This is a genomic window from Butyribacter sp. (genome assembly GCF_056818865.1).
The window spans coordinates 1-57671 of sequence record NZ_DBLYGC010000010.1; the positions used below are offsets into that span (position 1 = coordinate 1).

44 protein-coding genes and 1 pseudogene are annotated in these 57671 nt (G+C 36.8%); 1 reads left to right on the forward strand and 44 read right to left on the reverse strand.

Going from position 1 to position 57671, the window contains the following annotated elements; genetic code table 11:
- Positions 1 to 179: 179 nt before the first annotated feature.
- From ACZLXV_RS05935 to ACZLXV_RS05970, 8 genes are all read right to left on the reverse strand, one after another.
- The gene (locus tag ACZLXV_RS05935) at positions 180 to 2822 is read right to left on the reverse strand and encodes an NYN domain-containing protein (protein ID WP_482382800.1); all 2643 of its coding nucleotides are present in this window, start codon (positions 2820 to 2822) and stop codon (positions 180 to 182) included.
- Entirely contained in the window at positions 2812 to 4251 is a 1440-nt protein-coding gene (locus ACZLXV_RS05940) for a methyl-accepting chemotaxis protein (protein ID WP_482382801.1), read from the reverse strand. Before ACZLXV_RS05940 ends, ACZLXV_RS05935 begins: the two co-directional genes overlap by 11 nt.
- Before the next feature lie 13 nt (positions 4252 to 4264).
- On the reverse strand, positions 4265 to 4861 hold the full coding sequence (locus tag ACZLXV_RS05945) for a ribonuclease H1 domain-containing protein (protein WP_482382802.1): 597 nt from the start codon (positions 4859 to 4861) through the stop codon (positions 4265 to 4267).
- A 50-nt stretch (positions 4862 to 4911) separates the two neighbouring features.
- Entirely contained in the window at positions 4912 to 5259 is a 348-nt protein-coding gene (locus ACZLXV_RS05950) for an Hpt domain-containing protein (RefSeq protein WP_022224743.1), read from the reverse strand.
- Between the two features lie 49 nt (positions 5260 to 5308).
- Entirely contained in the window at positions 5309 to 6967 is a 1659-nt protein-coding gene (gene gltX / locus ACZLXV_RS05955) for a glutamate--tRNA ligase (RefSeq protein WP_482382803.1), read from the reverse strand.
- Positions 6968 to 7129: 162 nt separating this feature from the next.
- Complete coding sequence (locus ACZLXV_RS05960) at positions 7130 to 8377, reverse strand: ABC transporter permease (RefSeq protein ID WP_482382804.1); 1248 nt, start codon at positions 8375 to 8377, stop codon at positions 7130 to 7132.
- Positions 8374 to 9276, reverse strand: a complete 903-nt coding sequence (locus ACZLXV_RS05965; RefSeq protein ID WP_022224746.1) for an ABC transporter ATP-binding protein — start codon at positions 9274 to 9276, stop codon at positions 8374 to 8376. Before ACZLXV_RS05965 ends, ACZLXV_RS05960 begins: the two co-directional genes overlap by 4 nt.
- Before the next feature lie 118 nt (positions 9277 to 9394).
- The gene (locus tag ACZLXV_RS05970; RefSeq protein ID WP_482382805.1) at positions 9395 to 10279 is read right to left on the reverse strand and encodes an AraC family transcriptional regulator; all 885 of its coding nucleotides are present in this window, start codon (positions 10277 to 10279) and stop codon (positions 9395 to 9397) included.
- Between the two features lie 217 nt (positions 10280 to 10496).
- Between ACZLXV_RS05970 and ACZLXV_RS05975 the strand changes: the two genes are divergently transcribed.
- The gene (locus tag ACZLXV_RS05975) at positions 10497 to 11999 is read left to right on the forward strand and encodes a glycoside hydrolase family 43 protein (RefSeq protein ID WP_022224748.1); all 1503 of its coding nucleotides are present in this window, start codon (positions 10497 to 10499) and stop codon (positions 11997 to 11999) included.
- On the opposite strand, the gene ACZLXV_RS05980 is transcribed toward ACZLXV_RS05975, so the two are convergent.
- The 36 genes and pseudogenes from ACZLXV_RS05980 to aroD form a co-directional block, all read right to left on the reverse strand.
- Positions 11980 to 12639, reverse strand: a complete 660-nt coding sequence (locus tag ACZLXV_RS05980; RefSeq protein WP_022224749.1) for a hypothetical protein — start codon at positions 12637 to 12639, stop codon at positions 11980 to 11982. The genes ACZLXV_RS05975 and ACZLXV_RS05980 overlap by 20 nt on opposite strands.
- Before the next feature lie 122 nt (positions 12640 to 12761).
- Entirely contained in the window at positions 12762 to 13538 is a 777-nt protein-coding gene (locus tag ACZLXV_RS05985; protein WP_022224750.1) for a ZIP family metal transporter, read from the reverse strand.
- A 162-nt stretch (positions 13539 to 13700) separates the two neighbouring features.
- On the reverse strand, positions 13701 to 15407 hold the full coding sequence (locus ACZLXV_RS05990) for a methyl-accepting chemotaxis protein (protein ID WP_482382806.1): 1707 nt from the start codon (positions 15405 to 15407) through the stop codon (positions 13701 to 13703).
- A 118-nt stretch (positions 15408 to 15525) separates the two neighbouring features.
- Complete coding sequence (pckA, locus tag ACZLXV_RS05995) at positions 15526 to 17130, reverse strand: phosphoenolpyruvate carboxykinase (ATP) (RefSeq protein WP_022224753.1); 1605 nt, start codon at positions 17128 to 17130, stop codon at positions 15526 to 15528.
- Between the two features lie 229 nt (positions 17131 to 17359).
- Positions 17360 to 18709, reverse strand: coding sequence for a S8 family peptidase (locus ACZLXV_RS06000; protein ID WP_482382851.1), 1350 nt, complete (start codon positions 18707 to 18709; stop codon positions 17360 to 17362).
- A complete protein-coding gene (locus ACZLXV_RS06005; RefSeq protein WP_022224755.1) occupies positions 18681 to 19442 on the reverse strand; it encodes a recombinase family protein in 762 nt (253 codons plus the stop codon). Before ACZLXV_RS06005 ends, ACZLXV_RS06000 begins: the two co-directional genes overlap by 29 nt.
- A 13-nt stretch (positions 19443 to 19455) precedes the next feature.
- Positions 19456 to 20799, reverse strand: a complete 1344-nt coding sequence (locus tag ACZLXV_RS06010; protein ID WP_482382807.1) for a recombinase family protein — start codon at positions 20797 to 20799, stop codon at positions 19456 to 19458.
- A gap of 15 nt (positions 20800 to 20814) precedes the next feature.
- Positions 20815 to 22005 carry a recombinase family protein gene (locus ACZLXV_RS06015; RefSeq protein WP_482382808.1) on the reverse strand — a complete coding sequence of 397 codons (1191 nt, stop codon included), beginning with the start codon at positions 22003 to 22005 and terminating at the stop codon, positions 20815 to 20817.
- 42 nt (positions 22006 to 22047) lie between these two features.
- Positions 22048 to 22695 carry a hypothetical protein gene (locus ACZLXV_RS06020; protein WP_482382809.1) on the reverse strand — a complete coding sequence of 216 codons (648 nt, stop codon included), beginning with the start codon at positions 22693 to 22695 and terminating at the stop codon, positions 22048 to 22050.
- Positions 22696 to 22822: 127 nt separating this feature from the next.
- The gene (locus tag ACZLXV_RS06025; RefSeq protein ID WP_022224759.1) at positions 22823 to 24199 is read right to left on the reverse strand and encodes a citrate/2-methylcitrate synthase; all 1377 of its coding nucleotides are present in this window, start codon (positions 24197 to 24199) and stop codon (positions 22823 to 22825) included.
- 105 nt (positions 24200 to 24304) lie between these two features.
- A complete protein-coding gene (gene spo0A, locus ACZLXV_RS06030; protein ID WP_022224760.1) occupies positions 24305 to 25135 on the reverse strand; it encodes a sporulation transcription factor Spo0A in 831 nt (276 codons plus the stop codon).
- 159 nt (positions 25136 to 25294) lie between these two features.
- Positions 25295 to 26083, reverse strand: a complete 789-nt coding sequence (locus tag ACZLXV_RS06035; RefSeq protein ID WP_482382810.1) for a response regulator — start codon at positions 26081 to 26083, stop codon at positions 25295 to 25297.
- Positions 26061 to 27188: a response regulator gene (locus ACZLXV_RS06040; RefSeq protein ID WP_482382811.1), complete on the reverse strand. Its 1128-nt coding sequence runs from the start codon at positions 27186 to 27188 to the stop codon at positions 26061 to 26063. Before ACZLXV_RS06040 ends, ACZLXV_RS06035 begins: the two co-directional genes overlap by 23 nt.
- A gap of 92 nt (positions 27189 to 27280) precedes the next feature.
- A complete protein-coding gene (locus tag ACZLXV_RS06045) occupies positions 27281 to 27961 on the reverse strand; it encodes a winged helix-turn-helix domain-containing protein (RefSeq protein WP_022224763.1) in 681 nt (226 codons plus the stop codon).
- The gene (hydE, locus tag ACZLXV_RS06050; protein ID WP_022224764.1) at positions 27930 to 29030 is read right to left on the reverse strand and encodes a [FeFe] hydrogenase H-cluster radical SAM maturase HydE; all 1101 of its coding nucleotides are present in this window, start codon (positions 29028 to 29030) and stop codon (positions 27930 to 27932) included. The genes ACZLXV_RS06045 and hydE overlap by 32 nt, the downstream gene beginning before the upstream one ends.
- Before the next feature lie 94 nt (positions 29031 to 29124).
- The gene (locus tag ACZLXV_RS06055; RefSeq protein ID WP_022224765.1) at positions 29125 to 29718 is read right to left on the reverse strand and encodes a TetR/AcrR family transcriptional regulator; all 594 of its coding nucleotides are present in this window, start codon (positions 29716 to 29718) and stop codon (positions 29125 to 29127) included.
- A 100-nt stretch (positions 29719 to 29818) separates the two neighbouring features.
- Positions 29819 to 32239 (reverse strand): hypothetical protein, encoded by a 2421-nt coding sequence (locus tag ACZLXV_RS06060; RefSeq protein WP_482382812.1) that lies wholly within the window; start codon positions 32237 to 32239, stop codon positions 29819 to 29821.
- A 52-nt stretch (positions 32240 to 32291) separates the two neighbouring features.
- Entirely contained in the window at positions 32292 to 34418 is a 2127-nt protein-coding gene (locus ACZLXV_RS06065; RefSeq protein WP_482382813.1) for an efflux RND transporter permease subunit, read from the reverse strand.
- A 244-nt stretch (positions 34419 to 34662) separates the two neighbouring features.
- Positions 34663 to 36729 carry a molecular chaperone HtpG gene (gene htpG, locus ACZLXV_RS06070; RefSeq protein ID WP_482382814.1) on the reverse strand — a complete coding sequence of 689 codons (2067 nt, stop codon included), beginning with the start codon at positions 36727 to 36729 and terminating at the stop codon, positions 34663 to 34665.
- Positions 36730 to 36959: 230 nt separating this feature from the next.
- Positions 36960 to 38999, reverse strand: a complete 2040-nt coding sequence (locus ACZLXV_RS06075) for a sialate O-acetylesterase (protein WP_482382815.1) — start codon at positions 38997 to 38999, stop codon at positions 36960 to 36962.
- 181 nt (positions 39000 to 39180) lie between these two features.
- A complete protein-coding gene (leuS, locus tag ACZLXV_RS06080; protein WP_022224770.1) occupies positions 39181 to 41604 on the reverse strand; it encodes a leucine--tRNA ligase in 2424 nt (807 codons plus the stop codon).
- A gap of 44 nt (positions 41605 to 41648) precedes the next feature.
- Complete coding sequence (locus ACZLXV_RS06085; RefSeq protein WP_022224771.1) at positions 41649 to 42149, reverse strand: phosphatase PAP2 family protein; 501 nt, start codon at positions 42147 to 42149, stop codon at positions 41649 to 41651.
- A 97-nt stretch (positions 42150 to 42246) separates the two neighbouring features.
- Positions 42247 to 44043, reverse strand: coding sequence for an aspartate--tRNA ligase (gene aspS, locus ACZLXV_RS06090; protein WP_482382816.1), 1797 nt, complete (start codon positions 44041 to 44043; stop codon positions 42247 to 42249).
- Positions 44044 to 44294: 251 nt separating this feature from the next.
- A pseudogene (locus ACZLXV_RS06095) lies at positions 44295 to 44513 on the reverse strand (AAA family ATPase); the annotation flags it as partial.
- A gap of 108 nt (positions 44514 to 44621) precedes the next feature.
- On the reverse strand, positions 44622 to 45290 hold the full coding sequence (locus ACZLXV_RS06100; protein ID WP_482382817.1) for an HD-GYP domain-containing protein: 669 nt from the start codon (positions 45288 to 45290) through the stop codon (positions 44622 to 44624).
- Between the two features lie 27 nt (positions 45291 to 45317).
- Positions 45318 to 46904 carry a coproporphyrinogen dehydrogenase HemZ gene (hemZ, locus tag ACZLXV_RS06105; RefSeq protein ID WP_482382818.1) on the reverse strand — a complete coding sequence of 529 codons (1587 nt, stop codon included), beginning with the start codon at positions 46902 to 46904 and terminating at the stop codon, positions 45318 to 45320.
- An 8-nt stretch (positions 46905 to 46912) separates the two neighbouring features.
- Positions 46913 to 47545, reverse strand: coding sequence for an MBL fold metallo-hydrolase (locus ACZLXV_RS06110; RefSeq protein ID WP_482382819.1), 633 nt, complete (start codon positions 47543 to 47545; stop codon positions 46913 to 46915).
- Between the two features lie 27 nt (positions 47546 to 47572).
- Entirely contained in the window at positions 47573 to 49891 is a 2319-nt protein-coding gene (locus ACZLXV_RS06115; protein ID WP_022224776.1) for a RelA/SpoT family protein, read from the reverse strand.
- Positions 49892 to 49937: 46 nt separating this feature from the next.
- Positions 49938 to 50909, reverse strand: a complete 972-nt coding sequence (locus ACZLXV_RS06120; RefSeq protein WP_482382820.1) for a C39 family peptidase — start codon at positions 50907 to 50909, stop codon at positions 49938 to 49940.
- A gap of 45 nt (positions 50910 to 50954) precedes the next feature.
- On the reverse strand, positions 50955 to 51131 hold the full coding sequence (locus tag ACZLXV_RS06125; protein ID WP_022224778.1) for a hypothetical protein: 177 nt from the start codon (positions 51129 to 51131) through the stop codon (positions 50955 to 50957).
- A gap of 66 nt (positions 51132 to 51197) precedes the next feature.
- Positions 51198 to 52328: a GNAT family N-acetyltransferase gene (locus ACZLXV_RS06130; RefSeq protein ID WP_482382821.1), complete on the reverse strand. Its 1131-nt coding sequence runs from the start codon at positions 52326 to 52328 to the stop codon at positions 51198 to 51200.
- On the reverse strand, positions 52321 to 53499 hold the full coding sequence (locus ACZLXV_RS06135) for a CDP-glycerol glycerophosphotransferase family protein (RefSeq protein WP_022224780.1): 1179 nt from the start codon (positions 53497 to 53499) through the stop codon (positions 52321 to 52323). Before ACZLXV_RS06135 ends, ACZLXV_RS06130 begins: the two co-directional genes overlap by 8 nt.
- 2 nt (positions 53500 to 53501) lie before the next feature.
- Positions 53502 to 54449, reverse strand: coding sequence for a glycosyltransferase family 2 protein (locus ACZLXV_RS06140; protein ID WP_482382822.1), 948 nt, complete (start codon positions 54447 to 54449; stop codon positions 53502 to 53504).
- A 43-nt stretch (positions 54450 to 54492) separates the two neighbouring features.
- On the reverse strand, positions 54493 to 55935 hold the full coding sequence (locus tag ACZLXV_RS06145; RefSeq protein ID WP_482382823.1) for an Ig-like domain-containing protein: 1443 nt from the start codon (positions 55933 to 55935) through the stop codon (positions 54493 to 54495).
- A gap of 67 nt (positions 55936 to 56002) precedes the next feature.
- Positions 56003 to 56518, reverse strand: coding sequence for a shikimate kinase (locus tag ACZLXV_RS06150; protein ID WP_022224783.1), 516 nt, complete (start codon positions 56516 to 56518; stop codon positions 56003 to 56005).
- Positions 56511 to 57311, reverse strand: coding sequence for a type I 3-dehydroquinate dehydratase (gene aroD, locus ACZLXV_RS06155; RefSeq protein WP_482382824.1), 801 nt, complete (start codon positions 57309 to 57311; stop codon positions 56511 to 56513). Before aroD ends, ACZLXV_RS06150 begins: the two co-directional genes overlap by 8 nt.
- Between the last annotated feature and the right edge of the window lie 360 nt (positions 57312 to 57671).

Sequence of the window (57671 nt, forward strand, 5' to 3'; positions counted from 1 at the left end):
TTTACTCACACCTGCATAGCAGGTGGTTTTTTTATTTGCTCCATTCCATTTCTCCTCCAAGAGAAACTACATTTCGCAAATTAGGCCTTTAGGCCATACAACAAAAAAGATGATAGTTTATCTTCTTTTAATAAACTATCATCTTTTTTTATGTTCTCCGAAACGAGAACTACAGTACACTATTCAATCATTTCCCCAATCTCTTTTTCCGTCTTTTTTATCTCCTGCTCAAATTCTCTCGCTGACATTCTATATGCTCCTGAGCCGATGACTATCATCTGTTCAAGTCCGTCTGAGGTTGCCACCGTTACATTATGCTTTTTTCCTATCTCATGTGTTACTTTTTCTATATACATATCTGCTGTTTCTGCTTCTTTTGTATATACAACATTTATGTTGTGATATTTTGACACTTCTCCCGGGTTTCCCTTAACCTTGTATGCGTCAAACACAAGTATAAGTTCACATCCTTTAAAGCCCTGATAATTACACAAAATATCCATGAGTTTTGTTCTTGCCGCCTCAAGATTTTCCTTAGACAACTCATTTAATTCTTTCCATGAAAAAATAATATTATATCCGTCTACAAGAAGATACTGTCTGCCGGATTTTGTACTTTTTTCATGTCTTTTTAAATACTCGGCGCCACCCACATCATAAACCGTCTCTTTTGGTTTCTTTGACCATTTTTTCCTCTCATAGCCAAATCTTCCCTCAGTGTCACTTCCACTGCCTTTTCCCGATGCACTTTTTCCAAATGTTCTCTCAAAGATTGCTTCAAGTTCTTTATCTTCCTCGACTGAACCACTCTCACTTCCCCTGAATGCACCGCTGCAGATTTTTGCCGTCTTGTATATCTCATCATCCGATGTCTCAGTTTCCGTTTTATCCGTATCCATAGGTACAGACGCTTCAAGATGCATAAATTTCGGCACTTCATACCAAGGTACATAAAATCCTGAACCGTGTGCACAAAATACTGAACCTGTCGGATTGTTTAAGTCGGCTTCCGAGTCATACATTTTCTGTTCTACTATCTCATCCTGATTTTTGCATGGTCTGTAGCCTTTAAGTGTACATGAAAGTCTTCCGTTTCCTGCTGTATATGAATTTACCTGCATCATATAACCACTCATTTGGGCAACAGGTGCAATTCCTGTAAACTCTGAATTTTCACCTTTTTGAAAAGGCCCTTCAAACTTTGCTCCCATCCTGTCAAAATCAGTCATAGCCCTGCCAACACAGTCATTTGGGATTTCAAGCCTGAACGAATAATAAGGCTCTAACAGCACACTTTGTGCATTCATAAGCCCCTGTCTTATGGCCCTGTACGTTGCCTGTCTGAAATCACCGCCCTCGGTATGTTTCTCATGTGCTCTTCCCGACATAAGTGTTATTTTTATATCTGTTATTGAAGAACCCGTCAAAACTCCGGGATGTTCTCTCTCGTCTATATGCGTCATTATAAGACGCTGCCAGTTCTTATCAAGCTTATCTTCACTAGCCTGTGACTCAACGACTATTCCACTGTCAGGCTCTCCCGGTTCAAGTTTTAAATGTACTTCAGCATAATGTCTCAACGGTTCAAAGTGACCAACACCCTCTACCGTATTTGCGATTGTCTCTTTATAGACTATACTTCCCTCTCCAAATTCAACTCTCGTATGAAACCTTTCCCATATAAGATTTTTAAATACGTCAATCTGAACTTCACCCATAATTCCCGTATGAATTTCCTGCAGTTCTTCATTCCACACTACATGCAGACCCGGTTCTTCCTGTTCAAGTGTCTTCATGTCATCATAAAGCTTGTGTATATCGTCATTTTCCTGCGGTGTGACCTTATAAGTCATAACAGGTTCTAGTACAGGCATTTCAGAATTTTTCTCAACACCCAGTCCCATGCCCGGATAAGTCTTTTCAAGCCCCGTTACAGCACATATCTGTCCTGCCTTAACCTCATCAACAGAAGTAAATTTATTTCCAGAATAAATCCTAATCTGATCCGCTTTTTCGTCAAGCTGTTCAATATACATCTTAGCTTTGAGTTCTCCGCCTGTCACTTTAAGATATGTCAGCCTTTTATTTTTATCATCTCTTGATACCTTATATACTTTCGCTCCAAATTCATTAGGATACTCTTTTTTCAATGTATATTTCTCAAGACCGTCAAGAATTTCTTCTACTCCATCAAGTTTTAATGCCGAGCCAAAATAACAAGGAACTAATTTCCTCTCAAAAATCAGTTTTCTTATATCCTCATCATCTATATTTCCGGAGTCCATATATTTTTCAAGTACATCCTCATCGCACATTGCGATATTCTCAAAAAATTCATCACCGGTTTCACATGTGAAATCTACACATTCACTTCCGAATCTCTCTATAATACCTGACATTATTTCGTCTTTCTGACAATCACCGATATCCATTTTATTCACAAAAATAAAAACTGGTACATTATATCTTTTCAGTAATCTCCATACTGTCTCAGTGTGGCTTTGTATTCCTGCCGGCCCGCTTATCACAAGTATTGCATAGTCAAGTACCTGCAGTGTTCTCTCCATTTCGGCAGAAAAATCAACATGTCCCGGTGTATCAAGCAAGGCTATGTCAAGGTCTTTCCACCCAAACATAGCCTGCTTAGAAAATATTGTTATTCCTCTGTCTTTCTCCATTGAATATGTGTCAAGGAAAGCATCTTTGTGGTCAACCCTTCCAAGTTTCCTTATACTTCCCGAAAGATAAAGCATCGCTTCCGAAAGCGTTGTCTTGCCCGAATCAACATGGGCAAGCATCGCCAAAACAATATTATTTTTCAAAATGTTCCTCCAATTTATCTGACAGTGAACTTATATTTTTAATATATTCCACAACCCCCGAAATAGCATTTGTCTGGCTTTTTACACTGGCAAAAACATTTTCTATCATTGCAGAATTTTCTTCTGATGTGGATACCAAAGTCTCAATCTCATCATGTATTGACTTAAAATTATTCTGAACCGACTCTATAAGTTCATACTCATTTTTAACAAATGCATTGGCATTGTCCGTGGCATCATTTATCTTATCAAAACAGCCTGCAAGTTCCGTCACCTTGTCAACACCCTCGATTGCCGCATTAGCACCGTCACTAATCTTGTCCGCAACATCATTTATTGACTCTGCGAGTTTTCCAAGAATCTGCTGGATGTTTCCTGCTGCCTGTGCACTCTGCTCTGACAATCCGCGTATCTCATCGGCAACAACAGCAAAACCTTTGCCTTGTTCTCCTGCCCTCGCTGCTTCTATAGAAGCATTGAGAGACAAAAGATTTGTCTGTGATGCAATAGAATTTATCTCTGCTAAAATATCCTTAATCCTATCCATCTCATTTATAAGAGAAAGTGTGGCATCCTTTGCTTCCAAAACTGTTCCTGACATTCTGCCAAGTTCCGTTTTTACATAACCTGCCTCTTTGTTTCCTGTATCTACTGCGCTATTTACATCCTCAAAACTTTCTTCAAGTTTTTTGGCATACTCAAGATTTTCATTTATATCATCTGCAGCATGTCCAATCTTTTCACTTACAGCTATCGTTGCCTGAGATGTACTGTCTGTTGCCTCATTCATCTGCTCTGTTGCCTGTCCAACATTATGTGAATTTTCATCCAGTGAATCTACCTCTCTACGGCATTCTGCTATCACACCTCTAAGCTCATCAGCAATTGACATAGCCACATTTTCATTATTCTTAATCTCATCTCTAGCCTTCTCAGCTTTATTTAAGAGATTTCTGCCTCTCTTTGTCGCATTTACAAGAACAGCACCTGTAAACGCTAAAAATAATACTTTCATAAAAGCTGATGTGCGGCTTTCCTTTGTTCCTGCTATAACTACCGGATTTATAATTGTAAATATAAGACCCAGCACACCAACGGGTATTGCAAAATATAACACATATGTACTTTCAAAATACATTGCCATCATCGCAAGAAACACATAATTTGCAAGGAACGTTATCGGATTTCCACCCATTACAAATGCATATGCAAATGTTCCAACCGAAGGTATTACTGTTATCATAAGTGCCGTTGCCAAATCATTCTTTATGTACTTATATCCAACGAATACAAGTAAACCGCACAATATCAAAATTGCTGTACCTATATAACTTTTAACTGATACACCATAGCTCACAAAAGTCATGATAATCAGTAATAAAACTCCTATCTCTACAATCAACATATTTTTTTTATGAAGTTCCCGCATATATAATCTCCTTTTAATTTAAGCCTAAAGCTTCCTTTGCCAATATATCAGCCATATCATTGTACCTGTCATTTGAATGACCCTTTACCTTTACAAATCTTATATTTATATAATTTTTTATACTGTCAAAATATGCCTTATATGCCTTTGTTCCATCTTTGTTTGCTTTCCATTCACCGAGGCACCATCTTGCTATCCCCTCATAATCGTGATATATCGCAATAGACTTATATCCGTTTTCTAAGGCATATTTCATTGCTGCCTCGGCACCTTTTATCTCCCCTGCAACATTCCGCATAGACGCAAGATTTTTATCATCCATCCTGCCATTGAATTTAGTAATAACTTCATTTTCTTTCAATATAACAACCCCATAAGAAAATTCATTTGTGGCTATATTGTAACTTCCATCCACATATGCCGTAATCTCATCTGCATCATTTGCACATGCTCCTTTTGTACTATCCAGATATTCCATAGCTTCTTTTCTGCTTTTAAAGCTTTTGTACTTTGCTCCTGAATACCCGTCAACCTGTTTCTTGCAATCAATCCAGCTTTCAAAAATTCCGATGTTTCTTCCCTCTTTTACAGCATAAAACTTTCCAGCCATAACCCTCCTCTCTATTTCTCCTAAACCTGCATGGGAAAATATTTTATTTTTTATGCATCTAAAAACTTATCGTATTCTTTCTTTTCCTCCATAAGCTTCAGATATATGACATCCATTCCATCTAAAATACCGTTTCTTAACGGTTCCACAAGTTCAACAACTATATCAAGCATTGGATCAAGTCCCATATTGGCAGCTAATCCCTTTAATGTATGTGCACTCTCAAAAGCTGCTTTTACATCATTTGCTTCAATTGCTTTGCCAAGTTCTTCAAAACTTGAATCATTAAGCATTTCTCTAAGACACTTTTCATAGAAATCTTCGTCACCTAAAAATCTTTCCAAAGTCACTTTCATATCACAGCCATGGTTTGAAAGTTCTTCCGTAAGCTTGCTCATCCAAATTTCCTCCTGTGTATTTTCATTTTAAATATTGCTTTTCTGCTGCCTACTGTGTTATAACAGCGTTTATTCTGTCATTCATCTGCTCTTCACCCATAATGTGAACTATAGACCAAAGATCAGGAGTATTTGCTCTGCCTGTAATTGCAATTCTTACAATTTCTGCTATATCAGAAACATTTCCCTTATACTTCTCAGGCTCAGCTTTGTATACTTTCATGTCTGACGCATATCCAAGCTTGTCTGCTATCTCTTTAAGTTTGTTAAACCACTGTGAATTATCATCATCATGACTATAAAGTGCCTGATATTCTTTTAATACTTCGTTTACAGTTTCCTTATCTGCTCTAAATTCATCTTTTTCCTGTTCCTGCTCAATATCAAAGAAATAAGAAATCATCTCAAATACCTGTTTTGCATAAACAAGGTCTTTTCTTCTGCGCTTCATTCCGACACCCATATAAAGTCTCAATATAGCAAGCATTTTTTCTTTATCTGCAAACCATACTTTACTCTTCTCAGGTTCATTTTCACATGCCCAATCATATAAAAAATCATAAACTTCATTCTCCGAAAGCTTTGAAAGCTCATTTTTACAGATGTTGTGAAGTTTGTCCTTGTCAAACAAAGCACCTGACTTGCTCATGTTGTCAACAGAGAACGGAAATTCATTTATATCCTTGTCAGGGAATTTGTCGTGCCATTCTTCAAAGTTTGAATTGAGCAATGTAAGAAGATATACTTTCATACAATATGGATGATATCCGTCTTTTCTATAATAATCAAGCGAAAGTTCAGGATCCTTTCTCTTTGAAAGCTTTCTCTTTCCACCTGTCTCCTCATCAAATTTCATAAGATGTGCTGTATGACCGTATTTTGGCATCTTAAATCCAAGAAGATGGAAAAGCTCATAATGTGTAGGAACTGATGCAAGCCACTCACCGCCTCTGATAACCATTGTCGTTCTCATAAGATGGTCGTCAACCGCATGTGCAAAGTGGTAAGTAGGCACACCATCCTGCTTCAATATAACAATATCATGTATATTCTCAGGAAGTTTTATCTCTCCCTTTATGCTGTCAACAAATGTGATTTCCCTGTCGGGCTGTCCCTGTGAACGAAGTCTGACAACATACGGCTTACCTTCTTTTATATTTTTCTCTATCTCTTCATATGAGAGATTGCGGCATGTCGCATATTTTCCGTAATAACCTGTAAGCACCTTGTCGGCTTCCTGCTGTTCCCTGACTTTTGAAAGTTCATCTTCTGTACAAAAACAAGGATAAGCAAGACCTTTTTTCACGAGTTCCTTGACATATGTGTGATATATCTCAACTCTCTGTCTCTGGAAATATGGTCCATATGCATTTCCTTCATCCGAGCCCTCAAATCCGGCACCCTCATCAAATTCTATGTCGAAATAACGAAGTACATTTATAATAGTCTCAACTGCACCTTCTACCTTTCTCTTTGCATCAGTATCTTCTATACGAAGATAAAATACACCTTTTTTTCTGTGTGCTATACGCTCGTCAGCCAAAGCACTGTATAAATTGCCAAGATGTATAAAACCTGTAGGGCTTGGTGCCATTCTTGTAACTTCTGCACCTTTTGGCAGTTTTCTATATGGAAATTTCTCCTCGTAGTATTCCGGTGTCTCTAATTTTTCCGGGAACAATAAATCCGCTAACTTCTGATTATCCATTTTGTCTCTCCATTTCTAACTGTTTTTAAATATCTTTTTGCTTCAGATATTCAATCTATATACATCCTATTTTACACATAGACACCCCATTTGTAAAGAACGACAGGAAAATCCTGAAAGTATTTGTAACAGCTAAACCTTGCACTTCCTGCATTCACAAAACTATGCTTTCCATATTGATTTTATTATGTCAAATGGTTTTGGAGCTTTTCCGTATAACAACACACCTACCCTGTAAATCTTAGCTGATATGACACCTGTTCCAATGACTGATGCGATAAGTATCACAATGGAGATTATTATTTCATAAAAAGGTACTGTTGTCATTGCTATCCTTGTAAACATAGCCATAGGTGATGTAAACGGTACAAACGAACATATCTTTACAAGCAGTGTATCAACACTTCCACCCGACATAGCAGATACCACAACCACAAATCCAACAATGAATATAAGACTTATAGGCATAACTGCCGTATTTATATCCTCAAGTTTTGACACTGTTGAACCGACTGCACCATATAAAAAAGCATATATTAAAAAGCCAAGTATGAAGAATACAAGCATATATACAAACAGCTCAGCAGGTATGTCAAATATTGACTTTATCAAACCGTTATCCGTCCAGTATGATTTATTTATGTTAAAACATAAAAGGGATGCTCCAAATATGGCTGCTATCTGTATAAATCCCGCTATGCAGGATGCAATGACTTTTCCAAACATCATTGCAACAGGCTTTGCACTCGTTATAAGAAGTTCCATTGCACGCGAACTCTTTTCAGATGCAACATTTGTGGCAACCATCTGTCCATATAAAAGTATTACCATATAAAGTGCAAACACCATTATGTATGTATAGAGAAAATACTGCATCTGATTCTTGCCAAGTTCCTTTGTATTACCGTCAATCTGTTTTGTAAGTATGGCATTTACCTGGCTTTCAGACAATCCGCTTTTAAGCATTTCATTTGAACGATAAACTTCTTTAAGAATTTCTTCCACTGCCTCCTGATTATTGTCATACATTGAAAGATTTTCTACATAATATGTATAAGAAGTAAGACCTTTAAGCACAAACGCACAGTCTGCATCACCATCAGTTATCTGCTTTTTGATGCTCTTTATGTCATTGTCCACAATTTTTATTTCATAGTCAGAAAATACATTTGCAAATGCTTCTTTTGCGATTTTTTCATTTTCCTTATTATCTCCTGCAAGCAGCATTACCTCAGTTGGATTTTCAATCGACTTATCATCACTTTCATCTCCACTCTGATTCAAAATACGCGGCATAAACATAACAACAGCTATTATCACCACAAGCAATACCGTAACGCCCACAAAAACCTTGTTTTTCATATAATTTTTTAATTCAAACTTTAATATTTTTCCAAACTGTTTCATCATTCTCCCCCCTGTTTATTATCGCTTGTATATTCCACAAATATATCATTTAACGCAGGCTCATAAACTTTTATCTCATCAACATCATATTTATCAGTAATATTTTTCATGACAGCTTTCTTTTCATCCGGTGCTTTAAGAGTAATGATAAGTTCTCCACTCTCTCCCCTGCTGCACATTTCTCCATATTCTGCAGCTATCTCACTATCCTGTACTGAGCGCACTACAAGACGATTGCGTGGATAATTGTGCTTTATCTCATGCAGGTCACCTGTAAGTACAACCTCCCCACCGTTTATAATAGCTATATTGTCACAAAATTCTTCTATATAATTCATCTGATGGCTTGAAAATAATACAATCTTTCCTTTTTGTATAGTTTCTTTAACCACATCTTTAAGTAACATTGCATTTACAGGGTCAAGTCCCGAAAACGGCTCATCAAGAATAACTATTTCCGGATTGTGCGCCAGTGCCGTGATAAGCTGTATCTTCTGCTGATTTCCCTTTGACAATGTATCAAGACGCTTATTGCGATATTTCTTCATATCAAGCCTGTCAAGCCAGTAATCTATCTCCTTTACGGCATCGCTCTTTTTCATTCCTTTAAGTTCAGCAAAATAAACAAGCTGCTCTATTATCTTCTTTTTTGGATATAAACCTCTTTCTTCCGGCAGATATCCAAAACCCACCTTGTCATAGTCTATCGGTCTGCCATCAAACAGCACCTCTCCGCTGTCTGCCGGGAATACATCCATCATAATACGGATAGATGTTGTTTTTCCAGCTCCGTTTCGTCCAAGCATTCCAAAAGCCTTTCCGCTCTCAGCTCTTAATGACACACCCTTTAAGACTTTTTTGTCACCGAAAGACTTTTCAATGTTTTTTAATTCAAGTATCATTCATTTCTCCCTCCCTGATAATACATTTATTATGTATATCATTTTATTTTTTTCAAACAATCTTATATAGTTTACCATAAAAACAATTCATTAGCAAAAAATATAGACAAATCATATTCTATATGGATTTACGATATTTTTTCGGTGTTATATTCATCTTATCTCCAAATACCCTGTAAAAATAACTCATGTTCTTAAATCCACAGTCAAATGCAATATCTGTTACACTTTCTTTTGTTTTCCTTAGTTTCGTACAGGCATGTTCTATCCTTACCGCATTGATATATTCTGTCGGCGTCATATGATAAGTTTCCTTAAATATTCTCAAAAAATGCCTCTCGGAATACCCTGCTCTTTCTGAAAGCTGTTCTACCGATATTTCCTGTCTGAAATTCTTATCTATCCATGTTATGACTTCGCCAAGTTTCAATGGTGAAATCTTATCTTCCCCCCTGTCTCTGTTTGTTTTATAAATTCTTGATAATCTCACCAGAAGTTCCATAAATTTTGATGTGATAAATGTTTTATACCCCTCTTTTTTTTGTTTATACTCATTATTCATGACAGCTATCGTTGCTTTAACCTGCTCAAATTCTTCTTTTTCAAGCGACATCCTCCCTGTGAAATGATGATTTTTCACAAGTCCCGGTTCAATATAAAACATTGCCTGAAAACCGCTCATTGTACTTATATCATACTTTTTAAGATTAAAATAATCTTCTCTGAACATAATATTGCATATTCTGAAATTATGCGTGTCTGTATACCCGTGTTTTGTATCTCCGTGTACAATAAATACATCGCCTTTTTTTACAGGCATCTTCTCATCTTCCACAATATGACATGCTTCTCCCGACAGAACTATCGTAAGCTCCGAAAAATCTTTATGACTGTGAATAAACAGTTCATTATCATGCCTGCCATATTGAATAAAAAATGGAAAACTGCTGTCATTTGTAAACTCACTCAGTTCATATATTTTATAATCATTACTCCCCTGCATCTTTTTCTCCTTCACCGTTTCCTTATCTTTTTACTGATGTCCGATTTGTATATTTTTATGTCTTAATAATTGATGAAAACTGCTGTTTTTACTGCTATCTTGTTTGTAGAATATATTATATAAATTATTGTCCCCGTTCTCAAGGGATAACACAATTTTTATAAAAACTAAATAACATTATACGACGCAAAATAAAAAGAAAGAGGTAAAATAACATATGAAATACTTAAATCCAATTGTAAGAGGTTTCTATCCTGACCCAAGCATCTGCGCTGCAAACGGAAAATATTATATGGTATGCAGTTCAATGCACATTTTCCCCGGTGTTCCGCTTTTTGAAAGCACTGATATGGTAAACTGGAAACAAATCGGTCATTGTCTCACAAGAGCTTCACAGATTGACCTTTACACTGTACGCAGTTCAGGCGGTGTCTTTGCGCCTACTATCAGATACAACAACGGCAGATTTTATATGGTAACAACCAATGACAGTTATCATCAAAATTTCTATGTATATACTGATGATATTTATGGAGAATGGTCTGAACCTGTTATTGTAGACCAGGACGGTATTGACCCGTCACTCTATTTTGAGGATGACAAATGCTATTTTATAAGCAATGGAAATGATGCTGACGGCAGAGGATGCATCCAGATGTGCCAGATTGATATTGATACAGGCAAAAAGCTTTCCGAGAGCAAATTCCTTTGGCACGGAACAGGCGGCCGTTTCCTCGAAGCACCACACATCTATAAATTCGGTGAATACTACTATCTTCTCGAAGCCGAGGGCGGTACAGAATATGGTCATATGGTAAATTACTCACGCAGTAAAAATATCTGGGGACCATACACTCCATATCCTAATAATCCGGTTCTCACAAACAGAAATCTCGGCGGATACCAGATTCAGGCTGCCGGTCACGGAGATATTCTTGAAGATAACGACGGAAACTGGTGGTTTGCACATCTCGCTTTCAGACAGATACATATGTGGCAGACATATCATCACCTTGGAAGAGAGGTATGTCTTGTCCCTGTCAAATGGAATGATGACGGATGGTTTGAGATTGGTGTAAACGGTACAACACCTATAGAAGTTGAACTTCCTGACAATATTAAATTTGCCCCACAGGAATTATCTTACAACAAAACTTTTGAAAATCTTAATGAAAAACTTGACTGGTGCTATATAAGAATTCCGAACACTGATAATTATAAGTTTGATAAAAACGGTCTTGAATTAAAAGGAACTAATGTAACTATTGATGATGTTGCTTCACCTACTTTCGCCGGCATAAGACAGACTGAGTTTGACCTCGATATAACATGTGATGTAATACCGGGAAGTGAAAAATCAGGTATATCATTTTATATGGATGAAAAACATCACTATGAAGTTGTTGTTGAGAAAAACGAAAACAAGACATATGTGTACAGCCGCCAGACAATCGGATGTATCTGGCAGGAAAGCACACACTATGAGATAAATTCAGATAAGGTAACACTCCATATTAAATCTGAACCTTTGCAGTATCATTTCTTCTTTAAAGATGAAAACGGTCATGATGTATTCCTTAGCAATGCTGAGACACGCTACCTTTCATCAGAAGTTGCCGGTGGCTTTACCGGAACCATTATCGGACTTTTTGCCATAAACGAAAATGGTGACGGTATCAGCAGATTTGAAAATCTGTCTGTTAAGCACGATGCTGACTAAAGTTATCAAACGCCGGTTTCAATGTCATATTTAATGAATTCATTCTCATGTCACTGCCATAATTTTCTGATGGCAGTGGCGATTTTTTTTCTTCATCTTTATCTTCATCAACCCTTAATTTTTTTATTTTCTTACCCTTTTTCCTCTTTTCTTCTGCTTCTCTGTTTGTGTCAGGCAGTGCCGCATATGACGGCGATTTTCTTATATTCTGTGCTTCATATGATATAGCCGCCTGTATATATTCTTTCATCGGGTCTTGTTCAACTGTTTTCATGTTGTTGCCTACCAATGTCTGAAATTCCTCTTTTGATTTACAGTGTTTTGCCTGCTCAACAAATCTTTTTCTGCTCATTTCCACACGGAGAGCAACTTTGTACATTTCAGGGTCATGTATCTGAAGATAATTCTTTTCTTCCGTTGTCAACCGGCGTCCTTGTCTTAATTTTCTAAGTATCTTGTTATGATATTCTTTTTCCTCGGCTTCTGACATTTTGCTTGTCGGGTCTAAAATGTCCTCCAAAGCCTGTTTCCATATATCAGCTAAAACTGTTTTCTTGTTTTCTGTTTCACCTGACATTTTCTTTTCATTCAACAAATCATTCTTTAATTTTGATATTTCCGTTATATTAAAAGCTTCCATATTAAGGTAAACCTCCCATTTTAATATCCTATTTACACTACAATAAATATGTTTTCTTTTAATATATATCGTACCGCTTTCTATTTTTATGAATATGCTTTCTATTTTTTATGAATTCCCTATTATCCCAAAGCTACATCTAACACCATCATAAGTGCAAATCCAAATGCAGTCCCTATTGTTCCTATATTACTGTGTTCTCCTCTCTGAGCCTCCGGTATGAGTTCCTCGACAACCACATACAGCATTGCTCCTGCGGCAAACGAAAGAAAATACGGAAGTATCGGTGAAATTTTGCCGGCAATAAGTATAGTTATAAATCCACCTACAGGCTCTACCACTCCCGACATCACACCGTAGAAAAATGCCCTCTTTTTGCCTATGCCCTCACTACACAAAGGCATTGAAATTATTGCACCCTCCGGAAAATTCTGTATTGCTATTCCCACTGCCAAAGCAAGTGCCGCTGCTTTTGTAATCCCGCTCCCCTCCATCGCTGCTCCTGCAAATGCAACTCCTACCGACATTCCCTCAGGAATATTGTGCAGTGTAACGGCTAATAACATCATCGTCATTTTTGATGCGCCAAGTTTCAGTCCTTCCGGCTTATCGCTCTCAAGGTGAAGATGTGGAATAACCGTGTCTAACAAAAGTAAAAATCCTATTCCAAACATAAAACCTATCAACGCCGGAAACCACTCTATCGTATTCTGCTTTTCTGCCATCTCTATTGACGGTATCAGAAGTGACCAGACGGATGCCGCTATCATCACACCTGCCGCAAATCCAAGCAAAAACTTTTCAAATTTTGGTGCTATCTGCTTTTTCAAAAAAAATACCATTGCTGCTCCAAGCGATGTGCCCAAAAATGGAATCGCCAATATTATAAATTCATTCACTTTTTTCCTCCCTGCTGATTAAATACAAAGACAAAAAAGCATATATCCTAAAATATATGCTTTTTTTATTATTATGTTACAGCAATAGTATAACATTGAATTTTATGTATACAAGTTATTTTACTGTTGTTAGAAAACTTTTATCATCTATCCTGTCAATCTTTAATCTCTTAACCTAAATTTAGATACAAGTCCGCTAAGAGCAGTTGCCTGTGCTGTAAGTTCTTCGCTTGTAGCTGATGTTTCCTGTGCTGCTGCTGAGTTGTTCTGTACAATCTCTGCAATTTTAGCTGTTGCTAAATCTGCCTGATCCATACTCTCTGCCTGATTAAGGGATATCGCTTTCATCTTCTTTGCATTTTCTGCAACGGTATGCACACCCACAACCACTTCGTTCAATGATTCTGAAACCCTCGTTGCATTTCTGTCACCTTCATCAACTTCATGAACAGATGCTTCAATAAGTGCTTTTGAATCAACTGCTGACTGTGCACTTTGCTCTGCAAGATTACGAATCTGATCCGCAACAACCGCAAAGCCTTTTCCTGCCTCACCTGCTCTTGCAGCCTCTATAGATGCATTCAATGACAATAGATTTGTCTGACTTGCTATATCCTCAATCTGTGCAATAATATCACCAATCTTTTCAGATGTCTCACTGATTCGCTGCATTGATGTCATCATAGCTGTCATATCCGTACGGCTATGCTCCGCAAATTCTGCATATTTGTATGCCTCTTTGTAAGATTCGTCAAGTTCATCTGCTGTAGCTCTTATTCCATTACTCAATTCATCAATAGTGGCCTGCAATTCCTCTACTGCTGCCGCCTGATCCGTTGCTCCTTCTGCTACAGACTGCGATGCCTGAGCAAGGTTTTCTGAACCTGCAAGTACCTGCTCTGATGCATCATTTACACCTTTCATAGTTGAATCTATCTGACGGTTCATGTTTCTCATTCCGAGAAGCAATGCATTAAAGGCTCCTGTATACTGTTCTTCATACTCAGTTGAAACAACAAAATTTCCTTCTGCCATCTCATTCAACATTCTTCCTGCATCTTCTATAATTATATGTATCCTTTTTGCCATATCTTCTACGTTCTTGACAAGTTCCGCTATCTCATCTTCCGTTTCGACAACAGGCATAGGCGAATCTAAATCGCCTTTGGCAAAAGTAATGAATCTCTCACCCAACTCATTTAATGGTTTTTCTATACCATTTGATATCTTCACTGCAAGCCTCGTTGAGTAAACTGCTACAATTACGCAGACAATAACTATAATCACTATGAGTACAATCAGCACAACCTCAATTTTAACTCTTTCCGTATTGCCTTTAGATACATTAATTGACATCAAATTCTTTAGAGTCTTATCTAAAGCTTCATATTTTGGAGCCAACTCATCAAACATCATTTTCTGTGTCTCCAATGACTGTGCATCATCTGTTGTTGCTCCTTTTTCTATAACAGTTTCATCAATCTGTTTGTATTCTTTCCATGCTTTATCAATGGCACTCATGCATTCTTTGCCCTCTTTTGTGACCATCGTTGTACGAATATCTTCTATTTTTGCATCAAAATTCTTAATAGCTTCCTCATGCTGCTCTTTCATCTGATTTATGTATTCATCAGAATCATAACCAACAGTACCTCTTGTTGAAGAACGTACTTCAGCCGCATAGTTCATAGCCATTGCTATGTCTCCCTGAGGATAAGCATATTTGTCTAATACTTTTGAGTAATCTTTTACTATATATACCATAGCTATTACTATGATAATCAATAAAATCATAAAGTCTATAATTACATGTTTAAAAGATTCTTTTAAGCGCTGCCCAATTTTCATTTTGTCAAGTTTTTTTAACACTCTAACCAACCTCCTTTTATCTTACGTTTTACACTTCTCTTTAAAGGTTTAACCCCATGATTATATATTATGTCAAATATAACCATGGGGTCACTCTTCTGCTTAATTAAATTTTAAATTATTTCTGAGGTCCTGCTGCTACTAAAGCTTTGCCAGCATCGTTTCCTTCGTATTTAGCGAAGTTTTTGATAAATCTGTCTGCAAGATCATCAGCTTTCTTTTCCCACTCAGAAACATCTGCATATGTGTCACGAGGATCGAGAATACCTGTGTCTACGCCATTAAGCTCTGTTGGTACTTCAAAATTGAATACAGGAATAGTCTTTGTTGGAGCATTGTTGATGTCTCCGTTAAGGATAGCATCAATGATTCCACGAGTATCTTTGATAGAGATACGTTTTCCTGTTCCGTTCCATCCTGTGTTTACAAGATAAGCCTTAGCTCCGCTCTTCTCCATCTTCTTAACAAGTTCCTCAGCATATTTTGTTGGATGAAGTTCAAGGAATGCCTGTCCGAAGCAAGCAGAGAATGTAGGTGTTGGCTCTGTGATTCCACGCTCTGTACCTGCAAGCTTAGCTGTAAATCCTGAAAGGAAGTAGTACTGTGTCTGCTCCGGTGTAAGGATAGATACAGGAGGAAGTACTCCAAATGCATCTGCTGAAAGGAAGATAACATTCTTTGCAGCCGGTGCTGAAGAGATAGGACGAACAATGTTTTTGATATGGTCGATTGGGTAAGATACACGAGTGTTCTCTGTTACACTCTTGTCATCGAAATCAATCTTTCCGTCTTTGTCAAGTGTAACGTTCTCAAGAAGAGCGTTTCTCTTGATAGCATTGTAAATGTCAGGCTCTGACTCTTTGTCAAGGTTGATAACCTTAGCGTAGCATCCACCTTCAAAGTTGAATACTCCATTGTCATCCCAGCCGTGCTCATCATCACCGATAAGAAGTCTCTTAGGGTCTGTTGAGAGTGTTGTCTTACCTGTTCCTGAAAGACCAAAGAAGATTGCTGTATTCTCACCGTTTAAGTCAGTATTTGCTGAACAATGCATAGAAGCCATTCCGTTAAGTGGAAGGAAGTAGTTCATCATAGAGAACATACCTTTCTTCATCTCTCCGCCATACCATGTGTTGATGATAACCTGTTCTTTGCTTGTGATGTTGAATGCTACACAAGTCTCTGAATTAAGTCCTAACTCTTTAAAGTTCTCAACTTTTGCTTTTGATGCATTGTAAACTACGAAATCAGGCTCAAAGTTCTCAAGTTCTTCTGCTGAAGGTTTGATGAACATGTTAGTAACAAAATGTGCCTGCCATGCAACTTCAACGATAAAACGGATAGCCATACGAGTATCTTTATTTGCTCCACAGAAAGCATCTACTACGAAAAGCTTCTTGTTGCAAAGCTCTTTCTTAGCAATATCCTTAACAACTGCCCATGTATCTTCTGTCATTGGATGATTGTCGTTCTTGTACTCGTCTGTTGTCCACCATACAGTGTCTTTTGAGTTCTCATCAACAACGATGTATTTGTCTTTAGGTGAACGACCTGTATAAATACCTGTCATTACGTTAACTGCACCGAGTTCACTTTCCTGACCAACTTCATATCCTTCAAGACCTGCTTTTGTCTCTTCCTCATATAATGTCTCATAAGAAGGGTTGTGCACGATCTCTGTAGTTCCTGTAATGCCATACTTACTTAAATCAATGTTTGCCATCTTTTTAACCTCTTTTCTTAAAATTTACTTAAATCCATAATGTGATATTGTGTCAAAAACACTTTTGATATATGCACAGATAAATCAATACACCCATATCACAGTACAGAATTTAACCTACATAAATAATTATATACAATTGGTCGAAAAAAGCAATATAATAGAGAGCGTTTTTTTGCTTAACAAAAAAAATTCACATTTTATTTACTTAATTTACATTTTTTTACAGCTAAATAAGTCCCCACCCCTGTCTTATTCCCGGCATTTCCTCCCCCTCTATTCCGACTGCGTATCTTGTCATATACGCAATAAGTTTTTCACCGTACATATTCTCATCATTTCTTCTTACAATCCCCCATTCCATTATGCATGCGGCATATCCCGATATTTTAGGTGCCGCAAATGATGTGCCTGTTTTTCTAACATATCCGCCGCCATATCCTGCTGCCGTTACATCAACTCCATATGCCACAATAAGCGGTACAAGCCGCCCGTCCGCCGTATAGCCTCTGCCTGAAAACGGTGCCATGCTGCCCGCATCCTGATTGAATGCACCGACAGAAAGCACTTTTCTCGCCGTGGCAGGTATTGTCACGGTTGTATCAGGTGACGGTCTTAAAAAGCCCGTTGACAATCCAATGGCTTCTATAGTCGGAAGCCACATATCCACAATTCCGCATTTTATAGTTCCCGTAACAGCAAATTCTATGCTCCATATACCTGAAATCACATAATCTAAGCTATTTCCCGGTCTTATCGACACTTCCACAAGCTGTTTCGATGTGTACGGTGTCGGCATAGCCAAAACACTCTCTATATTTTCCCTCTGTGAACTCACTGTAACATCATTTGAAATATTTATCCGTTTTCCTGACGGTGTATTTAAATATATCTCAAACTCATCCTGAAAATATTTCCATATAAACAACCTTATATTTTTCTCATTATCACCTATCGCAAATTCTGTCCTGTTAATATTACTGCTTACATCTGTTCTTACATGATGCCTTGAGTCCCCCTCGTTTCCGGCAGCCACCACGACTATATTTTTCCAAATTCCGTTTATATCGGTAATATAATTTTCAAACAATGTATTTCCATCGTGAGCCCCTTCGTTCGTCCCAAAACTCAGATTTATCACAATCGGCATATTTAATTCTATGGCTTTTCTAAGTGCATAATCAATTCCTTCCATAATATCGATTGTTCTTGTGTAACCCCCGTCACTTCCGCCTGTTCTTTTAAGAGCAACTGCTATGATTTCACTTTCGTATGCAATCCCACCTGACTGACTGTTTCTGCTTCCTGCCGCTATTGATGCTACCGCTGTTCCGTGACCGCTAAGTCCGTCACTCGCCGGTACAAGCATTTCCGAAAACCCACGGTTTCCCGTATCCAGTGCACTGTTTATGTCAGAACTGTCATACTGTGCACCGTACCCATATCCCAAAGGTTCTCTGCCCTCTGCACTCTCACCGTCAATGTTTTGATTCCACAGATAAAGTATTCTTGTTTTTCCGTCTTCATCCCTGAATGCAGGATGAAAATAATCAATCCCCCCTTGTGTTAATTTTTTTATCTGTCAAAATTTTTCTTACTGAACTTTCGCACCATCTTTTTGCATTTATATCAACAATTTTCCCGCTTTTTAAATATTCTCCCGGCGGATTTATTTTTTTATAATAAAGGATTTCTGCAATTTTTTTTACGCTCTTTCCTTCCCTTTTCATTCTTCTTATAAAACATACCACCTCATAAGATTTTTCTTCCTCTTTTAAAATTCTTATCCCGTTTTCACTGACTATCTTAAAACCATAGGGAGCGACACTGCCAAGATAATTTCCCTCCCTCCGCTTTATTTCTTTTGCATTTTTCACTTTAACTGATATATCCGCCGCATAAAGTTCATTCACAAGATTTTTTAAATTAACACTGAATTCCTTTCTCCCGTATGTATCATAGAGAGAGTCATATCCGTCAGTTACAGATATAAAACGCACCCCCAAAGCCGGAAATATCTTCTGGATATATTCTCCGACATCAATGTGGTTTCTGCCAAAACGGGATAAATCCTTTACTATCACGCAATTTACCTTCCCCGCAGCAATATCTTTATACATTCTTTTAAATTCCGGTCTGTCAAAATTCATTCCGCTTTTTCCGTAATCACTGTAACATTCACTCAACGTTATATCATTATTTACTCTGATATACTCCTTACATATCATAATCTGATTTTTTATCGACTGTGCCTTTTTTTCACATCCTTTTACCGAAAGTCTTGCATATATGCCCGCACAATATCTGTTCACAACAATTTTACCTCTATTTTTTATTTACCTTCATATACAATTCATTTTCTACGACAGCCAGTTCTTTCTTTTCACATACAACCCATTTTTCTCTGTCCTCTTTCACGGTTTTTCCTAATTTATAACTTATTTTTCTGTTTTTTCCCTGAGAGAGAACACCTGCATATATTTCATTACTCAGTATTCTGCTTACTGTCTGCGGATACCATTTTCTCTTTTTCTCCGATAATTCAGTATTTTTTTGAAATGGTGTCCTAAATTTTTCTTTATTTTTTTTCCTAAGTTCAAATGGTGTCAGAACTTTTTTGTCATTTAAACAATCAGCAATCTTTTTAAGTGAATATCCCTGACTTCTCAAATAAAATATATCATTTATTGTGTCTGTCACTTCCTTGTCAGGTATAAGCTTATTCTTATCTTTGCATGATTTTTTATATCCATATGGAGCAAATGCCCCGACATAATTTCCCTTTCTCATGCTTGCATAAAGCTGTGACCTAACTTTCACTGATATATCCCTCGAATATTCATCATTTATTATACTTTTCATCTGAATATACATCTGCGTCTGAAAAATATCTGTATCATTTTTAGTGTCATAAACATCTGCAATTGATATAAGTCTTATTTTTCTTTTTCTCAAATAATATTTCAGAAATCTGCCAACCTCTATATAATCCCTGCCAATTCTTGATAAATCTTTTACGACTATGCAGTTTATATAATTATCTTCTATATCATATATCATTCTTTTAAACTCCGGTCTGTCAAAATTCTGACCGCTGTACCCATCATCAATGTAAATATCACAAATCGAAATACTGTCCCCGTTTACTTTATTATAATTTTCTATATATTCATTTATTATTTTGCTCTGACTGTAAATGCTTTCACTATAAAAGCCAGTATTCTCTTTATCCTTTCTGCTAAGTCTTATATAAATTGCAGCCCTGTACACATCCTTTCTATTTATATTTCCAAAACTGTTATTTCTAAAGTTTCCGATATTTTTCTTAACACAATCCCCCGAATCTATAATCCCCATTATAACCCCTTTTCCGCTGAGCTCATTTTCAGTTATGCGGTTCTGCATAATCTCCACTTTTTCCTGTGTATCTTTTGGGGCATTTTTTAAAATTTGATTCATTTTTCCGGTATCTGATTTATCTGCCTTTGTTGGATAAACTCTCCTTGGCTCTTCAATATAAATTATCTCCGGTACATTTCTTAATTCATCAAGCAATTCATATGCAATGTCAACTATCGCATACTGTGCAAGCAGTTCTGATACTTTTACACTTTCGTCAATCTCTCTCACCCTGTCAAGACTTCCATAATATTTGACTATTACCTTCACTCTAAAAGCCTCCCATCATCTCTTAAAACGCCAAAATATAACTATATTTTCGTTCTCGCCGACAAATATCTTCTTTACAAATATATTCAGCAACATTTCTCTTTCCACATTCGTACTTAAATTATTTTGATTTTTTTTAACGTACTCACAAATATTACTTTCTTTTCCACTGCTTTTTGTTTCCTCTGTCAAAAAAATATCCAGTCTGTCAAAAAAAAGCTGATATAACCTCTCGGTTTTTATCAGCTTTTTTTCTCTTCCGGTACAGTTTCTGCAGCAGAGCCATCCCTTTTTTGCCCTATCCGTTACAAGTGCCTTTTTACATATCATACATTTTGTAAGTCCATGAAAAATATGTCTTGGCTCCTTCCTTTTGTGATTTTTTCCATAATATCTTATTATATCCTCTGAGAGCATTGTTTTGTCTACTATAGCAATGTCATTCTCTGTGTCTCTGCTTATCTTCCACTGCTCCGGGTATTGTTTAGTCCTTTTTTTAGGCAGAACAATTTCATTTTCATATCTGTGCCAGACATGATACCCGAGATATGACGGTTCATGAAGTATTCTCCACACCATCGATACAGTCATATCAAATATATGTGCAATCTTTTCATATGTAATGCCGTCACATCTCATTTTATACATCATTCTTATATCTTCCGCTTTTCTTTCGTCTATCACGATTTTCCCGTTTTCCGCCTTATAACCATACGGAAGTTTTGCAACAGCATATTCACCAGCATTTTTCTTTGCCTCAAGTGCACTTCTCACCTTTCTTGAAATATCACTGCAGTAATACTCGTTAAATAATGTTTTAAACGGATGTATAATGCCCGCATCCTCTGCGCTGTCACTGTCGTAACTGTCCAATATGGCTATAAATCTTACCTGTTTTAAAGGAAAGTATTTTTCACGTAATTCTGATACAAGCAGATGTTCCCTGCTAAGTCTTGAAAAATCTTTTACTATGACAATATGTGCCTGTTTAAGTTCCACACATGCAAGCATTTTCATAAATGCCGGTCTTTTCCTGTCCGTTCCGCTAAATCCTTCATCCACAAATTCACATATGCTTTCATTGTCTGAACATAAATCATTATCACTGACATAACTTCTCAAAAGAAACATCTGGTTCTCGATAGTATTGCTTACCGAATTTTTTCTTTTATCTTTTTTGGATATTCTCGCATATAACGCTATCACGCTTTTCTCCAACAAATTTTTTCTTATCTCATACTATGCAGCCTAGTTTGTACTATTTCCGCTGCCTGAAGTTTCCTTATCAGTGTTTTTTGCATTTTTTCCTGTCTCTTCTCTTATAAGCACTTTGGAAACATTATCTCCGTCTAATGCAATTTCTATTATGCATCCTTTTTTTATATCTGAAACTGATGCATCTGTTTTTTCCTGATTCATTCCAGCCTTTTGAACAATAACATTATCACCTAACGTAACAGTTGAAGTTTCTCCTGTGCTCTTAAACCCTGGCATACCACCTTTTGCATCAGGTGCTCCGCTTCCATGCGGCTTCTGTGGCTTCTCACCATTCTTTGCGTCAGGTGCTCCACTTCCATGCGGCTTCTGCGGCTTTTCACCGTTTTTTGCATCAGGTGCTCCACTTCCATGCGGCTTCTGTGGTTGATTTTCATCTCTTGATAAAACCTCATAAGTAATTTTGCCGTCATCGCTTACGCTCTTAACTTTTCCATATATAGTATATTCGCTTACTTCTGCACTTGTATAACTGTTTGAATTATCTGAATTTGAAGATGATGCAGCATCGGATGAAGCAGTATTAGAACTGCTGTCTGAACTGTTTTTTTCTGAGCATCCTGTAATCATTGATACAGTAATCACAAGCCCCATCACTACAGCTAAAAATCTTTTTTTCATATAAAATCCCTGCCTTTCTGTTCCTGATACAGTTATTCTATATAAAGATTTTTAACAAAAAGTGATGATTCTGTGTTTATTCTGTGTTTTTTATAAATTAAAACTTTTTATTTAAAGTTTTCCAAAGCTATTTTCTCTCTTCCAACTCAACATACTCTTTATGATGACCGACATATTTGTATGCAGGTCTTATAATCTTTTCTTTATTTACAAGCTCTTCAAGTCTGTGTGCACTCCAGCCTGCAATTCTTGAAAGTGCAAATAACGGTGTAAATAATTCTTCCGGTATTCCAAGCATTGTATATATAAGACCACTGTAAAAATCTACATTTGCACATACAGGTTTGATAACATGTCTTCTTGCCATGATAAGTTCCGCTGCGATTCTCTCTACTGAATCGTGAAGCAAAAACTCATCCTCCATACCCTTTTCTTTGGCAAGTTTTTCTGCAAAGCTTTTCAAAATAAGCTCTCTTGGATCTGATATTGTGTATACGGCATGTCCCATACCATAAATAAGACCTGAACCGTCAAATGCCTCACCCTTAAGAACTTTTTTCAAGTAGCTCTCTATCTGTGCATCATCCTTTGTATCACTAACTTTTTCCTTTATATCAGCAAACATCTGCTGAACTTTTAAGTTTGCTCCACCATGACGCGGACCCTTAAGTGATGCAATAGATGCGGCTACTGCCGAATATGTATCTGTTCCTGATGATGTTACAACATGGTTTGTAAATGTTGAGTTATTTCCACCACCGTGTTCTGCATGAAGAACAAGTGCTGCATCAAGAACTCTCGCTTCAAGCTCTGTATACTTTCCATCCGGTCTCAACATCTGCAGAATGTTTTCTGCAGTTGATAATCCCTTTATAGGCGGTTTGATAACCAGACTCTCAAGGAAATTGAAATGTCTGTATGCATGATAATTGTATACTGCAATCAATGGAAGTTTCGCAATAAGCTGAAGTGACTGTCTTAATACATTTGGTATCGAAATATCATCCGGATTACTGTCATAAGAATATAGTGTAAGAACACTCTTCTGAAGACCATTCATAAGATTTGCACTAGGTGCTTTCATGATAACATCTCTTACAAACTGTCCTGACAATTCCTGAAGACTGCCTACAATCTCTATAAACACTTCCAACTGCTCTGCTGTAGGAAGCTTTCCAAATAAAAGAAGATATGTAGTCTCCTCAAATGCAAATTTCTTTTTAATGCCGTAACCTACAAGATTCTTAACATCATATCCCTGATAAAAAAGTTTTCCATCTGCCGGCTCCTTAACACCATTTACAACATCATAACCGGTAACGTCCGAAATCTCCGTAAGTCCCGTCAATACACCTTTTCCGGAACTGTCTCTAAGACCTCTTTTTACATCATATTCCTGATATAAGTTCAGATCTATGGCTCCTGAAACCAAACAATTTTCAACCAGGCTGTCAAACTCAACTTCAAGCTGTTTACTTAAAGCCATCATAGATTCATTATCCATTATGGCACCTCCATTCACTTTTTCTCACCATTTTACATCAAAATAGTAGGTATAGTCAAGTTTACAGTCTTTAAATATACATATTATATGTATATTTATTTAGAATTAAGATGCATTGCATGCACAATACTCCAATCTCAATTTATCAGTGAGCAGTGCTATAAATTCTGAATTTGTCGGCTTGCTTTTCTTTGAATTGATTGTGATAAATATTTCCTCCAGCATCTCTCTGTTTCCCCTCCTGAATGCAACTTCTATTGCATGTCTTATCGTTCTCTCGACACTGCTTGATGTTGTATTATATTTCTTAGCTATCGCCGGATATAAACACTTTGTTATGAAATGCAGCATATTCTTATCATAAAATGCAAGCATTATCCCCTCTCTGATATACTGGTATCCTTTAATGTGAGCCGGAATACCAATCTCTAACAAAAGATTTGTCACATCCACTTCAAGATTTACGGTTCGGACATCATCGGATGATTTTACCGCCTCATACTCTTTTACATTTTTTAACAAACTGCCTCTTGATAAATGCCCGTTTTCTCTGATATATCTCTTATTCACAAGCTGCAAAACCCTTGCTATAAGCATCTGATTAGATACAGGCTTCATCATATAATAATCAGCACCGTATTTTATTGCCTGCTCAACAAGATTTTCCATTCTCAATGCTGTCTGAATAATGAAAATCGGCTTTCTACCTGACATATTGGAACATTCTTCTAATATTCCAATGCCGTCTAACCCTGACAGTATCATATCCATCACAATAACATCTGCCTTTCCATCACTAACTGCTCTAAGAACCTTGTTACCATCACCTGTCGACAATATCACTTCCATTCCTTTTGATTCCATTGAAAGCTGTTTGCTTTCCCTATCCTGTACATTACTGTCTGCTATAATTACTTTTAACTGCGTATCTTTCATTATTCTCTCCTTTTCGATATACTTTTCCTCTACCCACTTTGTTAAAAAACTCTACCCACACTATTAAATATAAAAGTAATGTTTTTTGCATTCACATATAATTATACATACGAAAAGGGAATGCTTATGTATTTAAAAAGGAATTGAAATGGAATTTAACTAAATATATTTTGCAAGAAGTGCCATTCTGGCTTCCGCCCAGCTGTAATCAAGCATATATTCTCCTAAAAATTTTTCTGCTGCCCTCTCATCTCCGTCAAGCAGATCATAAAGGTCACAGTCAAAAAGTGCTGTATTTACCCTCTTTATACCTCTCGATGATACAAGTATGTCTCCTATATCATTTTCTTTGAGTTCTTTTTCGAGCGTTTTTCCAATCTTGCTGCACAAATTTTGTGTGTAAGAGTCATTGGGTCTTTCCTCCCACAATGTTCCGATAATCTGATCCGTTGTGACGGTTCCTCCACGTCTGTCTACAAGCAGTGCCAGCAGTTCTTTTGCTTTATTGCTCTTAAACATAACAGGATTTTCATTTACAAAAATATCAAAATGCCCGAAGGTTCTCACATAAATTCTGCTTTTTCTTCTTTTTGAAAGTAATCTTGCCGATTCTACGGCATATTCAAGCTGTTCACTTGAAAAAGGTTTTACAAGGTATGCCGCCGCATGCAATTTTATTGCCTCATACGCATATTTTTCATACCCTGTTATATAAATGAGCATAATATCAGGATTTATATCTCTAAAAATACTTCCAAGATTTATCCCGTCAATGCCTTTCATTTTCACATCAAGTATTGCAAGTTCAACATCGTTATCTTTTATAAATTCAACCGCTTCTTTTGCATTGTCAAAAACTCCTGCAATGTCTAATTCTTTGATATTTTTTGCTTCTTCCATAAATGCAACAAGTGCCATCTTCTCGTCATCTACCACAATCGTTCTCATCAATCTTCCTCCAACTAGTCAAGTGTAGTATAACTTTTGTCCCTTTGTCTCTCTCGCTGTCTATTTCAAGCTCTCCATTACATATTTCTTTAAAAATATCCGCTATATAACTAATACCGCCAAATTCTGTTGAAAATTCCACTGCCTCATTATCAAATCCAAGACCGTTGTCCTCAATACAGATTACAGTTTCATTTTTCTTTCTTACAATACATACGTTTACCAATGCTTTTTCACACATATCATACTCTTTTTCGAGCAATCCGTGATGAATGGCATTTTCTGCCAGAAATATAAGCGACATAGCAGGCAGACTCAGCTCTTTCGCTTCCTCATCAAATATATTTATCTCGTAATTGATATAAGAAAATCTTGCTTTCTCAAGTCTCAGATACGCTTCTAAATAAAATAATTCCTTACTTACATTTGATGTAACCTCTCCTGCCAGTGTCTTAAATCTGTATTGCATATAAACAGAAAGGTCATTTATGAGTGAACATGAATTTTCAGACTTCATAATCACCGAACCTTTTATTGTATTAAGTGCATTAAAAATAAAATGTCCTCCTATATTTTCCAATAAATTACTCTCTGAAATTGTTTTCTCTTCCCGTCTGCCTATAGTTTTATCCGTCGTTAGTTTCTGTACCGGACTTTCTTTTTTAGTACTGCCTTTATCTTTTTCAATAATTTCTCTTATAAGCCCAAACAATGTCTTATATATAATCGGTTTTGTCACATAACCGTTCATGCCGGACTCTTTTGCCTTAATTCTGTCCTTTGCGAAAATATTTGCCGACAAAGCATAAACAGGTATTTTGGCAGCATCCTCTCTGTCCGACATTCTTATTTCTTTTGATACTTCATATCCATCTATGTCATACATATTTATATCTAAAAAAATAATTTTATACTCTAATTCTTTTGATGCCCTGTATCTTTCTATCCCCTCTCTTCCACATAATGCAGTATCAACAATCAACCCTCTGTCTTCAAGTATGGTTTTTACAACAAAAATATTTGTATCGTTATCATCCACCAACAGTATCTTTTCATGATTGAAACTGCCGTATTCTTCCATCTCTTCTTTTAATACAAATTCCATACATGTTTCCTCCGTTTCTAAATGCAACAAAAAAATCTGCCCTATTTAATTATCAGCCATTTAATGTACCGGGGTCAACCATCTTATATAATTTATACGCACATTTGTATCTCATTTTTCGACAAATAATATCCTTTTCCGTAAATACTCTTTATGCATTTACCGCCATCAGGCATTTTCTTTCTCAGCCTGTAAATAAGGCTTGAAAGGTTTACTCTCGTTATATTATCTGATCTGTTCCACAAATTTCTGCATATTTTTTCAATGCTTACAAATTCATCATCTGAATTTAACAGCAGCTCAAGCAGCTTTGCCTCGTTATCTTTTATTCCTACAGAAATATCTTTATATTCCACAACCATTTCTTTAATATTTATTATTGTTTTCTCACGCATCACCTTTTTTTCAGCATGTGAAATAAGACGCTGCAATATAACATCCATATTACGCTCACGGCTCTGAAAATCGACACATCCTGCTCTAAATGCTCTTATCTCATCATCATCATTTTTCTCGTCGGTTATAACAAACACATCCGCTTTCTCAAATATGCTTTTTACAATCTTTTTCTGTATCTCATATTTCTCTATGTATTCCTTTAACTCTATAAGCGAACACACAATTATATTTGTAAATCTCGAATTATCAAAATGAGAATCAATCTCACTTATATTTTCTATTGAAACGGTATCTATCCCCGTTTGTGCAAGCTTTTCCTGAAATATTTCCTGCCATCCGATGTTATGGTCGCATAATACGATGTATCCTGCCATACAATCTTTCCTCCTCCGGTACCGGCTTATAATCGCCTTTATCCTTTCCCGGCTCAAAACCACTTTTCAATATTTTCTGCGTTATTCTGCTGACATCGTCACCGGCAGTATTTTTCAAATTTATCCTCTTATTGTATACATTGTAATATTCTTTTATATCATCACTGCAAAGCTCGACATTTACTTCTCCCGCTCCTGCCGAAAATGATTTTTTTCTTCCATCCTGTAAAACATTATCAAGTATCGTATCAGCCGTAATCATCGCCCTTGGCAGCATAAGCCTTGCAATTGCCATAAGATAAAGCGTCATATCACCGTTTCCGCTTCTCTCATGCTCAAACCTTGTATACGCCGTCGGCATAAAAGGAACTATATGTACTATTTGGGGGTCGAGTTTTTTTAAGAACAACAAATCTTCAACAACATCTGCTACCATCTGATAAGGTGTTCCAACCATAAATCCGCTTCCAACCTGATAACCTATCATTTTTAATTCCCATAATGACTGCTTTCTGGTCAGGAGTGACATCTCAGGCGGATGTATCTTTTTAAAATGACTGTCCGATGCGGTTTCGTGACTTAATTCATATCTCGATGCCCCCGCTTCAAACCATGTTCTGTATGTACTTTCGCTTCTCTGTCCCAGTGCAAGCCCTACGGAGCAGTCACTAAATTTCTCCCTCAGCATGGCAACCATATCTGCGACCCTGCTTTCCGTGAAATTATAGTCATCTCCCCCAACAAGCATAAAAGACCGGACACCTTTGCCATATCCTTTTTCACAGAATTGAAGCAAGTCTTTCTCGTCCAGTCTATATCTCGGTATAAATATATTGTCTCTTCTAAGTCCACAATAATAACAATTATTTTTACAATAATTTGTAAGTTCTACTATTCCTCTTACATATATTTTTTTGCCATACAGCTTTTCTTTTGCCATCAAAGCTTTTTCAAACAGATAATCTGCCGTTTCTTTATTTCTGAATTTTAAAAGTTCTTCCAGCTCCCCTTTTGATAAACTGTTATTTACTGCCAGTTTATTCACTAAATCCGTCATGCAATTTCCCATTTGCTTTTACACTCCATAAAACCACTTTCCTCTGCCCAATATATTTAGGCTATCACCATTCAATTTAAAAGTAAAGCATTTTCTGCTTTTTATATTATACCTCAAATTGTCTCATAATTCCACATATACATTTGTGCAGATCAGGTTTTAACTGTTCAAGTGAAACCGGTGATGCATATAATATTGCATTATAACATGTCGAGTTTACAAGCTCCACAATCATAAATATCATTGTATCGATATTTCTAAAGTTTCTCCCTGAGTCTTCTATTATTCCGTCAAATATATCCATGCAGCTTTTATTGTCAAGCTGCCCTATCCTTACGTTTGAAAAAAGCGACCAGCTGAGATTTTTCGATATAAATTTCATAAGTGACTGGTTTTTGCTCAACTGATTCACAATATTGTCTACAATAAACAATATGCAGTCCTCAAGTGTATCATATTCACTTTTTTCAAGTTCCTCATACGCAATTTCAAAAAGCCTGTCTGCCTTGTGTGTTATAAGTCTGTCCCTTATATCATACTTATCTTTAAAATAAAGATAAAATGTTCCCTTAGCCATCTTTGCATTTTTAACTATCTCTGAAATAGACGTATTATTGATTCCTTTTTCCGTAAACAGCTTAAACGCTGATGCAAGCAATGCCTCCTGTTTGTTTTTCTTTTTCTCTTCTACTTTACTCATCTGCATCACCTCTGATTTCAACCATATAGAGCCACACATCAAGATTTACATCTCCCCGATGTATGGCTCCACAACTTACTATTTTTCAGCTATAAATTGATTATTTATCATCATCTTTCTCTATTGATGCTGTAGACATTACAAATTTAACACTTCCGTCCATACCATCTGAAATTTTTGAAAAACTCTTGTAATTATTTGATGCCTTTACAATCTTGTCAAGTCTGTCTCTGAAATCATCACCTGAATCGATAACATCATTTACTGTTCCTGTAAGCTTTTCAATTCCCTCTTCGTTGAACTCAACAACACCGTCTTTAAGGTCTCCTGCACCATCAGCAAGCTTTCCTATAGCATCTGATACATCTCCTGTCTTTGATACAAGAGTTGAAACTCCGCTGAAAAGTTTTGTTGCTCCTGAAGCAAGTGACTTTGCACCGTTTCTTAACTTATTGCTGCTTCCTGTAACTTTCTTAGAATTTTTCTTAATTGTCTTTTCATTCTTGATAAGTTTATCTGCCGCATTGTCAAGTTTCTTGTTGTTTGATGTAAGCTTTGAACCAGCTTTGTACATCTTCTGTACACTTTCATCAAGCTTTGAAACACTAGGATTAAGTTCCTCTTTATATGCTGTTGAGAGCATTGTTCCTGCCTCTTTAAGCTGTTTAAGTTTGTCACTTATTCCGTTGAGTGGTGAATCTTCAGCTGATGTGTCTGTACTTGTTTCCATCTGTGCAAGTCCTGCACTTACCTGGTCAAGACCACCATCTAATCCGTCAAGACCAGTGTCAACAGATGTAAGACCTGCTGATACTGAATCAAGTCCCTGAACAAGTGCCGAAGAATCTGATGTTGAGCTTTCTATTGCATTTCCAACTGTCTGAGAAGCCTTTACATATTTTTCGATTGCTTCAATCTTAGCTCTGTCTGTCTCTGATTCAACACCTGCTTTAAGCGTTTCAAGTTCAGCAAGCATTGTGTTTACCTGCTCATCACTTACAGCGATGTTTTTAGCACCTTCATTTATGCTCTTTACTCCTGCCTTAATTCCTGTTTCGCCTGTTATACCTGTCTGCAGTGAGCTTACTCCTGCCTTAAGCTGTTTAACTCCTGCTTTTAAGCCTTCATCACCTGTTACTCCGGTCTGTAAAGCTACTACTCCCGAATGAAGTGTCTCTATTCCCTGTGCAAGCGTATCAACACTGTTAAGTGATGCATTTACTGTCTTAACGTAAGTATCAAGATTTGTGTTAAAGCTGTCTGAACCCTTGGCAAGTTTTGACGTACCAGTTTTTTGGAGTTTTCCTACTGCATCAACAACTTTCTTTGTATTTGCTGAATATTTTTTTACACTCTTTCCAAATGTCTTTGTTCCCTCGACATAAGTAACAACTCCATCCAGAAGTTTATCTGTTCCGCTTGTATATGTTACTATACCGTTTTTAAGTGTGTTTGTACCACTCTTCGCTGAACTTACGCCGTCCTTAAGTGTGTCCATTCCGTCTGAATAGTCACCAAACTTGCTGTCGAGTTTGTCCAGGTTTGAGCTGAGTTTATCTGAACCGTCTATAAGTTCCTGTGTTGCATCTGTAAGGTCATCAAGCTTATCTGTAAGGTCGTCAGTGCTTCCTATATCATCCATATCCATGTCTGAGAAAAATTCCGAACTTGCAACGGTGTAAGTTGATTTCATCTCAAAGTCTGTAACATCTGCTTTGATAGTAACTGTATCTGTAACTTTATCGTTGATTTTGCTAAGGTCGATGTCAACATCATCACCCAAATCAAGATTGTCAAGGTCAAGACTCTCTGAAAGTCCCGGCATTCCGTATGCCATGATTATATTGTTGTCACCTTCTGATACGATACTTCCGTTGTCAATAGTTACATTCTTAAAGTTGTCAACCGGAAGAATCATTCCTGTTACCATAACAAATGGTGTGTATATATCAACATTTTTCCCGCCAACTTTTTCCTTGCTCTTTGAAGTATTTGTATATTTTATCTTCATTTCAAGCTTTCCGCTTTTTCCTGCAAGTTCATCTGCTGCAATCTCTTTTCCGTCAAGTTTATATGTTATTGACATTCCGACAGGCATTTCCTTATCAGTTTTTCCCTGATAATAAATATCATCACTTTCTGTATTCCAGTTAAGTGACTCCCCATCCTGTGTGAACTTTTCATCACCTTTTGTATTTGTTATATCTGTAAGGTCTGAAGCATCTTTTACTTCTCCCTTATCTGCTGCATTTTTAAGCCAGTCAGATACGATAACGTCTGTTTTATTACCATTTGCATCAAGTGTTGCATAAACTGTTTCCTGTTTTGAAACATCTTCTGAATCAAGTCCTGACTTAGAATTTGTCTTAACTTCTTCCGTCACTTTATTTACCTGTTTAGCAACTGCCTTGTTTGTCATAACAAACATATGAGATGCGTATTCTACACTTCCTACAAGCAGCCCCGCTGCTAAAAGTCCTGAGACACCAATTTTGGCAACTTTTTTAATATTTTTTCTCATTTTACTGCCTCCTATATCATTCTATAAATTCACGAATTTTATACTAATCTTTTTATTTTGCTTCCAACTTCTTTTCTGCGTCTTTATGTGCTACTCCCGCTTTTATCATATCCCATGAACTTCTTATAATGATAGGATCAAATATCCAAAGCATTGCCGGAAGTATACAAATAACAACTATCATGCTTATTATCGCACCTCTTGAGAGAAGGTTACATATTGCACTTATCATATCAATTGCAGAGTATGCTGTTACTCCGAATGTTGCGGCAAAGAAACAGAAACCACTTGTAAGTATTGATTTCATTGAAGTTTCATGTGCAATTCTTATCGCATCTTTCTTATTGCATCCGTTTACTGTTCGCTCTTTATGATACCTGTTTGTCATAAGTATCGCATAATCGACTGTCGCACCAAGCTGAATTGTTCCGATAACAATACTTGCAACAAATGCCAGTGAAGTATTTGTATAGTATGGAACTGCCATGTTACATGCAATCGCAAATTCGATTACGGATACAAGAATAATCGGTATTGAAATGGATTTAAATGTTACAAGGATAATTACAAAAATAGCTGCTATAGATATATAATTTACCGTCTTTAAATCTACGTCTGTTGTATCTTGAAGATCCTTCATAAGAGGAGCTTCACCGATTACCATAGCGTCTTTCTGGTATCCCTTTACAATTTTCTGCATTTCGTCAAGCTGTGCATTTACTTCATCAGTTGCCGAACTGTAATCCGAGCATACAAACTGCAATTCATAATTATCAGTCTTTAACATGCTCTTTACATCCTCAGGTATCATACTGTCAGGGAAGTTTGGTCCAACAAGGGAATTAAGACCTATTACCCATTTGACACCGTCAACCTTTTCTATCTTCTTTATCATCTGGTTCTTTTCTTTTGCACTAAGACCGTCTTTCAAAAGAACCATATGAACATTACTCATATTGAAATGTTCTTTAAGTTTATCATTTGCTATCGCACTAGGGATATTCTTTGGAAGTCCCTGGTCAATATTGTAGTAAATCTTGTAGTTGCTGTTTCCGTATACTGCAGGTCCGAGTAAAACAAGGAAAATTACAATAGCAACTTTATAATGCTTTACAATAAAATCTGAAACTTTTGTAAGCGGTGGTATCAAAGCCTTGTGTGTTGTCTTTTCAATTGCCTTGTCAAATGTAAGAATCATCGCCGGAAGAACAGTTACACAAGTGATAACACCTATTACAACACCCTTTGACATTACGATACCGATATTGGCACCGAGTTTGAATGTCATGAAACAGAGTGCTACGAAACCGGCGATTGTTGTAACCGAACTGCTTGATACCGATTTGAATGTGTTTGATATGGCATGTGCCATAGCTCTCTTTTTATCATCAGGAAATCTCTTTTTATTCGCTTCATAACTTTCAAGAAGGAATATCGAGTAATCCATCGTAACCGCTAACTGTAACACCGCTGCAAGTGCCTGCGTGATATATGAAATCTCTCCGAGGAAGATGTTACTTCCAAGGTTGAATACTATTGCCATTCCTATATTTGTAAGGAATATAACCGGTGTAAGGAACGAGTCCATTGTGATAAGAAGAACCAGAAGTGATAATGCTGCTGCTATTGCAACATATACAGGCATCTCCTTTAAGGCAAGGTTCTTAATATCTGTAACGACACCTGACATTCCACTCGCATAGACATCTTTTCCAACTGTCTTACGAATATTTGTGATGGCATCCATCGTATCATCTGCTGATGTAGTATCATCAAACAATGCTATCATCATAGTTGCATTTCCATTAAAAAATGCTTCTTCAAGATTCTTAGGAAGCATCTCTGTCGGTACGCTTATATCAAGCATATCATCGTACCAAAGTACATCTTTTACATGTTCAATGCCCTCAATCTTTTTCTCAAGTGCTGCTGCCTGTTTGTTCGTCATATCCTCAACAACAACCATAGAAAAGGCACCCATGCCAAATTCATCAACAAGTGTATCCTGACCCGATACTGTTTCAAGAGTATTCGGAAGATAAGATAATACATCATAGTTTACTCGTGTGCTTACATATCCGAATACAGACGGTATAAGCAATGCAAACGCAATAATCAAGATGATATTCTTATGTCTTGTTATCCATTTTCCTAACATTTTTTCTCTTCCTTTCTTCATTCCTGTCTGAAATCTCCGCCAAATCTTTAAATCTTAATTGACGTTTGAACAGACTTTTTTGTTGACCATTTTCATCATCAACTGACCGATGGTCATTTCTATAATCCATATAGTACAGCAAAAATGACCAACAGTCAATATCAAATTTGACTGTTGGTCATTTTTATCAAAAACACACAAAAAGTGTTTATTTAAGCTTGTTATTCTATCAATAAGTCACAAAACTTTCACAATTTAAAATTCTTTATTTAGCAAGCAGAAGCATAATCTCATTACTTCTGTTCACGAACTCAGTCATTTCCTCTGCTTTAAGGGGATGATTTGCGAGCACTGCAAGGTCATAAAGCTGTTTACAGAACATATCAACATTTTCTGCTTCCTTATTATTAAGAATGTACTGCACAAGTTTATTTGAAGAGTTGAGCACAAGTGTCTCTGAGTCTCCAAACATATCCATTCCCATTCCGCCTGCACTGTACATCTTCATCATATCCTGCATACGGCGTGTTTCCTCTGAAAGTGTAAGCATTGATGATACACTTTCATTTTTAAGCTTCTCAACTTTGACTTCAAGCTTATCTTTTCCAAGTGCTTTCTTAAAGATTTCGCTAAGTTCCTCAGTTTCTTTCTTGAGTGTCTCCTCGTCAGCATCATCTTTCATTGTATCGTTAAGTCCTGCATCTATACGCTTAAAGCTTACCTTTAAATCACCCTGTTCAAGCTGTGATATAAATGCCTGGTCAATATTATGGCTTAATATAACGGCATTTATATTCTGTTCCTTAAACATGTTGACATACTGGCTCTGCTGCTGCATATCAGTTACATAGTAAACTGTTGTCGGTTCTTCCTCTTTGTCACCGTCCTTATTTTCCTGAGCATTCTCTTTATCTGCATCCTCTGTCTTGGCATCCCCATCTTCGTCTGCTTTAACAGCGTCAACATATTCAGGCAATGTAATATACTTGTCATTTAAGTCCTTGAATATGATATAATCTGACATCTTCTCTCTGAATTTGTCATCTTTTAAACAGCCGTATTTTATAAATGGACTTATATCTTCCCAATATTTCTCATAATTTTCTTTGTCAACTTTATACATTCCTGAAAGCTTGTCAGCAACCTTCTTTGTAATATAGTCAGAAATTTTCTTTACAAATCCGTCATTCTGTAATGCACTTCTTGAAACATTAAGTGGAAGGTCAGGACAGTCAATAACTCCTTTAAGAAGCATTAAAAATTCCGGAATTACTTCCTTAATGTTGTCAGCTATAAATACCTGATTGTTGTAAAGTTTTATAACCCCCTCAAGATTATCATACTCTGTATTAACCTTAGGGAAATATAAAATTCCTTTAAGATTAAACGGATAATCCATATTCAAATGAATCCAGAAAAGAGGCTCTTTGTAGTCATTGAAGACCGATCTGTAAAATTCCTTGTATTCATCATCTGTACAATCGTTTGGATGTTTCATCCAAAGCGGTGTTGTTGTACTGATTGAAACAGGTCTCTTGTTAATCTTGACCTTTTCCTTGCGCGGAGATACTTCGACAACCTCTTTTTCTCCGTTTTCATTTTCTCTCTCTTCTGTCTTTGCTTCCTCAACAATGTTTTCAACTACAACATCATCTTCACGGAGTTCTTCTTTATCTATTGTCTCATATTCCTGCTCGGCTCCTTCTTTTGAAAGGAATATCTCTACAGGCATAAATGAACAATATTTTGTAAGAACTTCTCTTACACGGTACTCATTTGCAAATTCAAGACTGTCCTCTGATAGATAAAGTGTAATAGTTGTTCCAACCTCTGATTTGTCACCTTCTGACATCTCGAAATTGATACCGCCTTCTGACTCCCAGCGTACAGGTGTCGCACCCTCTTTCCATGATAATGTATCTATTGTAACTCTGTCAGCTACCATAAATGCAGAATAAAATCCAAGACCAAAGTGTCCGATAATCTGCTCTTCATTTGCCTTATCCTTATATTTTTCAAGGAAATCAGTAGCTCCTGAGAATGCAACCTGATTTATGTATTCATCAACTTCATCCTCTGTCATACCAAGACCCGTATCTGTAAATGAAATGCTCTTTCCTTCAGTATCAACAACGACCTGAATACTTGCCTTATAATCATCAGGTATTGTATACTCTCCCATAATATCAAGTTTTTTAAGTTTTGTGATGGCATCACATCCGTTTGAAACAAGCTCACGAATGAAAATATCATGGTCTGAATAAAGCCATTTCTTTATAATCGGAAACATATTTTCTGATTCAATTGATAAACTGCCTTTTCTGCTCTGCATAATAAAATCTCTCCTTTACTCACATAATCTTTAAAATATTATCTGTCCCTTTTGTCACTGTCTTTAAAGGACTATCATTTACATATTTAAATTCAGTTAGCAATCATCATTATAGACTGCTAACAATTCTCACAATGAGTATAATAATACGGGTATCAAAAAATGTCAAGACAAAATTAGCACTCTTTTTAAAAGAGTGCTAATTTTTTTATAATTTTTATTCTATTATATTATAATAATGTTGTAACTTCTCCGATAACTTTCTCGCCACCGTTTCCGTCCGCATCATATGCCGTTACCGCATATTCATATGTCTTGCCCGACTCTGCGAAAATGTCATTATATGACTGAGCTGTCTTCTTATCAAGCCTTGCAATATATGACCACTTTTTAGTTCCTTTCTCTCTCCTGTAAACATTACAGTAAGATGTATAGGAATTTGCTTTCCAGCTTATCTTTACACCATCTTCATCAGCATAAAGTTCCTTTATTGGTGCTGTTGAATTTTTTGAATATACCGTAAATTTCTTTTTTGTTTTTCCTACTGAAAACAAAAGTTTAGCGTTAAAGACTTTATTTTCTTTAAATTTTACTTTCCATTTGTCATATGATATTACTTCATGTTTCCTCTGAATGGCAAGTTTCTTTGACTTCCATGCCGGGAATACCTTTACAACAACATTCATATTTTTAACGGCTGTTCTGTTTATTGAACTTATGTCTTTATATCCGTCTTTTCCAACAACCTTAATTTTTGTTGTTGCCGACGGTCTGCTCGCATATCCTAAAGCATAACATATGTTGTTTGCCGCATCTCTTCCGAGTTCATTGTACGCAAGCTGTGTGTAATGTATCGTACTGTGAATCTGACTGAGAGATGTTGGCAGTTTTAATGAGCCTTTTCTTGTTTTATTCTGCTGTGTATATTTTGCATCCGTGCCATATTTATTTTTAAAATAACTTTTTACTGAACTGTTTTTAAGCCATACTTCCGACAACTGGCTTGCAAGGAATATGTCTTTATATGCATTTTTACTTGAATTGCACATATAATACTGAGCTTTTCTAGGTCCTGTAAGTTCAAGGTCTGCAAGTGAAGTAGGTTTTCTATGTGACCTTACCATCAATATTCCTGCAAACTCAAGACTTTTATGAACATACTTATAACTGGCAGCCTTGCTTCCTCTAAGCTGTGTTTTAAATGCTCTATGCATTTTAATAAAGTAATTGAGATAATCTCCCGCATTCATCTTGAAATCCTGTTCACCCTGAAGCCAAAAGTATCCTTTATGGCTCAACGTATAATGTCCGGCTTTTATCTCTTTGTTTAAGGTTCTCTCACATGCCTTGTATAACGCAACTGCCTGCCAGAAGTTATTATCGGCACCTTTCTTAGGAAGCCATGTTGTAATTGAACTTCCTCCATGTGCCGCATTCACAACCCAGACTTTCTCTTTAAGCTTTTTGACCCACTGATCAGCCAAAGCACTGTCTATGCCTGACTTTCCGGAAGCTGTTGCAGTTGCAGTAAGATTGTTTGTCCTGCACCACTGATTTTGTGAACTGTTGTCTGTAAGTGTATTAGGTACAAACTTGGATGCATTTTTCACTGAAAGAGGTGAAGAAGCTGTTGACCAGTTTCCGACATTTGCATAATGGCTTCTGCATGAAGGTCCATATGTGCTGTATACTTTTCCGGCATAATTTAATATCGTGTTGTTTGTATATTCAGCCTTTGACTTATCGTCACTGTGGCTTCCCTCCATATTACTCTGTCCCACAAGTAATAAAAGACTTATCTTTGCCGGCTTTACATTTATGCCATATGTAGTTCCGTCAACAAGCTCAACAACTGCTTTTCCACAACCAACAGCAAAAACTTTCTTTTTATTGCTGTTAGCAACACTTATAACTTTTGTATCTTTTTTTCCTGTTTTAACCTTTGTTGATGTCACACTTTCAGTCTCAACTCTTCTTACTTCCTTTGAAAAAGTATATCTGTCATCATACTTTAACTGAAGTTTCTTCTTTGTTTTTTCATAACTTACAAGCGGCGGAAGTTTAGTAGGTTCCGGCTCCTCAGTTTCACTCGGCTGCAATGTCTCAGACGGCTGTGCTGTCTCACTTGGTGCTGCCGTAGCCGAAGGTTCCGGCGTACTGAATGCCGCATCATCTTCTGCCGATACAGATAAACTGTTGAAACTGTACCCTGCAAAGCCCAATGCGAAACAAATTACTGCCAAACAAAAATATTTTTTTATAAATCTCATAATAATACTTTTTCCCTATCCCTTTACTTAAAATACACGAGCCGGATGCAGTTAGAACATACCACATTTTTTCTCGACTCGTGCTTAATTTATGACCGATATTACATCAGATATCTTATGTTTTCTGCCATGTGCTTATAATAAATGGCTAATATGTCATTTCAATGACTTTTTTGCATTATCATTTTGCTACAATATTTACAATTCTTCCCGGAACGTAAATTTCTTTTATGATATTCTTTCCGTCAAGTCTGTCCCCAAGTGCTTCTTTTGCTCTCACAAGAACATCATCTTTAGCATCATCTTTTCCGATTGAAAGTGTAACCTTTGTCTTTCCGTTTATCTGAACTGCTATCTCTACAGTTGACTCAACGGTTTTTGCCTCTTCGTACTCAGGCCATGACTGCTCATAAAGTCTTCCATTTCCACCTATTATCTCCCAGATTTCCTCTGTAATATGCGGTGCAACAGGATTGAGAAGTGTTATGAGTGTCTTATACTCACCAAGTGTAATACTGTTTTTCTTATAAAAATCATTTATAAGTGCCATCATTGCAGCAATCGCAGTGTTATATTTAAGATTTTCAAAGTCACTGCTTACTTTCTTTATTGTCTGATGCATTTTTGTCTCAATGTCTTTTGAATATCCCTCATTGCTCTTGTCAAGCATTGTCTGAAGTTTCCATACTCTGTCAAGGAAACGGCGGCATCCTTTTACACCATCGTCAGACCATGATGCACTAAGGTCGAATGCTCCGATAAACATCTCATAAGTACGAAGTGTATCTGCACCATACTCTCTTACAATATCATCAGGATTTATAACATTTCCGCGTGATTTACTCATCTTTTCGCCGTTTTCACCGAGAATCATACCATGTGAAGTTCTCTTCTGATATGGTTCCGGAGTAGGTACAACTCCCTCATCATAAAGGAATTTATGCCAAAAACGTGAATAGAGAAGATGGAGTGTTGTATGCTCCATACCACCGTTGTACCAATCAACAGGAAGCCAATATTTAAGTGCCTCAGGACTTGCAAGTGCCTCTGTATTATCAGGGTCTGTGTATCTTAAGAAATACCATGATGAACCTGCCCACTGTGGCATTGTATCTGTCTCTCTCTTTGCAGGACCTCCACAGCAAGGGCATGTTGTGTTTACCCAGTCTGTCATTGCGGCAAGTGGTGACTCTCCGTTGTCAGTAGGCATATAACTGTCTACCTCAGGAAGTAAAAGCGGAAGTTCACTCTCATCAAGAGGTACATAACCACACTTATCACAATGTACAATCGGAATAGGCTCTCCCCAATATCTCTGTCTTGAGAATACCCAGTCACGAAGTTTATAATTTACCTTGCGGTTACCAATCTTTTTCTCTGTAAGGAAATCTTTTACCTTTTCCTTAGCTTCTTCAACTGTAAGTCCTGTGAGGAAACCTGAATTTATCATCTTTCCTGTAGCAACATCAGTAAATGCAGCCTCGTCAATATCTACAGGACCTTCACTTCCCTCTACAACCTGAATCATAGGAAGTGAGAATTTCTTTGCAAATTCCCAGTCACGGTCATCATGTGCAGGAACAGCCATAATTGCACCTGTTCCGTATGTCATAAGTACATAATCTGATATCCAGATCGGAATCTCAGTATCATTTATAGGATTTATTGCCTTAAGTCCGTCAAGTACAACACCTGTCTTGTCCTTTGCAAGCTCTGTACGCTCAAAATCAGACTTTCTCGCAGCCATCTCTCTGTATTCCACAATGGCATCCCAGTTTTTGATTTCATCTTTGTATTTGTCAATAATAGGATGCTCAGGCGATACTACCATATATGTTGCACCAAAAAGTGTGTCTGGTCTTGTTGTATAAACACGAAGTTTATCTTCTTTATCCTTAATTCTGAAATCTACTTCTGCACCTTCTGATCGTCCTATCCAGTTTCTCTGTGAAGTCTTTACTCTCTCGATGTAATCTACATCATTCAGTCCCTCTAAGAGCTTGTCAGCGTAGTTTGTTATCTTAAGCATCCACTCGCTCTTAACTTTACGAACAACAGGTGAACCACATCTCTCACATACGCCGTTTACAACTTCCTCATTGGCAAGTCCTACTTTACAAGATGTACACCAGTTAATAGGCATCTCTTTCTTATATGCAAGTCCGGCATTGAAAAGTTTAAGGAATATCCACTGTGTCCACTTATAATAATCAGGGTCAGTTGTATTTATCTCTCTGTCCCAGTCAAATGAATATCCAAGCGAATGAAGCTGCTCTTTAAATCTTGCCACGTTCTTCTTTGTTACTTCCTTTGGATGAACTTTATTCTTGATTGCATAGTTTTCAGTTGGAAGACCGAACGCATCCCATCCCATCGGATACAATACATTGTATCCCTGCATTCTGCGCTTTCTTGCTACTATATCAAGAGCCGTATATGGGCGGGGATGTCCTACATGAAGTCCCTGTCCTGATGGATAAGGAAACTCTACAAGTGCATAAAACTTTGGCTTTGTGTAATCATTTTCTGTCTTGAAAGCCTTCTCATCATCCCATATCTTCTGCCATTTCTTTTCCACCGTATGATGGTTATACATCTCTGCCATTTCTACCTCATTTCTGCATCTAAACAAATGCTAAAATCTATATTCTAAATCAAAAAAATAAACATTGCCATGCTGCAAACAAATCCTATAACTGCTCCGGCAGCAACATCTTTAGGAAAATGTACTCCTGTTATTACTCTTATAACTGCAAGAAACAATCCCATCACCAATATGACAGTTCCCAAAATCTTATTGATCACCCATATTGAACCGCCAATAACAAATATCGAAAACACATGACGGCTTGGAAATGAAAGTCCCTTTGTATTTTTATTTATGAGCGGTTTAAATCCATATAATTCATATGGTCTTTTCGCATTTATCTTTTCCCTGAATTTACTAAGCAGTACAAAAAATACTGCCGGAACTATAATAAGACCTGCGACAAGCTTATATTCCCTGCTGACAACAAGCCAGCCTATCTCAACAAAATATAAAAGAGCTGTCAATACCGTAAGTATCTTTCCAAATATATCTATAATTATCGGAATCGCTTTTTTGCTGCCAAGCAGTCCGATTATTTTTTCATATGTCTCTTTTTTCAAAGCATCCTCCGATTTCAGACAGCAGTCCAAAGTTATGGTCTGCTGCCCGCTAAACAATTATTTTTAAATCAATACCTTTTTTTAACGATTGTACAGCTTACTGCTCCTGCTCTGATTTTGAAACCTCAAGACAAAGCTCTTCAAGCTGCTTGTCATCAACAACATTAGGTGCATCAGTCATAAGACATGACGCATCCTTAATCTTAGGGAATGCGATAACATCTCTGATGCTGTCCTCATGTGCCATTATCATTACAAGTCTGTCAAGACCGTATGCAAGACCTGCGTGTGGAGGTACTCCATACTTGAAAGCATCGAGAAGGAAACCGAACTGTTCATGTGCTTTCTCATCTGTAAATCCAAGTGCTCTAAGCATCTTCTCCTGAACATCATCCTGATGGATTCGGATAGAACCACCACCAATTTCTGTTCCGTTAAGTACAATATCATATGCTCTTGCACGAACTTTCTCAGGATTTGACTCAAGATACTTGATATCTTCCTCAAAAGGCATCGTAAATGGATGATGCATTGCAAGGTATCTTCCCTGTTCTTCCGAATACTCAAATTCCGGGAACTCTGTTACCCAAAGGAACTTGTAAACATTCTTATCGAGAAGGTCGAGATTTTTGGCTATCTCAAGTCTCAAATTTCCAAGTACATCCCAGACAATCTTATTCTTGTCGGCAGCAAATAAAAGTAAATCTCCCGGTTCACCTTCCATTGCAGTAACAAGCGCCTTAAGCTCATCCTCAGTCATAAACTTCGCAAATGATGATTTATATGTTCCATCCTCATTTACTGCAAGATAAGCAAGACCCTTTGCTCCGAAATCTTTTGCAAACTTAACAAGTGCATCAATCTTCTTACGAGGCATGCCTCCCTGTCCTTTGGCATTGATACCTCGAACAGAACCGCCGTTTTCAAGTGCTCCCGTAAATACTCCGAATCCACAATCCTTTACGACATCCGAAACATCTTTTAATTCCATTCCAAAACGAAGGTCAGGCTTGTCAGAACCAAATCTATCCATAGCCTCCTGCCATGTCATTCTCTGAATAGGAAGTTCAATATCCACATCAAGTATTTTCTTGAAAAGTTTCTGTAAAAGTCTCTCATTTACATCCATGACATCATCTTCATCAACAAATGAAAGTTCCATATCAACCTGTGTAAACTCAGGCTGTCTGTCTGCTCTTAAATCCTCATCTCTGAAACATCTTGCAAGCTGGAAATATCTGTCATAGCCTGAACACATAAGAAGCTGTTTAAAAAGCTGTGGAGACTGTGGCAATGCATAAAATGTTCCCGGATGTACACGGCTTGGCACAAGATAATCTCTTGCTCCCTCCGGTGTACTCTTTGTAAGCATAGGAGTCTCTATCTCTAAAAATCCCTCATCTGCAAGGAACTGACGAATCAATGTTGCAACCTTACTTCTCATAATAAGATTTCTCTGAAGGTCAGGTCTTCTAAGGTCGAGATAACGATATTTTAATCTAAGTTCCTCTTTTGTTTTGCTGTCCGCTTCTATAGGAAACGGAGGTGTATCTGACTCTGAAAGAACACGAAGTTCTTCTGCACGAAGCTCTATAGCACCTGTGGCAAGATTTTCGTTGACCGCACCCGAACGTGCTGTAACTTTACCTTTTACTGCTATTACAAACTCACTTCTAAGCTTTTCTGCCTTTGCAAAATCGTCAGCATTTATCTCTCCATCTTCAAAAATAACCTGTAATATTCCTGAACGGTCACGCATATCAACAAAGATAATACCACCTTTATTTCTCTGCTTTTGAACCCATCCCATCATAGTGACTTCTTCACCAATATTTTTCTCACTTAATTCGGCACATCTGCAGGTACGCTTCATGCCTCTCATTGATTCAGCCATTTTCTCTAGTCCTCCAATAATTTCTATTGTCTTATATAAAAAACTCTCTAATCTAGCAGTATATCAGATTTTTTTGTGTTTGTGAAGTAGCGAGAATTGTATTTTTCATATGCTAAATTTTTAATCTAATGCCCCTATAAGCACCTCTTTCCCCTTAAACGCAAAACCATAGTGTCTGATATTCTCTTTCTTTACTCCACGTTTTATAAGTTCTGCTTCATAGCCTTTTTCTCTTATCTGATTTAATGCTGCATTACCGGATATGTTTCCTGCAATTTATGATATTTTTCTTCTTTCCAGATATCAAGACCCTCAAATAAATCACTCCTATTCCCGTATTTATTTGAGAAAAAACATTTTATCATGTCCATATTTAATGTCTTTCCAAAACGACGTGGACGTGTTATAAGTGTAACCTTATCTCTGCTCTCCCACCATTCCTTTATAAACGATGTCTTATCTATGTAAAAGCTTTTTTCATATTTCTTTTCATCTTTTTCATATACTTTTTATAATTGCTTTTCACATAAGCAGAAAGATATTCTATATTTACAATATAATCATATACTCCCCTGCTGTCAATAATTGCCTTTCAATGCTTCCTCTTCAAAAACCTTTAAATTTTCCATCTGTATTTCACTTGCCATATCCTGAAGATTTCTTATCTCAGGGAATTTATCATCATGAAATACTCTCTGGAAAGCCAGAAACACTTCCATATCATAATCTTCAACTTCATCTATCATTATAGCCATTGCCGTTTTCTTATCAAAAGCTTTTCTGTAACTTCTGTTAGTTATAAGTGCTGAAAATACATCACACGTTCTAAGTATCCTTGACATCTCTGGAATATCTGTCCCCTTTAAACCGTCAGGATACCCCGAACCGTCATAATTTTCATGGTGATGGTAAACAGCTTCTATTATATTTTCAGGATAATTCTCATCTCTCAAAATATCACGGCTGTATGCTGAATGCATTCTTACATACTTCATCTGCTCTACAACAAGCGTGTCGTCACTCTCATCTGAATAGACATACCTGTTAACCCTTAACTTTCCTATATCATGCAGCACTCCGGCAACCGCTATGTCATCACAGAACTTTTCGTCTTTTCCAAGTTCCTTTGATATAAGCACCGCCATATTACTCACTTCAAGTGCATGATGCATTTCTGAACATACCGTTTCCCGTATTTGTTTAGGAATACTATTATTTTCTAAAATTCTGTTAAAATAATTCTCCATAGTAAACTCCGTTTCTGCTTCTTTTCTCTAATCCTCAAACAAGCTTTGTTTCCTCTCTATCATCTCATCAACCCTTGATATATACGAGATAATATCCTTGACATTCTCACAGCGTTTAACCTTATCTTCGCCAAACTTCTTTTTCGTGCTCGCCCCGGCTCCTGCGGCAAGTATGGTCTGTTTCTCCTCCATTATAAGAATATTGTATATGCACTCTTTTCCTTTTCTCGCATATCCGATATTTTCCTGTCCACTGCTTCCAAAATGACCGGCTGAGTTTTTCTGTCTGTACATATAATAAGGTTCATACCCTTCACTTTTCGCAAATCTCTGACCTGTTTCAAGCATCTTTTCCATAAATGCTGCCTTATCATTTTCGGACAATGCACCATCTGTTTTGCAGGCATTTTTCTTTTCTTCTTCGTCGAGAACGCTGCGCAGCCTTGATGCTCTTTTTACAACAAGCGAATGAATTGTCAGGCTGTCGGGATTTAACTCTTTTATCTGTCTTAATGTATCTGAAAAATCATTTTCATCCTCTCCCGGAAGTCCGATTATCAAATCCATATTTATGTTGTCAAACCCTATCTTTCTTGCCATCCTAAAAGCTTCAACCGTCTGTTCAACAGTATGCTTTCTTCCTATGAGATTTAGTGTCTTTTGCTGCATTGTCTGTGGATTTACTGATATTCTCCTGACACCATGATTATACATTACTTCAAGCTTTTCTTTTGTAATACTGTCAGGTCTGCCTGCCTCTATTGTAAACTCATATCCAAGCTCCAACGGGAAATTATCTTTTATGCATTTTATAAGAGTGTCCAACTGTGTGGCTGTGAGCGTTGTCGGGGTCCCTCCTCCAACATATATGCTCGTCACTTTTTCATCTTTATAGACTGTCGCAAGATATCTGATTTCTTTTTCCAATGCCTCAAGATATTGTTCTGCCAGATACCCAAATTTTTCATACGGATATGATGTAAATGAGCAGTAAAGACATGTCGTCGGACAGAATGGAATGCCTATATAGAGACTGTAACCGTTCTCACAATCATGTTTTAAAAGCAGCTCCAGTTCTTTCGATGCAATATTCATTCCAAGTTCAATCTTCTCATCACTACAGCAATATGTAGTTTTAAGTTCATTTCTTACACTTTGGGCATCTTTGCCTGACAGCATTTCATTCATAACAATCTTTGTCGGTCTTACCCCTGTCATTGTTCCCCAAAGCGGTATAACTCTTTTTAATGAATGACCGGCTGATAATATTTCAGCCGGTATATCTCTAAGCTGCTCAAAAATGAGCTTTTTTAATACATTTTTATAATATGTCCTATACGGATGTGTCGTCTTATCTTTATTTTTATGCCAGTCTTTTGTTCCTGTTACTTCTTCTGTTCTTTTCAAACTGTAATCTTTGCAGACCACCTCAACACTTATCTGCTTCATTGAAAGACTTACATTTACAATAAGCAAAATATCTTCCGAATATCCGCCATCTTTTCTTTCCTCACCGCTTGCGGTTACAACACTTTTCTGTCCCGGAAAGAAACTGTTTACAAGAGCCTGTATCTCATAGTCAAAATCACGCTCCGATAAATTTATCTCTATCATAATAACACCTACTCAACTGCAAAAGGATTTAACATCTTTTCGTCTTTTATCGTGGTCATCATTCCATGTCCTGTATAAACCCTCACATAATCAGGCAATATAAATAATTTTTCCCTTATTGAACGGACTATCTCACTCATACTTCCCCCCGGAAAATCAGTTCTTCCTACTGACTGCTGGAACAATGTATCTCCTGAAAATAACATTCCGCTGTTTGTGAAATAATAACACATTCCACCTTTTGTATGCCCCGGTGTCAGAATACATCTGACTTTTTCTCCGAGAAGTTCTATCTCCTGACCGTCATTTAAATATTCGTCAGCTTCTACCTTAAATCCTGCCCCAAACTGCGATGAAAGATTTATGTCCGTATTTTGAAGTGTCTCTTTTTCTGCTGCCGCAGCATATACCTTTATATCATACTTTTCTCTTACCTCATCAACCGCACCGATATGGTCAAAATGACCGTGTGTAAGCAGTATTGCAACAGGTTTCAAATCTTTCTTCTCTATATAATCTATTATTCTTGCCGCCTCTTCTCCCGGGTCAACAACAACACAATTGCCATTCGTATCTGACAAAAAATAACAATTGGTCTGAACCGGTCCGACAACTCTGAAATCACATTTTAACTGACTCATCTGTTCTCTCCATTTCAATTTTTATATTTAAGCCTGTGTTCTCTGTATATCCTTGATACCCTCTATCTGTCTTACTTTCTTTGTAACTTCATGCAAAGCTTCAACACCGCGTATCGCAAATCCCACATTTATCGTTGCTATTCCCTGTTTGCTTGTTCTTATATTCATGGACTTTACATCTATCTTCATTTCAGTAAATACCTTTGTAATCTCAAGCAACAGACCCATTCTGTCATTTGCATAAATTATTATCTCTGCATCATAGAGTTCATTATCCTTGCCCTCAGAACTTACCTGCCATTCTGCCTCTATTATACGATGTCTGTCCGCTTCTGAAAGATTCATCATATTTATGCAGTCTGTTCTGTGAATGGAAACACCTCTTCCCCTTGTGACAAAACCTATTATCTCATCACCAGGAACAGGGTTACAGCATTTAGAAAATCTGACTGATACATCATCAATTCCCGCAACAACGATTCCGTTTTTAGAACGTACTGACGCAGCTTTATTCTGCTGTGTTCCGGTTACTGCATTGCTGCTGTTGACAGCTTCAAGTATATCTTTATCTGTAGGTGACGAAGGATTTTTCTTCTTGTATTCTGCCTGAAGTTTATTTATTACCTGACCTTCTTTTAAACCACCGTGCCCAATAGCTGCAAGCACTGAATCCCAGTCCTTAAAACCATACTTTTTCTTGCAGGCATCTGTATACTCAGGTCTGACTAAATCTGAAATCACAATACCCTGAGCTTTACAATAACTGTTGAGAAGTTCTTTTCCTTTTACTATATTCTCCTCTTTATACTGTGACCTGAACCATTGATTTATCTTGTTTTTCGCCTGTGTACTCTTTACAATTGAAAGCCAGTCCCTGCTAGGTCCTCTCGAATTCTGTGAGGTGATTATCTCAACTCTGTCACCGTTTTGTATCTTATATTCAATAGGAACAAGATTTCCGTTTACCCTTGCACCAACCATCTTATTACCGACAGCACTGTGCACAGCATACGCAAAATCTATAGGCGTTGAATCAGCCGGAAGATTTTTCACATCACCGTCTTTTGTAAAACAATATACATGGTCAGAGAACAAATCGAGGTCACTTTTTAACAGACTTAAAAATTCTTTATTGTCAGACATATCTCTCTGCCATTCAAGAATTCTTCTAAGCCATGCAAGTTTTTCCTCCTCGCTGTCAGCAGTATTGTGTCCGTATTGATTTTCTTTATATTTCCAATGTGCCGCAATACCGTATTCTGCTGTCCTGTGCATTTCATATGTTCTTATCTGGATTTCAAAAGGCTGTCCCTGAGGTCCTATAAGTGTTGTATGAAGCGACTGATAATTGTTCGGTTTAGGCATGGCAATATAATCTTTAAAATGCCCCGGAATAGGCTTATATATCTCATGAATAACACCAAGCGCAGTATAACAGTCCCTCTCGGTATCTACAATGATTCTTACGGCAAAAAGGTCATAAATCTGCTCAAGCTTTTTGTTCTGTGTTATCATTTTTTTGTATATGCTGAAATAATGTTTTGCTCTTCCGTCAATAGTTGCCTCTATGCCGGCTGCTTTTATATGCTTGTCAACTTCTGCAACAATCTGTTTTATAAATTCTTCACGTCTGACTCTTCCCTTGTCAAGTCTTGCCACAAGATTGTTGTATACCTCCGGTTCAAGATATCTGAATGCCAGATCGTCAAGCTCTACCTTAACTTTCGATATACCGAGCCTGTCTGCAATTGGCGCATAAATATCAAGCGTTTCTCTTGATTTCTCTTTCTGCTTTTCCGGTGTCTGATACTGCATTGTTCTCTGATTATGAAGTCTGTCGGCAAGTTTAATCAGAATAACTCGTATGTCTTTCGCCATTGCCAAAAACATTTTTCTTAAATTCTCTGCCTGTACCTCTACCTTATCGGCAACATAATTAAGCTGTGTAAGTTTTGTAACACCGTCAACCAAAAGTGCAACCTCGTCACCAAACTCAGCAGCAATCTCCTCACTCGTCATAACAGTATCTTCTACAACGTCATGAAGCATTCCTGCGACTATTGTCTCTTTATCAAGTTCCAGTTCTGCAAGAATAATACATACACAAACCGGATGAATAATATATGGCTCACCTGATTTTCTAAGCTGTCCGTCATGCGCTTTATATGCAATTTTATATGCCTTTTCTATCTGTGAAATATCTCCTGACGGATGATACTTCTTTATCATTGATATCAACTTGTCATAGAGAATCTGAGGGTCAGTAAAATCCTCAGGAATCATACTTGTTTTAAGTTCACCGTTGTCTATATTTAATTCCACATTTTTTTTCTCGCTATTATCCATATGCTGCCTCCATCCTGTGTAATATAATTTAAACTTGCATATCGTTTTAATCCTGAGAATAGCTCCATGCTGCTTTAATCTGTTTTACAACTCTCGCAACCTGCCATCTTCTCTTTGAATTTGCTATACTGTTCGGGTCATTTATAATAAGTCTTCCCTTGGAATCAATTCCTCTTATGACTATAAAATGTCCCTCTGTGGTGAAATCTCCCGGTGACATACTGCATATCATCGGTCTTTTCTGCTTCAATTCATTTTTTATTGCTGACGCATTTACTGATACTTTTCTGACTGAAAGTTCCAAATCCTTTGCTCCCTCAGTCATCAATGTCCATGACGTTCCCGTATCACTGTTATAATAATTGTTATTTGAACAATACTGAGCTATGTCTGCCGGTGTCATCGCCGTATCTTTGGTAATTCCTGCATATACCATTGCAAGACATGTAGGCCCGCAGCCATTTACCCCTATTATGGTATCTCCGTATTTTATATATCCCCATCTGCTGTCCCACTGCTGCAATAAAGGAATTCCGTTTCCAATCTCCTTTGCACTGAGTCTGCTCGTCGCCTCAGTGTCATTATCATGCTTTGGATAATTTGAGACAAAGTCTATCGTCTCCGGATTTTTTACTGCCAATTCCAAAAGCTTTTTAGGGTATTTGGATATATTCATGATTATATCATCAACACCATTGTATTTTCCCTGAATTTTTATCAGTTTATTGTAAACGTCCTCATAACCCTTTGGCACGTTTTCCGGTACACTCTCGGCTGTACTTTCAGGAGTCTTAGTCGGTATCATCGTTTCTACAACAGGCTTTTTTGTATCTTTCACCTGCTTTTTATCACTGCCGCCCGACGACATCACTCCTTTCACAATGGAAAAAATTCCAAACGCCGCCAGCAATATAACTATAACGAGAATGGTTCTGGCTATCATAACCTGCCTTTTTCGTTTTCTCCTGCGTATTCTCCGCTCTAAATATCTTCTATACTCAAGTTCATCGCGTGTCAATTTATCAAAGCCCCTCTCTTGATACCGTTGTACCATATCATATGACTACATTTCCTGTTCCATAAGCTTTTCCATAAGTTTATCAAATTCATCCGAAGTAATTTTCTCATCCTCAAACACATCTGTTATAAGCTCTTCAAGTTCATCCCATTCATATTTGCTTTTTCCGTCTTTTAATCTGTCTATTTCTTTATTCCAAAATGTATATCCTGTATCTGCCATAGTACCACTTCCTTAATATCTTTTTAAGTAATAATAATACATTATACAACACTGTCAGTCAAATTTTCAAACCATTTCATTAAGATAAAATTTAATCTTTGAAAATAATATATCTCCAAACTCCGCAATAGTCAGTTTTTGATACTTATTCTCATCACTTTTTCCCCTTTTTATAACACTTTTATCTGAAAGAATTATATCCCATCTCCCGTTATTCTCTTTAATAAAATCATCGGTTATCTCTACATAATATTCCTCTGCACATCCCTTTAACTTTATCATCCCGACAAATGCCATAATGTCTATAATTCTTGCCATAAGCATTTTTCCCGTATTTTCCTCAGAAATAAAAAAAGCAAAACTTTTGTTTTGTTCTTTTATAAAATACGACTCGTCAAATATAATTTTCATTTCTGCGGCTTTGTTTTCTGTGTCATTAGCGGCATAATCAAAAAGCTTTTCCACAAATATATCCGTATATTCTTTATCAGCAACCATCTCGACAACTTCCGGCTCATCTTCACACAGATACATTGCATATCCCATGACTTCACCGTCTCTCATCAAAATGAGTACAGACCCCTCACACGCTTTCATCTCTTTATTTTTATGTTCAAAATAACTATTATCCCTATCAACAAAACATTCAAACTCCCGCTCAAGCTTCATTGCTGCATACTTTGAAAGTTCAATTTTTTCTCTCTCCGACAAATCATCAAATTCTTTTATGTCACACGACTCTATACAGTCATTATAAACTTTGCTGCCATCCTCTCTTTTTAAAGCTTTAAAAGATGTAACATTGTACATTCCCCTAAATCCATATGGGGTATATATTTTTTCTGATGCAGGCATAAGATACACAAACGGTACATTTTCATTATATAATTTTCCAAAAACAGTTTTTAACATAAAATCCATATATCCCTTGTGTCTGTATTCTTTATCTGTGCATACACCCACAATATAAAATATTGTCTTTTTTTCTCCAAACAATTTTATATCATATGGATTTAAATGTAACATACTTTTGTCATCACATAAAAATGTTATACTTTCTTTCCATCTGTCATCAAAATAATATTTTACATATTTCGCAGTGTCATCAAAATTATTTTCCCATAATTTTTTACAGGTATTCATAATCTCTCTGTTTTGAGCATCCGGTGCCACGATTTTGATTTTTTTGTCAATCATTGTTTTTTCCAATCTCCCTTTTAACCATCATGTCAATAAGAATATTTCCAACCGGTCCCTGACCTTTTTTACAGTAAAACATATTTTTTACTTTTTCTCTTTCTTCTCTTCCGTAATCGTCCCCGTTCTCAATCACACCACATATCTGTTTGAATAGTTCGTCAAAATTCTTTGCCTTATTGCCCGGTGTTACATCCTCATAGTTAAAATACATCTCCCTGTCATTCTCAAGATAATGTTCATAATCATAACAGTAAAATAACAACGGTTTGTCAAGCAGAAGATAATCAATGTAAATACTTGAATAATCGGTTATTAGTGCTTTCGATTCTATAATAAGTATCTGTGTATCCATATCCTCCATTGTAACATCAATTATATGAGGATACTTATCCAAATTCTCAGTTTCTTCCCTGTGGTAAAAATGTTTTTTTATCACAAAATAATAATCTTTCTCTGAAAGGTAATTCTCCAGTCTTTCCAAATCAAACAGTTCATTTATGCGAATCTGCTCTTTTCCCTCATTTCTGTGTGTCGGACAATACAAAATAATATTTTTCCCAGGGAAATAAGACTCCGGCTTTTTTTCCCCGAAAAAAATATCACTTCTCGGCTGACCGAGACATATTATCTGGCTTTTCTTTCTTCTGAATGCACTCTGATAAATAGGTACAAACATTTCACTTGTTGCCACAAAATACATTTTTCCAAGCGGTATATAAATAAGACTGTCTCTAAGCTTTTGCTTAGGACTGTCCCAGTTTTTTTCATATTTATTGTCATAGCATACTTTTTTCAGAGGTACGCCATGCCACAAATCTATAATTATTGCATTTCCGAGAAATGTATGTTCAAGGTCACTTATACCATTTGAAATCACGGCATATTTTGCACGAAGCTGAGTCCATATTGCTTTTTTTGTTCCCCACAGATAAGCTTCATAACCCAGATTTCTTATCTGCTCAACAATTTCAATATCTTTTGAAATCCATACTGCTCTTATGTCATCTCTCTCTGACGCTTCTATAAACAACTGTTTTGAATTGTCGGTAAATCTCTCTCCAAGCCATGCTCCGCATACACACAATCGATAATCTCTCGGCATCAGCATAGTAAGAAACATCACAAAATATTTACATGCAACCTTTATTGCTTTAAATATCTTTGTCATAACTACCCCCAGATAATCTGCATTATTTTTCTAATAGTTCCTTTTTTCCATACATTTTTTTTCATGTAGAAAATTATACGGTAAATTTTTGAATGTCTGTTAAGAACAGAATATTCTTTCATAAGTTCATACTGACGAACAAATTTTTTTACAATCATTTCGTCCTTGTACAAACTGACAAAAAATGCAATCTGGTCTTCCGACTCTTTCATCGCATTTTTATAACTTCTTCTTCCCTGCCCCAGTCTCTTTGCAAGGTAAAATATATTATTGTTATTCTTTGCCCCAACACTGTTATCTCCATGCTGTCTGTAGCTTAACAGCGGTCTTTCTAAAACTATTATTTTTCCAAACACTGCCGCGTACAATGCGGCAAAATAGTCATGCATAATAACTCTGTCATCAGATAAATATTTTGCAATCCCCGCAGATAAACTCCTGTTACACATCATCGTACAGCCCGTGACATGATTTTGAATAATAATTTTTGATAACTCTGAATTTGAATCTATATGAGATAAATTAAACATTGACTCTGCAAGAACATTTCCACTTCCATCTATAACTTCAACATCTCCGTGAACGAGTATCGGTGTCTTACTTCCATACTTTTTTTCAGCGTCAAGCATCGCATTGTAGGTAACTTCTATTTTATCTTTTTTCCATATATCATCCTGATCTGTAAACATAACATAGGAGGAATTTTGCACATCCTGTAAAAGACGTGCAAAATTCCTCTTTGCCGAGCCACTTGGCTCTTCGTTAACTTTTATTATAACTTCCTGTTCTACTTCTTTAGCGAATTTTTTTAAAATGTCTACAGTTTTGTCACTGCTCCCATCGTCTCTTACAACCAGTCTCCAATCCCTGTAAGTCTGATTTTTGATAGACTCCAACTGTTCATTTATATATTCCTGACCATTGTAGGCCGCCATAATAATAGTAATCACAACATTTCTCCATCAACATTTTTTACGTATATGTTTTTTTAATCTACGGTCTTGCAACAAGCGAACCATATGCATAATATCCCTGTGACCTGTTAACCCATACAGCAGTTAAATTTGGCTTTCCTTTTGAATTAAATCCAATGCAGCTGTAACCGGCGAACATTTCAACATGATAAATCCCCTTATATCTTCCGTTCTTGGCACCTGTTTTAAATATAATGTCTCCTGCTCTCAGTTTCATATTCTGTATCTGGCTGTCTTTTAATCCTGAACTTATTCTCTTACTCTTTGAACTCCAGCACCATCTGCATATATCTGCCGCTACCGGCGCATAACTTCTTGCACCAAAATAAGTTCCGTATTTTGAATACGCACGCCATACCAAAGAACTGCAGTCATAATATCCTCTTTGCATTCTTCTAGGCTGGCTGTATGTCCCCTTTGCAATACTACGACCTTTCTTTATAACATTATAAACTTTAGGTGACACAACAGATACAGCACATCCTAATTTTGTTCCGTTCACATTTGCTATAATAACTGCTGTTCCGATTCTCTTTGCTTTAATCTTGCCTTTTGAATTAACACTCGCAATTTTTTTTCTGTTTGATGACCACTTTATTCCCTTAGATACACCTTTTAATTTAACATTTGCAGTTCTTCCTTTTATTATGAGCAGTGTATTTTTATTTATTGATATTTTTATAACCTTAATACTGACTTCAAATTCTTTATCGTATATTTTAAATGTTACTTTTGTCTGACCCGCCTTATATGCCCATATTGAAACAACATTATCTTTTAAGGAAGCAGATACAGACATTGATTTATTTGAACTGTTCACTTCAAATCCTACATCCGGATTATCTTCATCAAGCAGAATATCACTCTTCAGATTAAAAGTAAATTCCGTATTATAATCATACTTTGTTATATATTTTATCTGGCTTGTACTTGTTAGCTCAACACCTGACATATCAGGATATACGCAAAGACTGAATGTATATCTGTCCAAATAACTTGAATCGTCATCGTTATATGTGTCATCCTGCTCACTTACATCATTTCTGCTGTATGTAACATCCACATATATATTAACTCTTCCGGGACTTAATGCCGTATAATTTGCCTTAAAATCATCTGAATCCTCAACTTTTACAATATTTTCATCGCTTGCACTCCACTTTATTGACTCTACTGCCTTGTCCGAATTTTCATAATTGATAACAGAGAACGAACCACTGTCATTTACTGAAACAGCATATTCGCCGTCTTCATTAGACGCATCAAATACAATATCCTTATCCTCTTTCACTTCTTCATCACTGTCAGCATCCACTACTTCTTCTTTTTTTAATTTTGATGCATGTTTGGCTGCTGAAACATTGCTGCCCTGCACATCCACAAACATTGACATGCATAACGAAACACCAAGTAAAAGTGCAATTCCTCTTTTTTTCACATTATTTACCTTATTTAATCTCATCCTCTATACCTCTCTATTTGTTTCAAAAGTAATTTTTTTTATATGATGCAAATAGCAAAATACTTTACTATTTTACTTTTTTTGTTATCTTATCTGCAACCTGAGCAGGTGTACAATCATCAGTTTCAATAATAATATCTGCCGCATGTCTGTATTTTGGCTCTCTCTCATCCATAAGCGACTTGATATAAGGAACATTCATATTTCCGTTTAATAACGGTCTGTTTGTGCTGTCTTTTACATGGGAATAAATAGTCTCAGGTGTTGCAGTAAGCCAGACTATCTGTCCGACCTTTTTCATCTTTTCCACGTTTATTTCACGCATTGCCATTCCGCCGCCGCATGATACTATACATGGTTTCATCTCACCGATTTTGTCTATCAGCTCTGTCTCTTTTTTTCTGAAATATTCTTCCCCTTCGTAAGCAAAAATATCAGAAATGCTTTTTTTCTCCTGTTCAACTATCATTGCATCAGTATCCACCTCCTTCACTCCAAGTTTTCTGCTTAAAAAACGTGATGTACTTGTTTTTCCTACTCCCATAAAACCTATCAAAAAAATATGTTTTTCAAGTCTACTCATCTTCATCCTCCGGTAATGTTATTATATTTAATACATTTTTCAAATCATCTACATTTATCTGTCCCGGTGCACTCGCTTTTCCAAGACAGCCAAATGTGACAGAAGAACCAAAGCTTTTTCCACTTACCCTGCTTATCTTGCCGATTTCATCCATCGACATAGTTATAACAGGAATATTTCTATTGTCAGTAACAAAATCATTTGTTGCTCTCATAAGCGTAAAAACATCGTTCTTTTGCTCAGGCATACATGCAAGTTTAGGAATATCTGCACCGATTTCCTTCATATATTTAAGCCTCTCACATATCTCATCATACTCGGGAGTTTTGTTAAAATTGTGATATGAACCGATTACAACAGTTTTATTCTTTAATTTACTTATTATTTTTTCTGTTTTGGCTCTATCCATAAAATATGCTTCTATATCAACTATGTCAACATATCCGCTTTCGGCTAAGTTCTCCAGCATTTTAATATAAACATCTGCCTCTATATTCTTTTCCCCACCCTCATTTTTTGTGCGGAATGTGGCGAGTATCGGCTTTCCCGGTATAACCGCCCTTAAAAGTCCCGCTGTTTCCAATAATTTCTGAGTATTAAAACACTCCTCAAAAAAATCAATCCTCCACTCGACAATATCAACACTCTTTTTTGCCATAAGTATCTCGCCCATCTCAAGAATATCATCCTGATTTTTTTCAACTATAGGTGCACATACTTTAGGTATTCCGCTGCCTATTTCAACATTTTTGACTTTCAACATTATCTTTTTATCGTTCCTTTCATTGTTCAACAAAGAAATAGAGCAACCTGTGTAAAACCTCACAAGCCGCTCTACTAAAAACAAATCATTCATCATCGAGAGACTGCTTCACTCCTGCCGTAACCGCCGTAACCGCAGCTACCACTACCACAACAGCAATCACTACAATCCCTATCACTCCGGCTATAAGTGCCATCTTTCTCCTCCTCACGATACTTATTTAAATAATTATATGATTTATTATAATTGAATACAAACAAATTGTAAAGAAATTTCAAAAAGAGGCTGTCCGGTGCATACAATACGCTGCTGTCTGCACTCACGGTGCAGACAACAGCAAAATATACACAAGATAACCTCTTTTGATATATTTCTATATGTAATTTTATA

Bases quoted from the DNA above. Each gene is read 5' to 3' on its own strand.
- ACZLXV_RS05950 (WP_022224743.1), bottom strand. From the start codon at position 5,259: ATGAGCAAGCTTACGGAAGAACTTTCAAACCATGGCTGTGATATGAAA.
- ACZLXV_RS05980 (WP_022224749.1), bottom strand. From the start codon at position 12,639: ATGGAAGCTTTTAATATAACGGAAATATCAAAATTAAAGAATGATTTG.
- ACZLXV_RS05960 (WP_482382804.1), bottom strand. From the start codon at position 8,377: ATGATGAAACAGTTTGGAAAAATATTAAAGTTTGAATTAAAAAATTAT.
- htpG (WP_482382814.1), bottom strand. From the start codon at position 36,729: ATGCAGAGCAGAAAAGGCAGTTTATCAATTGAATCAGAAAATATGTTT.
- spo0A (WP_022224760.1), bottom strand. From the start codon at position 25,135: ATGAAAGATACGCAGTTAAAAGTAATTATAGCAGACAGTAATGTACAG.
- ACZLXV_RS06150 (WP_022224783.1), bottom strand. From the start codon at position 56,518: ATGAGTAGACTTGAAAAACATATTTTTTTGATAGGTTTTATGGGAGTA.
- ACZLXV_RS06135 (WP_022224780.1), bottom strand. From the start codon at position 53,499: ATGACAAAGATATTTAAAGCAATAAAGGTTGCATGTAAATATTTTGTG.
- gltX (WP_482382803.1), bottom strand. From the start codon at position 6,967: ATGGATAATCAGAAGTTAGCGGATTTATTGTTCCCGGAAAAATTAGAG.
- ACZLXV_RS06035 (WP_482382810.1), bottom strand. From the start codon at position 26,083: ATGAGAACGATTGTGGTAGATGACGAGAAGATGGCACTTGTTGCATTT.
- ACZLXV_RS06110 (WP_482382819.1), bottom strand. From the start codon at position 47,545: ATGAGTCAGTTAAAATGTGATTTCAGAGTTGTCGGACCGGTTCAGACC.
- hydE (WP_022224764.1), bottom strand. From the start codon at position 29,030: ATGGGAAATTGCATGACGGATTTAGTGAATAAACTGGCAGTAAATAAC.
- hemZ (WP_482382818.1), bottom strand. From the start codon at position 46,904: ATGATAGAGATAAATTTATCGGAGCGTGATTTTGACTATGAGATACAG.
- ACZLXV_RS05965 (WP_022224746.1), bottom strand. From the start codon at position 9,276: ATGATACTTGAATTAAAAAACATTGAAAAGTCTTTCGGTGACAAAAAA.
- ACZLXV_RS06060 (WP_482382812.1), bottom strand. From the start codon at position 32,239: ATGAGAAAAAATATTAAAAAAGTTGCCAAAATTGGTGTCTCAGGACTT.
- ACZLXV_RS06075 (WP_482382815.1), bottom strand. From the start codon at position 38,999: ATGAGATTTATAAAAAAATATTTTTGTTTGGCAGTAATTTGTTTCGCA.
- ACZLXV_RS06025 (WP_022224759.1), bottom strand. From the start codon at position 24,199: ATGGATAATGAATCTATGATGGCTTTAAGTAAACAGCTTGAAGTTGAG.
- ACZLXV_RS06100 (WP_482382817.1), bottom strand. From the start codon at position 45,290: ATGGAGAATTATTTTAACAGAATTTTAGAAAATAATAGTATTCCTAAA.
- ACZLXV_RS06020 (WP_482382809.1), bottom strand. From the start codon at position 22,695: ATGAAAAAAAGATTTTTAGCTGTAGTGATGGGGCTTGTGATTACTGTA.
- ACZLXV_RS06145 (WP_482382823.1), bottom strand. From the start codon at position 55,935: ATGAGATTAAATAAGGTAAATAATGTGAAAAAAAGAGGAATTGCACTT.
- ACZLXV_RS06125 (WP_022224778.1), bottom strand. From the start codon at position 51,131: ATGGCAGATACAGGATATACATTTTGGAATAAAGAAATAGACAGATTA.
- leuS (WP_022224770.1), bottom strand. From the start codon at position 41,604: ATGGCAGAGATGTATAACCATCATACGGTGGAAAAGAAATGGCAGAAG.
- aspS (WP_482382816.1), bottom strand. From the start codon at position 44,043: ATGGCTGAATCAATGAGAGGCATGAAGCGTACCTGCAGATGTGCCGAA.
- ACZLXV_RS06130 (WP_482382821.1), bottom strand. From the start codon at position 52,328: ATGATTGACAAAAAAATCAAAATCGTGGCACCGGATGCTCAAAACAGA.
- ACZLXV_RS06040 (WP_482382811.1), bottom strand. From the start codon at position 27,188: ATGGAATTTGTATTAAAAGAAGAGATGGAAGAATACGGCAGTTTCAAT.
- ACZLXV_RS06055 (WP_022224765.1), bottom strand. From the start codon at position 29,718: ATGAGTAAAGTAGAAGAGAAAAAGAAAAACAAACAGGAGGCATTGCTT.
- ACZLXV_RS06045 (WP_022224763.1), bottom strand. From the start codon at position 27,961: ATGGCAGGATACATCGTATTATGCGACCATAACATCGGATGGCAGGAA.
- ACZLXV_RS05945 (WP_482382802.1), bottom strand. From the start codon at position 4,861: ATGGCTGGAAAGTTTTATGCTGTAAAAGAGGGAAGAAACATCGGAATT.
- ACZLXV_RS05940 (WP_482382801.1), bottom strand. From the start codon at position 4,251: ATGCGGGAACTTCATAAAAAAAATATGTTGATTGTAGAGATAGGAGTT.
- ACZLXV_RS06065 (WP_482382813.1), bottom strand. From the start codon at position 34,418: ATGAAGAAAGGAAGAGAAAAAATGTTAGGAAAATGGATAACAAGACAT.
- ACZLXV_RS05975 (WP_022224748.1), top strand. From the start codon at position 10,497: ATGAAATACTTAAATCCAATTGTAAGAGGTTTCTATCCTGACCCAAGC.
- ACZLXV_RS06115 (WP_022224776.1), bottom strand. From the start codon at position 49,891: ATGGATAATAGCGAGAAAAAAAATGTGGAATTAAATATAGACAACGGT.
- pckA (WP_022224753.1), bottom strand. From the start codon at position 17,130: ATGGCAAACATTGATTTAAGTAAGTATGGCATTACAGGAACTACAGAG.
- ACZLXV_RS05970 (WP_482382805.1), bottom strand. From the start codon at position 10,279: ATGCAGGGGAGTAATGATTATAAAATATATGAACTGAGTGAGTTTACA.